Annotated in this window: 53 protein-coding genes (2 of these 53 only partly in view); 25 read left to right on the top strand and 28 right to left on the bottom strand. The window is 69.5% G+C overall.

Going from position 1 to position 57003, the window contains the following annotated elements; genetic code table 11:
- Together hemG and hemE are read right to left on the bottom strand one after the other, a co-directional pair.
- Nucleotides 1-1191, bottom strand: partial view of a protoporphyrinogen oxidase gene (gene hemG, locus ACTWQN_RS15970; protein ID WP_443204254.1) — the 5' portion only. The gene continues 246 nt to the left of window position 1, outside the view; only the first 1191 of its 1437 coding nucleotides appear in the window; the start codon lies at nt 1189-1191; its stop codon lies off the left edge, out of view.
- On the bottom strand, nt 1191-2276 hold the full coding sequence (gene hemE / locus ACTWQN_RS15965; RefSeq protein ID WP_443204253.1) for a uroporphyrinogen decarboxylase: 1086 nt from the start codon (nt 2274-2276) through the stop codon (nt 1191-1193). The genes hemG and hemE overlap by 1 nt, the downstream gene beginning before the upstream one ends.
- A gap of 180 nt (nt 2277-2456) precedes the next feature.
- Between hemE and ACTWQN_RS15960 the strand changes: the two genes are divergently transcribed.
- From ACTWQN_RS15960 to ACTWQN_RS15950, 3 genes are all read left to right on the top strand, one after another.
- Nucleotides 2457-3026, top strand: a complete 570-nt coding sequence (locus tag ACTWQN_RS15960) for a DUF3000 domain-containing protein (RefSeq protein WP_443204318.1) — start codon at nt 2457-2459, stop codon at nt 3024-3026.
- 477 nt (nt 3027-3503) lie between these two features.
- Complete coding sequence (locus ACTWQN_RS15955; protein ID WP_093264979.1) at nt 3504-4220, top strand: response regulator; 717 nt, start codon at nt 3504-3506, stop codon at nt 4218-4220.
- A 97-nt stretch (nt 4221-4317) separates the two neighbouring features.
- Nucleotides 4318-5574 carry an HRDC domain-containing protein gene (locus tag ACTWQN_RS15950; RefSeq protein ID WP_443204252.1) on the top strand — a complete coding sequence of 419 codons (1257 nt, stop codon included), beginning with the start codon at nt 4318-4320 and terminating at the stop codon, nt 5572-5574.
- A gap of 45 nt (nt 5575-5619) precedes the next feature.
- Here ACTWQN_RS15950 and ACTWQN_RS15945 read toward each other — a convergent pair whose 3' ends face one another.
- Nucleotides 5620-6459 (bottom strand): class I SAM-dependent methyltransferase, encoded by an 840-nt coding sequence (locus ACTWQN_RS15945; protein WP_443204251.1) that lies wholly within the window; start codon nt 6457-6459, stop codon nt 5620-5622.
- A gap of 5 nt (nt 6460-6464) precedes the next feature.
- Nucleotides 6465-7145, bottom strand: a complete 681-nt coding sequence (locus tag ACTWQN_RS15940) for a TetR/AcrR family transcriptional regulator (protein ID WP_443204250.1) — start codon at nt 7143-7145, stop codon at nt 6465-6467.
- Between the two features lie 253 nt (nt 7146-7398).
- On the opposite strand from ACTWQN_RS15940, the gene ACTWQN_RS15935 reads away from it, so the two are divergent.
- From ACTWQN_RS15935 to ACTWQN_RS15925, 3 genes are all read left to right on the top strand, one after another.
- Nucleotides 7399-8640, top strand: coding sequence for a thiolase family protein (locus ACTWQN_RS15935; protein ID WP_443204249.1), 1242 nt, complete (start codon nt 7399-7401; stop codon nt 8638-8640).
- Nucleotides 8637-10736: a 3-hydroxyacyl-CoA dehydrogenase NAD-binding domain-containing protein gene (locus ACTWQN_RS15930; RefSeq protein ID WP_443204248.1), complete on the top strand. Its 2100-nt coding sequence runs from the start codon at nt 8637-8639 to the stop codon at nt 10734-10736. The genes ACTWQN_RS15935 and ACTWQN_RS15930 overlap by 4 nt, the downstream gene beginning before the upstream one ends.
- 109 nt (nt 10737-10845) lie before the next feature.
- The gene (locus ACTWQN_RS15925) at nt 10846-11427 is read left to right on the top strand and encodes a Uma2 family endonuclease (RefSeq protein WP_443204247.1); all 582 of its coding nucleotides are present in this window, start codon (nt 10846-10848) and stop codon (nt 11425-11427) included.
- 14 nt (nt 11428-11441) lie between these two features.
- Here the strand turns inward: ACTWQN_RS15925 and ACTWQN_RS15920 are convergent, their stop codons facing one another.
- From ACTWQN_RS15920 to dxs, 3 genes are all read right to left on the bottom strand, one after another.
- Nucleotides 11442-12587, bottom strand: a complete 1146-nt coding sequence (locus ACTWQN_RS15920; RefSeq protein ID WP_443204246.1) for a sensor histidine kinase — start codon at nt 12585-12587, stop codon at nt 11442-11444.
- A gap of 4 nt (nt 12588-12591) precedes the next feature.
- Nucleotides 12592-13278, bottom strand: a complete 687-nt coding sequence (locus ACTWQN_RS15915; RefSeq protein WP_443204245.1) for a response regulator transcription factor — start codon at nt 13276-13278, stop codon at nt 12592-12594.
- Nucleotides 13279-13361: 83 nt separating this feature from the next.
- Nucleotides 13362-15305 (bottom strand): 1-deoxy-D-xylulose-5-phosphate synthase, encoded by a 1944-nt coding sequence (gene dxs / locus ACTWQN_RS15910; RefSeq protein ID WP_443204244.1) that lies wholly within the window; start codon nt 15303-15305, stop codon nt 13362-13364.
- Between the two features lie 258 nt (nt 15306-15563).
- On the opposite strand from dxs, the gene ACTWQN_RS15905 reads away from it, so the two are divergent.
- From ACTWQN_RS15905 to ACTWQN_RS15895, 3 genes are read left to right on the top strand one after another with little or no spacing between them, the layout of a single operon-like run.
- A complete protein-coding gene (locus tag ACTWQN_RS15905; RefSeq protein ID WP_443204243.1) occupies nt 15564-16067 on the top strand; it encodes a YbaB/EbfC family nucleoid-associated protein in 504 nt (167 codons plus the stop codon).
- Complete coding sequence (locus tag ACTWQN_RS15900) at nt 16064-16366, top strand: WXG100 family type VII secretion target (protein ID WP_443204242.1); 303 nt, start codon at nt 16064-16066, stop codon at nt 16364-16366. The genes ACTWQN_RS15905 and ACTWQN_RS15900 overlap by 4 nt, the downstream gene beginning before the upstream one ends.
- 15 nt (nt 16367-16381) lie before the next feature.
- Nucleotides 16382-17563 (top strand): WXG100-like domain-containing protein, encoded by a 1182-nt coding sequence (locus tag ACTWQN_RS15895; RefSeq protein WP_443204241.1) that lies wholly within the window; start codon nt 16382-16384, stop codon nt 17561-17563.
- A 34-nt stretch (nt 17564-17597) separates the two neighbouring features.
- Here ACTWQN_RS15895 and ACTWQN_RS15890 read toward each other — a convergent pair whose 3' ends face one another.
- The 4 genes from ACTWQN_RS15890 to ACTWQN_RS15875 all read right to left on the bottom strand — a co-directional run bounded on the left by ACTWQN_RS15890 (nt 17598) and on the right by ACTWQN_RS15875 (nt 22970).
- Nucleotides 17598-18737 (bottom strand): hypothetical protein, encoded by a 1140-nt coding sequence (locus tag ACTWQN_RS15890; protein ID WP_443204240.1) that lies wholly within the window; start codon nt 18735-18737, stop codon nt 17598-17600.
- Between the two features lie 39 nt (nt 18738-18776).
- A complete protein-coding gene (locus ACTWQN_RS15885) occupies nt 18777-19664 on the bottom strand; it encodes a hypothetical protein (protein ID WP_443204239.1) in 888 nt (295 codons plus the stop codon).
- A 71-nt stretch (nt 19665-19735) separates the two neighbouring features.
- Complete coding sequence (locus ACTWQN_RS15880) at nt 19736-20971, bottom strand: class I SAM-dependent RNA methyltransferase (protein ID WP_443204238.1); 1236 nt, start codon at nt 20969-20971, stop codon at nt 19736-19738.
- On the bottom strand, nt 20943-22970 hold the full coding sequence (locus ACTWQN_RS15875) for an APC family permease (protein ID WP_443204237.1): 2028 nt from the start codon (nt 22968-22970) through the stop codon (nt 20943-20945). Before ACTWQN_RS15875 ends, ACTWQN_RS15880 begins: the two co-directional genes overlap by 29 nt.
- A gap of 235 nt (nt 22971-23205) precedes the next feature.
- On the opposite strand from ACTWQN_RS15875, the gene ACTWQN_RS15870 reads away from it, so the two are divergent.
- Together ACTWQN_RS15870 and ACTWQN_RS15865 are read left to right on the top strand one after the other, a co-directional pair.
- The gene (locus ACTWQN_RS15870) at nt 23206-23871 is read left to right on the top strand and encodes a potassium channel family protein (RefSeq protein ID WP_443204236.1); all 666 of its coding nucleotides are present in this window, start codon (nt 23206-23208) and stop codon (nt 23869-23871) included.
- Nucleotides 23871-24542: a potassium channel family protein gene (locus ACTWQN_RS15865; RefSeq protein ID WP_443204235.1), complete on the top strand. Its 672-nt coding sequence runs from the start codon at nt 23871-23873 to the stop codon at nt 24540-24542. The genes ACTWQN_RS15870 and ACTWQN_RS15865 overlap by 1 nt, the downstream gene beginning before the upstream one ends.
- Nucleotides 24543-24547: 5 nt before the next feature.
- Here the strand turns inward: ACTWQN_RS15865 and ACTWQN_RS15860 are convergent, their stop codons facing one another.
- The 6 genes from ACTWQN_RS15860 to dut form a co-directional block, all read right to left on the bottom strand.
- On the bottom strand, nt 24548-24994 hold the full coding sequence (locus tag ACTWQN_RS15860; RefSeq protein ID WP_443204234.1) for a type II toxin-antitoxin system VapC family toxin: 447 nt from the start codon (nt 24992-24994) through the stop codon (nt 24548-24550).
- Nucleotides 24991-25287, bottom strand: coding sequence for a transcriptional regulator (locus ACTWQN_RS15855; RefSeq protein WP_443204233.1), 297 nt, complete (start codon nt 25285-25287; stop codon nt 24991-24993). The genes ACTWQN_RS15860 and ACTWQN_RS15855 overlap by 4 nt, the downstream gene beginning before the upstream one ends.
- 46 nt (nt 25288-25333) lie before the next feature.
- Nucleotides 25334-26074, bottom strand: coding sequence for a DUF3159 domain-containing protein (locus ACTWQN_RS15850; RefSeq protein WP_443204232.1), 741 nt, complete (start codon nt 26072-26074; stop codon nt 25334-25336).
- Nucleotides 26071-26448, bottom strand: a complete 378-nt coding sequence (locus tag ACTWQN_RS15845; RefSeq protein WP_443204231.1) for an OB-fold nucleic acid binding domain-containing protein — start codon at nt 26446-26448, stop codon at nt 26071-26073. The genes ACTWQN_RS15850 and ACTWQN_RS15845 overlap by 4 nt, the downstream gene beginning before the upstream one ends.
- 191 nt (nt 26449-26639) lie before the next feature.
- Nucleotides 26640-27287, bottom strand: coding sequence for a DUF3710 domain-containing protein (locus tag ACTWQN_RS15840; protein ID WP_443204230.1), 648 nt, complete (start codon nt 27285-27287; stop codon nt 26640-26642).
- Nucleotides 27288-27291: 4 nt separating this feature from the next.
- On the bottom strand, nt 27292-27783 hold the full coding sequence (gene dut, locus ACTWQN_RS15835) for a dUTP diphosphatase (protein WP_443204229.1): 492 nt from the start codon (nt 27781-27783) through the stop codon (nt 27292-27294).
- Nucleotides 27784-27807: 24 nt separating this feature from the next.
- On the opposite strand from dut, the gene ACTWQN_RS15830 reads away from it, so the two are divergent.
- Nucleotides 27808-28317, top strand: a complete 510-nt coding sequence (locus ACTWQN_RS15830; protein ID WP_443204228.1) for a DUF3093 domain-containing protein — start codon at nt 27808-27810, stop codon at nt 28315-28317.
- Nucleotides 28318-28462: 145 nt separating this feature from the next.
- On the opposite strand, the gene ACTWQN_RS15825 is transcribed toward ACTWQN_RS15830, so the two are convergent.
- Nucleotides 28463-28762: a DUF4193 domain-containing protein gene (locus ACTWQN_RS15825; RefSeq protein WP_184727472.1), complete on the bottom strand. Its 300-nt coding sequence runs from the start codon at nt 28760-28762 to the stop codon at nt 28463-28465.
- Nucleotides 28763-29233: 471 nt separating this feature from the next.
- On the opposite strand from ACTWQN_RS15825, the gene cei reads away from it, so the two are divergent.
- Complete coding sequence (gene cei / locus ACTWQN_RS15820; protein WP_443204227.1) at nt 29234-29935, top strand: envelope integrity protein Cei; 702 nt, start codon at nt 29234-29236, stop codon at nt 29933-29935.
- A 57-nt stretch (nt 29936-29992) separates the two neighbouring features.
- On the opposite strand, the gene ACTWQN_RS15815 is transcribed toward cei, so the two are convergent.
- Nucleotides 29993-30784 (bottom strand): inositol monophosphatase family protein, encoded by a 792-nt coding sequence (locus ACTWQN_RS15815; RefSeq protein ID WP_443204226.1) that lies wholly within the window; start codon nt 30782-30784, stop codon nt 29993-29995.
- A gap of 102 nt (nt 30785-30886) precedes the next feature.
- Between ACTWQN_RS15815 and ppgK the strand changes: the two genes are divergently transcribed.
- The 4 genes from ppgK (at nt 30887) to ACTWQN_RS15795 (ending at nt 34755) form a co-directional block, all read left to right on the top strand.
- Nucleotides 30887-31648 carry a polyphosphate--glucose phosphotransferase gene (gene ppgK / locus ACTWQN_RS15810; RefSeq protein ID WP_443204225.1) on the top strand — a complete coding sequence of 254 codons (762 nt, stop codon included), beginning with the start codon at nt 30887-30889 and terminating at the stop codon, nt 31646-31648.
- 238 nt (nt 31649-31886) lie between these two features.
- Nucleotides 31887-33290: an RNA polymerase sigma factor gene (locus ACTWQN_RS15805; protein ID WP_443204224.1), complete on the top strand. Its 1404-nt coding sequence runs from the start codon at nt 31887-31889 to the stop codon at nt 33288-33290.
- Nucleotides 33291-33451: 161 nt separating this feature from the next.
- Nucleotides 33452-34057, top strand: coding sequence for a TetR/AcrR family transcriptional regulator (locus ACTWQN_RS15800; RefSeq protein ID WP_443204223.1), 606 nt, complete (start codon nt 33452-33454; stop codon nt 34055-34057).
- Nucleotides 34054-34755 (top strand): YqeB family protein, encoded by a 702-nt coding sequence (locus ACTWQN_RS15795; RefSeq protein WP_443204222.1) that lies wholly within the window; start codon nt 34054-34056, stop codon nt 34753-34755. Before ACTWQN_RS15800 ends, ACTWQN_RS15795 begins: the two co-directional genes overlap by 4 nt.
- A 166-nt stretch (nt 34756-34921) precedes the next feature.
- Here the strand turns inward: ACTWQN_RS15795 and ACTWQN_RS15790 are convergent, their stop codons facing one another.
- From ACTWQN_RS15790 to ACTWQN_RS15775, 4 genes are all read right to left on the bottom strand, one after another.
- Complete coding sequence (locus ACTWQN_RS15790) at nt 34922-37678, bottom strand: alkaline phosphatase family protein (RefSeq protein ID WP_443204221.1); 2757 nt, start codon at nt 37676-37678, stop codon at nt 34922-34924.
- A 4-nt stretch (nt 37679-37682) separates the two neighbouring features.
- Nucleotides 37683-39041: an ABC transporter permease gene (locus ACTWQN_RS15785; RefSeq protein WP_443204220.1), complete on the bottom strand. Its 1359-nt coding sequence runs from the start codon at nt 39039-39041 to the stop codon at nt 37683-37685.
- Nucleotides 39038-39985, bottom strand: coding sequence for an ABC transporter ATP-binding protein (locus ACTWQN_RS15780; protein ID WP_443204219.1), 948 nt, complete (start codon nt 39983-39985; stop codon nt 39038-39040). Before ACTWQN_RS15780 ends, ACTWQN_RS15785 begins: the two co-directional genes overlap by 4 nt.
- Before the next feature lie 508 nt (nt 39986-40493).
- Nucleotides 40494-40997: an AAA family ATPase gene (locus ACTWQN_RS15775; protein WP_443204218.1), complete on the bottom strand. Its 504-nt coding sequence runs from the start codon at nt 40995-40997 to the stop codon at nt 40494-40496.
- Between the two features lie 914 nt (nt 40998-41911).
- On the opposite strand from ACTWQN_RS15775, the gene ACTWQN_RS15770 reads away from it, so the two are divergent.
- The gene (locus tag ACTWQN_RS15770; RefSeq protein ID WP_085982109.1) at nt 41912-42097 is read left to right on the top strand and encodes a DUF7455 domain-containing protein; all 186 of its coding nucleotides are present in this window, start codon (nt 41912-41914) and stop codon (nt 42095-42097) included.
- Between the two features lie 135 nt (nt 42098-42232).
- Here the strand turns inward: ACTWQN_RS15770 and ACTWQN_RS15765 are convergent, their stop codons facing one another.
- Both ACTWQN_RS15765 and ACTWQN_RS15760 read right to left on the bottom strand, forming a co-directional pair.
- Nucleotides 42233-43444, bottom strand: a complete 1212-nt coding sequence (locus ACTWQN_RS15765; protein ID WP_443204217.1) for a cysteine desulfurase-like protein — start codon at nt 43442-43444, stop codon at nt 42233-42235.
- A gap of 71 nt (nt 43445-43515) precedes the next feature.
- The gene (locus ACTWQN_RS15760) at nt 43516-45285 is read right to left on the bottom strand and encodes a DEAD/DEAH box helicase (protein WP_443204216.1); all 1770 of its coding nucleotides are present in this window, start codon (nt 45283-45285) and stop codon (nt 43516-43518) included.
- Between the two features lie 246 nt (nt 45286-45531).
- On the opposite strand from ACTWQN_RS15760, the gene ACTWQN_RS15755 reads away from it, so the two are divergent.
- On the top strand, nt 45532-46647 hold the full coding sequence (locus ACTWQN_RS15755) for a YihY/virulence factor BrkB family protein (RefSeq protein WP_443204215.1): 1116 nt from the start codon (nt 45532-45534) through the stop codon (nt 46645-46647).
- 133 nt (nt 46648-46780) lie between these two features.
- On the opposite strand, the gene ACTWQN_RS15750 is transcribed toward ACTWQN_RS15755, so the two are convergent.
- Complete coding sequence (locus ACTWQN_RS15750) at nt 46781-47029, bottom strand: DUF3039 domain-containing protein (protein ID WP_443204214.1); 249 nt, start codon at nt 47027-47029, stop codon at nt 46781-46783.
- Nucleotides 47030-47087: 58 nt separating this feature from the next.
- A complete protein-coding gene (locus ACTWQN_RS15745; protein ID WP_443204213.1) occupies nt 47088-47435 on the bottom strand; it encodes a DUF3099 domain-containing protein in 348 nt (115 codons plus the stop codon).
- Between the two features lie 132 nt (nt 47436-47567).
- Here ACTWQN_RS15745 and ACTWQN_RS15740 point away from each other — a divergent pair, with 132 nt between their 5' ends.
- A complete protein-coding gene (locus ACTWQN_RS15740) occupies nt 47568-48239 on the top strand; it encodes a lysophospholipid acyltransferase family protein (protein ID WP_443204212.1) in 672 nt (223 codons plus the stop codon).
- Nucleotides 48240-48250: 11 nt separating this feature from the next.
- Here ACTWQN_RS15740 and ACTWQN_RS15735 read toward each other — a convergent pair whose 3' ends face one another.
- The gene (locus tag ACTWQN_RS15735) at nt 48251-48910 is read right to left on the bottom strand and encodes a TetR/AcrR family transcriptional regulator (protein WP_443204211.1); all 660 of its coding nucleotides are present in this window, start codon (nt 48908-48910) and stop codon (nt 48251-48253) included.
- A gap of 169 nt (nt 48911-49079) precedes the next feature.
- Here ACTWQN_RS15735 and ACTWQN_RS15730 point away from each other — a divergent pair, with 169 nt between their 5' ends.
- The 5 genes from ACTWQN_RS15730 to atzF all read left to right on the top strand — a co-directional run.
- Nucleotides 49080-50546, top strand: coding sequence for an amino acid permease (locus ACTWQN_RS15730; protein WP_443204210.1), 1467 nt, complete (start codon nt 49080-49082; stop codon nt 50544-50546).
- Nucleotides 50547-50593: 47 nt separating this feature from the next.
- Nucleotides 50594-51418: an urea amidolyase associated protein UAAP1 gene (locus ACTWQN_RS15725; RefSeq protein WP_443204209.1), complete on the top strand. Its 825-nt coding sequence runs from the start codon at nt 50594-50596 to the stop codon at nt 51416-51418.
- The gene (locus tag ACTWQN_RS15720) at nt 51415-52041 is read left to right on the top strand and encodes an urea amidolyase associated protein UAAP2 (protein WP_443204208.1); all 627 of its coding nucleotides are present in this window, start codon (nt 51415-51417) and stop codon (nt 52039-52041) included. The genes ACTWQN_RS15725 and ACTWQN_RS15720 overlap by 4 nt, the downstream gene beginning before the upstream one ends.
- The gene (gene uca / locus ACTWQN_RS15715; protein ID WP_443204207.1) at nt 52034-55597 is read left to right on the top strand and encodes an urea carboxylase; all 3564 of its coding nucleotides are present in this window, start codon (nt 52034-52036) and stop codon (nt 55595-55597) included. The genes ACTWQN_RS15720 and uca overlap by 8 nt, the downstream gene beginning before the upstream one ends.
- A gap of 105 nt (nt 55598-55702) precedes the next feature.
- On the top strand, nt 55703-57003 hold the 5' portion of the coding sequence (gene atzF / locus ACTWQN_RS15710; RefSeq protein ID WP_443204206.1) for an allophanate hydrolase. 337 nt of this gene lie beyond the right edge of the window; only the first 1301 of its 1638 coding nucleotides appear in the window; the start codon lies at nt 55703-55705; its stop codon lies off the right edge, out of view.

The raw sequence follows: 57003 nt of genomic DNA, 5'->3' as shown, positions 1-57003 counted from the left end.
GCCGGTCAGCTCCGCGAAGTCCGCGCGGACTCGGCGCAACACCTCGGCGTCGTCCAACCGCAGGTCGGCGGTCTCGCCGAACCGGCCGACCGAGCCGCGCACCAGCAGCTCGCCGCCGGTGCCGCGCAGGTGCGGCCACTTGTTGCTGGAGAAGGTGAACGCCTTGGCGGTGAACGGAGTCCCGTCGGCGTGCCGCTCACCGCGAGCGATCAGCACGCCCGAAAAATCGGGCAGCTGGGTGTCCGGTTGTAGCGCCAGGCCGATCACCATCATGGACGCCAGTTCCACCTCGCCCAGCTTCGCGGCCGCCGCCGGGACGACGTCGGCGAGCAGCCGTCGAGCAGCCGGGACGGGTACCGCCAGCACGACGGCGTCGACGTCCAGGAATTCCGGTTTCGGCGCGACACCGATCTCCAGCCGCCAGCCAGCAGCGGTTCGAGCCAGCGCCCGCACCGGAAGGCCCAGCCGCACCCGGGGGTCCGCGGTGATCAGCAGGCGGTCGATCAGCTCCCGGTAGCCGAGGCGGAACGCGCCGAACACCGGCGGTTGCGGCGCGTCGGCCGGTTTCGGGGCAGGCAGCGCCGCGGCAGCGGCTGCGGTGATCGACTCGGCACCCGCGTCCAGTGCCGCGGCCAGCGCCGGAATGGTCGCCCGGAGGCTGAGCACATCCGCGTTGCCCGCGTAAACGCCGCCGAGCAGCGGCTCGACGAGGCGGTCGACGACCTCATCGCCGACCCGGCCGCGCAGCAGCTCACCGACGGACGCATCAGCCCCGCCGAGCCGCACCGGCGGCAGATCGGCCTCCTTGCGAACCACCGCCGCACCGGCCGAGGACAGCACGTCCCGCACCGCGTCCGCCGCGGCGGGAACCCCCATCACGGTGCCGCCCGGTAGCCGCCGGGTACGGCCACCCGCTCGCACCGTCGCGGCCGCCCTGCCGGGGTGGACGATCTCCTCGGGAATCCCTAGATCCTCGGCGAGTTCCCGGACTTCCGGTCGCCGAGCGAGGAACGCTTCCGCTCCGACGTCGTAGCGGCAACCAGCCAGTTCGACCGTGCGCAGCTTGCCGCCGAGGCGATCGCTCTGCTCGATCAGCACGATCTCGGCATCCGGACCCAACTCCCGGCGCAGCCGGTGGGCGGCGGCCAGACCCGCGATTCCGCCGCCGACGACCGCGACCCGCTGCGACATCACTGCTGCTTGGTCAGGGTGTGCACCAACTCGACGATCCGGGTGAGCACCTCGGGTTCGGTGGTCGGCAGCACCCCGTGGCCGAGGTTGAAGATGTGCCCGCCAGCGACCCTGCCCTCGGCGAGGATCCGGCGCACCTCGCGCTCCACCGCGTCCCACCCGGCGAACAGCACCGCCGGGTCGAGGTTGCCCTGCACCACCGGTGCGCCCCAGCCCGGTTCCACGGCGCGCAGTCGGGTCGCGGCTTCGTCCAGCGGCACCCGCCAGTCAACGCCGACCACGTCGGCACCGGCTGCGCGCATCGCGCCGAGCAGTTCCCCGGTCCCCACCCCGAAGTGGATCTTCGGCAGATCCGACAACTCGGCGACACCGGCGAAGATCCGCTGGCTGTGCGGCAGCACGAACTCGCGGTAGTCGCGCAGCGACAGCGCCCCGGCCCAGGAATCGAAGAGCTGGATCGCATCGACCCCGGCCGCGATCTGCACCCGCAGGAACTCCAGCGTGGTGTCCGCGAGCTTGTCCAGCAGCGCATGCCAGGTCTGCGGATCCGAATGCATCAGCGCCTTGGTGCGCTCGTGGTTGCGGCTCGGGCCGCCCTCCACCAGGTAGGACGCCAGCGTGAACGGCGCCCCGGCGAAGCCGATCAGCGGTGTGCGCCCCAGCTCGTGCACGAGGAGCCGGACCGCGTCGGCCACCGGATCGACCTGCGCCGGATCCAGCGACGGCAACGCGGCGACGTCCGCGGCGGTGCTCACCGGGTTCGACACCACCGGCCCGGTTCCCGGCACGATGTCCAGCCCGATTCCCGATGCGTACAGCGGCAGCACGATGTCGCTGAACAGGATCGCGGCGTCCACGCCGTGCCGTCGCACCGGTTGCAGGGTGATCTCGCCGACCAGCTCCGGGGTCAGGCACGCCTGCAGCATCGGCACGCCTTCGCGGAGCTGGCGGTACTCGGGCAGCGATCGGCCCGCCTGCCGCATGAACCAGACCGGGGTGTGCCGGGGCGTGCCGCCGCGGGCGGCGGCCAGCAGAGGAGCGTCGGCGAGGGCCCGACGGGCCGAGACCAGTGCGGATTTCGTCATCGAGATCGCTGTCCGTACGTCGATCGGTGTCCCTGGAGGTGCCGCCACGGCGGCCGACCGGGCTTGCACGGCAATCTTCGCACGTCGTCCTCGGGCGCCCGCGAAGCGTCCGCATACCTCGTTCGGCGTGCCTCCGCCACCGCACGCGTTCGGCCGCCTACAGTCAGCGGCGTGACGGAGATGTCGGCGGCGCCCGAAGTTTTCCGGCAGGCTGTTGCCGCGTTGACGTCGTCCCGCCCGCGCGCGGAGATCGAGCTGACCGAGGTGGGTCCACCCAAGCGCCTCGCACCTTGGGCGCATGCGCTGGCCGCGGAGGCGAACGGACCGGCCGGCGAGTTGGCCACCGCCCGCCTGGTCCTGCTGTACGACCCGGAGGGCCAGGAGGCGTGGGACGGCGTGTTGCGGCTCGTGGTGTACCTGCGAGCCGAACTCGACCCGGAGCTGGCCACCGATCCGCTGCTGCCCGCGGTGGGCTGGTCGTGGCTGACCGACGCGCTGGAGGATTCCGGCGCGTCGTGGACCGCGCTGGGCGGCACGGTCACGCTGACCTCCTCGGCGCGATTCGGCGACATCGCGGGCCCGACCCGCAGCCACGACTTGGAGCTGCGCGGTTCGTGGACGGCGACCGACGCCGAACTCGGGCCGCACGCGGCCGCGTTCCACGAGCTGATGGCGAGCGCGGCGGGCTTGCCTCCGGTGGGCGTTTCGATGCTCGGTGGTCGCCAGAACGGCGCAGTGCACCAGGACTGAGGTCTCGCGTCGGACGCCGCCCCGGCCGGACGAATGAGCCGGGGAACGCAACCGGCGGATTCGGTGTCGCCCGATCACCGGCTGTGCTGATCGACTCCAGCGCGTAAGGTTCAGCGCAACCTCACCGACTGGTTCCGCAGCCTGCGACACGCCGAAGCGCGATTTCCTTTCGCGAAATTCACGCGTCGCCAGCGGACCAGTTGATCGTGCGAATTTTTCACGATACGCGTTCGTATTAAGTCGCTTGGCCACGCTCCGGCGTTACCGGGATCGGTCACAGTCACCCGAAAGAGCGATGCGATCATGTCCGGGTAACAACTCGATCGGGATAGATACCCGATTGATCGTCCCGCTGACCCGCTTGGGCGGTTACGCTGCCCCCGACGACACCACTTTCGGTCGATCAGTGGCGCGGCTGATTGGTCGAGAGTCCCGGTGCCGGTCGGGGGGCACGACCGACTCCAGGGAGGTAGTGACGTGGCTGCCGTCGGCTTAGGTCAGGCCGCTCGAACCACGCCTGCTGGCGCTTTGCCAGCCAACATGGTCCCGCACCCGCGGGAAGAGCTGTTCACGGTGCTCGTGGTGGACGACCATCCGCTGCTCCGGGAGGCAATCGCCGCCCGGTTGCTGCAGATGGGCGCTGGCACGGTGCACGAGGCCGCATCCATGGCCGAAGCCAGGGCTCGTGCTCTGGCGACCGGTCCGTGCGACCTCGCGATCCTCGATCTCGGACTCCCGGACGGGACCGGCATCGAACTGGTAACGGAACTCCGGAGCCAGGGCTGGCCGCGGATCGTGGTGCTCGCTTCGTCCGATGACCCCTATGCGGTCCGGGCCGCCTTCCAGGCAGGTGCGCAGGCGTACCTGTTGAAGTCGGCCTCTCCGATGGTGGTCACCGACGGTGTGCGCCGCGTACTCGACGGTGGTGTGTACGCGGATCCCAGCGTGGCGCCGGTGCTTGCCGCCGGTACCCGCGTGCCGGGAACCGACAACACGCCTCGCGAGCTGTCCGGGCGCGAAGTCGAAGTTCTCCAGTTGGTGGCCGATGGCCGGTCCAACAAGGAGATCGGCGAGGCCCTGAACCTGTCCGCGCTCACGGTGAAGAGCCACCTGTCGCGGATCGGGCGCAAGTTGGGCACGGGTGACCGGGCACAGATGGTTGCGCTGGCCATGCGGGCCGGCGTGATCAGGTGACCGGACGCTGACACACCTGCACCGGTGCGGTCGCCCCGACGAGCTCGGGGGCAAGTCACCCCACGGCACGGGCCGAAGCACGTAAGGTCTGGTAGCCGTGGAAGCTGCAAGCCCCGAGACCGTCGGGTCCGACCGCCCGGAGCCGGTGTTGTTGACCGAACCCACCGACGGCGTACCGCCGGTGGTGGATACACCTGCCGAGTTGCAGGCGGCCGCGACCGCACTGGCCGCGGGCACCGGACCGGTGGCCGTCGACACCGAGCGCGCCTCCGGTTATCGCTACTCGCAGCGCGCCTACCTGGTGCAACTGCGCAGGGAAGGTGCGGGCACGGTGCTGGTGGACCCGGTTGCGCTGGACGGCGCGCTGGATCCGCTGGTACCGGCTTTGGCCGACACCGAGTGGGTGCTGCACGCTGCGTCGCAGGACCTGCCGTGCCTGGCCGAGCTCGATCTGCGTCCTTCGCGATTGTTCGACACCGAATTGGCCGGTCGGTTAGCCGGATTCGAGCGGGTCTCGCTCGGTGCGCTGGTGGAGCGCATACTCGGCTACCGGCTGGAGAAGGGGCATAGCGCCGCGGACTGGTCGCGCCGACCGTTGCCGGAGGACTGGCTGGTGTACGCCGCGCTCGACGTGGAACTGCTGATCGCCCTGCGCGACGCGATGCACGACGAACTGGTGCGGCAGGGCAAGCTGGACTGGGCGTACGAGGAGTTCGAGGCGGTCCGCACCGCCGAACCGGCTCCGCCGCGCGCCGAGCCCTGGCGCCGCACTTCCGGAATTCACCGGGTGCGCAATCCTCGGCAGCTCGCCGCGGTTCGAGCGCTTTGGCAAACGCGGGACAGCTTCGCGCGGGACCGCGATCTCGCGCCGGGCCGGGTGCTGCCCGATTCCTCGATCGTGCAGGCCGCGCAGGCCAACCCGAATACCGAGGCGGAGCTCGTCGCGCTGCCGGTGTTCGGCGGACGGCAGCAGCGACGCCGGGCTTCGATCTGGCTGCAGGCGTTGCGGACGGCGCGTCGGCTTGAGAACGACGAACTACCGACTCCCACCACGGCGCACGACGGCCCGCCCCCGACGAACCGGTGGGCCGACCGGGACCCCGAGGCGGCTGCGCGGCTGTCGGCGGTTCGCGCCGCGTTGTCGGAGATCGCCGAACGCCACAACCTGCCGTTGGAGAACCTGCTGCTGCCCGACCTGGTGCGGCGCACCTGCTGGACCCCGCCCGAGGACCGCAGTGCCACCGGAGTGGCCGAGCTCTTGCGCGGCAAGGGGGCTCGCGAGTGGCAGATCGACCTGACCGCCCATTCGCTGAGCGCTGCCCTGCAAGCCACCCCACCACCGGACACGGCATAGCGCTCGACCGGGTCCGGTCCCGGTCAACGAGAGCTCAGCCGCAGGCTAGAAGCTGTAGCGGAGCACCGTGGTGCTGATCCGCCGGGACAGCGCCGGGCTTCGCGCCGAAAGGATGCTGACCAGGCTGCCGACCAGCCGGATGCCCAGCGGCAGCTCGGCAGCCTCGGGACCTTGCGCCGGGAAGGTCTCCTCGACCAGCTTCAGGCCCGCAACCCAGCGTTCCGGGTCACGGGGGTCGTCGAAGCCTGGATTGACCACCCCATCGGCAATGCCGCCGAAGGCACGGGGGTAGTGCTTGACCACCCAGACGGCGAGCTTGGGATAGCCGTTGAACGCCAGCTCCCCGCTGGGGAAGTGGCTGGTGAGCCGCTTCAGCAGGGACACGAAGCCATCCTGGGTGAGAAACGGCACCAAGCCGTCGGCGACGATCACTGCCGGTCGGTCGGCGGGAACGTCGTCCAGCCATTGCGCATCGGTCAGGTCCACCCCGATACCGCGGGCATTGGCGCGTTGCGCCAGCACCTGCCGCCGGACGGCGACGACCTCGGGGAAGTCGACGTCGTACCAATCGACGGTGGCTGGCGGGTCGACTCGGAAGACCCTGCTGTCCAGCCCGGCGCCCAGATCCAGCACGATCGCGTCGGGGTGACGGATGACGAACTGTTGCACGACCTCGTCCAGTTTCTTGGCCCGCATCGCGATGTCGAAGAGCTTGCTCTTCGGCAGCGGGAACTTGGCGAGGTCGTACCCGATCTTCCTGACGATCTCGTCGGCCGTGGTGTCGCCGAGGAAGGGGCGCGGCAGGCGGCTGTCCAGCGCCCTGCCGCCCAACGTCAGGAACAGGCTCTGCTGCGCCGGTGTGAAGGTCGGAAGAGTGACACCCATGTAGCTCAGTCCTTCTCTTGTTGTGGTGGCCGCGCAGCAGCCCATGCGTCCTGGGCGGCCTTCAGAGGCGCGTCGTCGGTGTAAAGGCCGTGGGTGTAGAGCTCAAGCGTCGGCAGTGCCAGGCGGCGCAGGACGTCAGGACCGAAACGCTCCTGGCCCAGTGCCCGCGCCAGCGGGGGCGGCATGGTCAGCACGGCCTGGCTGATCAGGATGTTCAGCACCGCCAGCCCGCGCGGGTCCGAGGACCTGCGCATCGTGCCGTCGGCCGCTCCTGCCCTGAAGATCGCTTCGGACTCCGCCACCATCGCGGTGACGAACGTGTTGGCGGCGGGCGTGTCCTCAGCGATCGCGCGGGCCATGTACTGCGCCTGGAGCCGGTACTCCTCGGGGTTTGCCAGGTATTCGCCGTGGAGGTCCTGCAGGCCAGCTCCGGCCGGACGCCCAGCGGCGCGTGCCCTGTTGGTCAGCACGCGCAGGACGTGCTCGTCGCAGGCGCGCAGCAGCCCTTCTTTGCTGCCGAAGTGGTGAAAGATCAAGCCGACGCTGACCCCCGCGGCCGCCGCGATGGCACGCAGGTTCGTCTTCTGGAAACCGTCCCGGCCGAAGTGGGCGATGGCGGCGTTGCGGATCTTGGCCTGAGCGGTCAAGTCCGCCGCAGGGGAATCGTCCGAGCGGGCTGAACTCATGTTCAGCATGCTAAACCCAGGTTCAGTCATCGGCAAGGCGCGCGTTCTTCTAGCGCACGACCCGATCGGCAGAACCTGCCGCCGAAGCCCGTTCGACAGCCGACACCACTGCGATGATGAGCTTCGCGACGGCCCACCGAGGCGGGCCCTTTGTTACCGTCGAGTAATAAGCGCTAGAGTGTGGTTACCGGCCGGTAAGTGACGTCTGCCGAGCCGGCCGCGCACCATCCACCAAGCCAGTGAGGAGCACGCCGTGGCCGCACCTGCGTCGGCACCCGCCGACAGCCGCAGCCGCCCAGCGGTTCGGGACGTGGTCTTCGTCGACGGCGTACGCACGCCGTTCGGCAAGGCCGGTTCCAAGGGCCTGTACGCCGAGACCCGCGCCGACGACATGATCGTCAAGGTCATCCGGGAGCTGCTGCGGCGGCACCCGGAACTCCCGGCGGAGCGCATCGACGAGGTCGCCATCGCCGCAACCACCCAGACCGGCGACCAGGGCCTGACCATCGGCCGCAGCGCCGCGCTGCTGGCCGGGCTGCCCAAGTCGGTCCCCGGCTTCGCCATCGACCGGATGTGCGCCGGGGCCATGACGGCGGTGACCACCGTCTCCAGCGGCATCGCCTTCGGCGCCTACGACGTGGTGATCGCCGGTGGTGTCGAGCACATGGGCAGGCACCCGATGGGCGAAGGCGTCGACCCCAACCCGCGCTACGTGTCCGACAAGATCGTCGATCCGTCGGCGCTGATCATGGGCTCCACCGCGGAGAACCTGCACGACCGCTTCCCCGCGCTGACCAAGCAGCGCACCGACTCCTACGCGGCGCTGAGCCAGCAGCGCTACGACGATGCGCTGCGGGACGGGAAGATCACCCCGGACCTGGTGTCGGTGTCCACCCGCTCCCAGCAGGGCTGGGGACTGGCCAGCACCGACGAGCCGCCGAGGCCGGGCACCACCGTCGAGGCGCTGGCCGGGCTCAAGACGCCGTTCCGACCGCACGGCCGGGTCACCCCCGGCAACGCCGCGGGCCTCAACGACGGCGCCACCGGCTGCCTGCTGGCCGACGCGGACACCGCGGCGGAACTCGGCCTGCCGACCCGGATGCGGCTGGTCGGCTACGCCTTCGCCGGGGTGGAGCCGGAGGTGATGGGTGTCGGACCGGTGCCAGCCACCGAGAAGGCGCTGCAACGCACCGGGCTGAGCATCGACGACATCGGCCTGTTCGAGATCAACGAGGCCTTCGCGGTGCAGGTGCTGGCGTTCCTGGAGCACTTCGGCATCGCCGACGACGACCCGCGGGTCAACCCGTGGGGCGGCGCGATCGCCTGCGGGCACCCGCTGGCGTCCTCCGGGGTGCGGCTGATGACGCAGCTGTCCCGGCACTTCGCCGAGCACCCCGAGGTGCGCTACGGCATCACGACCATGTGCATCGGCTTCGGCATGGGTGGCACGGTCATCTGGGAGAACCCGAACCACAACGCAGGAGGCGCCCGATGAAGACCGACTCCGCGGCGCTGTTCCCGGACGAGGTGGTGACCGAGGCGTTCACCCGGCTCGTCGACGTCCCCGGTCTGGCTGGCAAGCTCGCGCTGATCACCATCGACAACGGGCACGACCACACCCGGCCGTCCACCTTCGGACCGGGCGGGCTGACCAGCCTGAACGCCGCGCTGGACGAGGCCTTCGCGGCCCAGCCCGCGGCCATCGCCGTCACCGGCAAGCCGTTCGTGTTCGCCGTCGGCGCCGACCTGACCGGCATCGGGCGGATCACCGAACGGGAACAGGCCCGCCAGATCGCCCAGACCGGGCACGACGTGTTCCGGCGGCTCACCGAGTCGAAGATCCCGACCTTCGCCTTCGTCAACGGCGCGGCGCTCGGCGGCGGCCTGGAGCTGGCGCTGTCCTGCCACTACCGGACGGTGTCGGTAGCGGCCGGGGCGATCGCCTTCCCGGAGTGCTTCCTCGGTCTGTTCCCCGGCTGGGGCGGCACCCAACTGCTGCCGAACCTGATCGGCCCGGACGCCGCGGTGACGGTGATCATCGAGAACGCGCTGAGCCAGAACCGGATGCTCAACCCGAAGAAGGCCCGGCAGCTGGGCATCTTCGACGAGCTGCTGGACAGCCCGGACTTCCTGGAGGAGTCGATCCGCTGGGCGGTGCGGGTGGTGGGCGGCGAGCAGACCGTGTCGCGCCCGGAGATCGACCGCGGCAAGGGCTGGGACGACGCGGTGGCCCGCGCCAAGGACATCGTCGAGTCGCGCACCAACGGCGCCTCCCCAGCGGTGACCAAGGCCGTCGAGCTGATCGACCTCGCGCGCAAGAACGACCTCGACTCCGGCTACGCCGCCGAAACCGAGGCGCTGGCCGACGCGCTGTGCTCCGATGAGCTGCGCGCCGGGCTCTACTCGTTCGACCTGACCCAGAAGCGGGCCAGGCGGCCCGCTGGGGCGCCGGACAAGTCCCTGGCGCGCGAGGTCACCAAGGTCGGTGTGGTGGGTGCCGGGCTGATGGCCGGGCAGCTGGCGCTGCTGTTCGTGCGCCGCTTGGAGGTGCCGGTGGTGATCACCGACATCGACCAGGAGCGCATCGACCGGGGCGTGGGTTACATCCACGGCGAGATCGACAAGCTCGCGGCCAGGGGAAGGCTTTCCCCGGACGCGGTGAACCGGCTCAAGGGCCTGGTCACCGGCTCGCTGGACAAGAAGGCCTTCGCCGACGCCGATTTCGTCATCGAAGCCGTCTTCGAGGAGATGTCGGTCAAGCAGCAGGTGTTCGGCGAGCTGGAGGAGCACCTCTCCGCCGAGGCGATCCTGGCCACCAACACCTCGTCGCTGTCGGTCACCGAGATGGGCTCGAAGCTCAAGCACCCGGAGCGGGTGGTCGGCTTCCACTTCTTCAACCCGGTCGCGGTGCTGCCGCTGCTGGAAGTGGTGCGCGGCGAGCAGACCGACGACGCCGCGCTGGCGACCGCGTTCAAGGTCGGCAAGCAGCTGAAGAAGTCCTGCGTGCTGGTCAAGGATGCGCCCGCGTTCGTGGTCAACCGGCTGCTGACCCGGTTCATGGGCGAGATCATCGCGACCGTCGACGAGGGCACGCCGTTCGAGGTGGCCGACAACGCGCTGGCGCCGCTGGGCCTGCCGATGAGTCCGATGGTGCTGCTGCAACTGGTCGGTCCCGCGGTCGCCCAGCACGTCAACGGCACCATGCACGCCGCCTACCCGGACCGATTCGGGCTCAGCGACAACATGCAGCGCTTCGTCGACGCGGGCAAGACCGCGGTGTGGATCACCGACGACTCCGGCAAGCAGGTGGTCGATCCCGAGGTGGCCGCGCTGTGGCAGCAGGGCGACGAGCCCTCGACGTCCGAGCAGGTGCGGGAGCGGGCGCTGAACGCACTGGCCGAGGAGATCCGGTTGATGCTCGACGAGGGCGTCGTCGCCGAGGCGCAGGACATCGACCTGTGCATGATCCTCGGCGCGGGCTGGCCGTTCTGGTTGGGTGGCGTCTCCCCGTACCTGGACCGGGCGGGCATCGCGGAAAAGGTCAACGGCAAGCGCTTCCTCGCCCCAGGCGTGGCCTCCGTCCCCGCCTGATGGGCGGCACGATCGGGGCCGGAGCGGATCGCCCCGGCCCCGATCGGTTGCGTGAAGCCGAGCCCCCTGTTCTGCCATGATGGAGCGGACGGAAATGAGGTGATGGCTGGTGACCGCGCTTGTTCAGCACGAACTGGGGCCGTTCACGATCGCCGACTGGCACGCGCTCCCCGCCCGCGAGGACGGTTCGCGCCTGGAACTCATCGAGGGGTACTGGCTCGTGACGCCACCGCCGAGTGGGCAGCACCAGTGGGCGGAGAAACGGATCATCTCGCTTTTCGACCGCGCCATCAGCGTGGCCCAGCGAAGCGATCTCTTCGCGGTTGGCGGCATCGGCATCGAGATCAGCACGAGTTACCGCTCCGCTCTCATTCCAGACTTCGTCGTGCTCGACACACCGCCCGTCGGGGCATCGTTCCAGCCCGCGAACGCGCTGCTCATCGGCGAGATCTGGTCCCCCGGCAACACCCCGAGCGAGCGGCAGGAGAAATTCCAAGCCTGTGAACGATCCGGCGTGCCGTTCTTCTGGAGCGTTGCTCAAGACCGAGGCGGCCCGACCGAACTCGCGGCCTACCGGCTGGACAACGGTCGGTACGTGTGCGAAGCAACCGCGAAGGCCGGTCAGGGGCCGGTGCGAATCACCGCGAGCCCGGTTCCGCTGGAAGTTGATGTGACCTCACTCCGGCTCTGAACCGGGTTCACTGGTCACGGTGCTGCTGGAAGTTGGACCGTGACGGCCAGGCCGCCCCTGGGAAGGGGTTCCGCCCAGACCCGGCCGTGGTGGGCTGCCGCCGCCGCTCGGACGATCGACAGACCTAGACCCGCTCCGCTTCGGGCTGTTCGCTGGATGCCCGCTCGGCGGAACGGTTCGAACAGGGTTTCCACCTGGTCCGGCGGGATCTGCGGACCAGCGGATGCCACCCGCAGAATTGTCCACTGTGGACCACTGCCGGTGGCGATCTCCACCCAGCCGCCGTCGACGTTGTGCCGCACCGCGTTCTCCAGCAGGTTCCCCGCGACCCGCTCCAGCAGCGCCGGATCGCCCACCGCGAAAGCCGGTTCCTCGCAGCACTTGACGCGCAGCCCGCGCTGCCGCGCCTCCGGCTCGACCGCCCGCAGCGCGCGGCCCACCACCTCGGTGAGATCCACCGGCTCGCGCACCGCCAGCTCGACGCCTTCGGTCCGGGCCAGCAACAGCAGAGCTTCCACCAGCCGCTCCGCGCGGGCGGTGGCCTCGCGGACCACATCGGCCATCCGGCGCAGCTCCGCCTCGTCGGCGCCCGGATCCGACAGCGTGACATCGAGCTCGGTGCGGATCACCGACAGCGGGGTGCGCAGCTCGTGGCTGGCGTTGGCGACGAAACGGCGCTGCGAGTCGAACGCCGCCTGCAACCGGTCGAGCATCGCGTCGAAGGTGTCGGCCAGCCGGGCGACTTCGTCGCGCGGGCCGCTCAGCGCGATCCGCTCGTCCAGGGACTCCGCGGACAGCCGCCGGGCGGCCTCGGTCACCTCGTGCAGCGGTCGCAGCACCCGACCGGTGACCAGCCACGCCAGCAGTGCGGCGGCCACGACCACGGCGACGAAGGCGAAGCCACCGATCAGCAGGACCTGGTGGCGCGCGGAGTTGCGCAACGCCTCGCCGAGCAGCTCAGCTGGCACGTCCACGCCGCGAACCCGAACCAGGGTGCCGTCCGGCAGCCGGGGAACCGCGGCCACCACGTTGCCGACCAGCATCCAACCCAGCCACAGCAGCAGGCCGCTGACCACGGCGACCAGCGCGGTCGCCAGCAAGGTCAGCCGCACCCGCAGGCCGGGCCCGCGGCGGGTGATCGATCGGGCGGCCGCGCGCATCGGGTCAGTCCTGGGCGTGTTCGGCGCGGCCAGCCGACGGCACCCGGTAGCCGGAGCCGACCACGGTTTCGATGATGCTGGGCTCCCCCAACTTCTTGCGCAGCGTCATCATCGTGACCCGCACGGTCGTGGTGAACGGATCCGCGTTCTCGTCCCACACCCGTTCCAGCAGCTCCTCGGAGCTGACCACGGCACCACCGGCCGACAGCAGCACCTCCAGCACGCCGAACTCCTTGCGGGTCAACTCGACCTCGCCGTCGCGCCGGTGCACGGTGCGCCGCGCCGAATCCAGCTGCAATTCCCGCGCGGTGAGCAGCGGCGGCTGCGCTGGGGTGGCGCGCCGCCCCAGCGCCCGGACGCGGGCGATCAGCTCGACGAACGCGAACGGCTTGGCCAGGTAGTCATCCGCGCCCAGGGACAGGCCTGCCACGCGGTCCTCGACGGTGCCGCTGGCGGTGAGCATCAGCACCCGGGTCAGCTCGCCGGAGGACACCATTTGGCGGCACAGCTCGTCGCCGGACATGCCCGGCAGGTCCCGATCGAGCACCAGCACGTCGTACCGGGTGATCGACGCCTTCTCCTGGCCGCTTTCGCCGTCGTAAGCGACGTCCACGGCCATGCCTTCCCGGCGCAGCCCGCGAGCGATCGCGTCGGCCAGCGGCTTCTCATCCTCGACGACCAGGATTCGCACGTGTTCACCCTGCCACAGCTGAGGAAGCGAACCGGTCAGGTGTCCTTCGGGGCGCTATTTCGCCCGCCCAGCTGACGGATCGTTCAGCCGTTCGCGGCTTCCGGCCGGTCGTTGTTCGCCGCGATCCGCAGCGGCGCCATCCGCGCGCCGCCGCGGTTGGCGACCCACTCCGTGATGCGGCGGGCGATGTCCTGCTCGGTGAGCCCTAGCTCGGCCAACACCTCTTCGCGGGCGGCGTGGGTCAGGAACCGGTTCGGGACCGCGACATCGCGCAGCGGAACGTCCAACTCGGCGTCGCGCAGCGCGGCCGCCAGCGCCCAGCCGAACCCGCCGTGCCGCCCGCCGTCCTCCAGGGTGACCACCAGCCGATGCTGCGCGGCAAGCTCGACGACCTGCCCCGGCACCGGCACCACCCAGCGCGGATCCACCACGGTGACCCCGATGCCCTGCGCCGCGAGCCGGTCCGCCGCGGCCACCGCCAGCTGCCCGAACGCACCCACCGCGGCCAGCAGCACATCGTTGGCCTCGCCCGCGGCCGGACGGCGCAGCACGTCCACCCCGTCGACGCGCTCGACGGCCGGGACCTCCTCGATGACCGAGCCCTTGGAGAACCGCACCACGGTCGGCCCGTCGTCAACGGCGACCGCCTCGCGCAGCTCCTCGCAAAGCGTCACCGCGTCGCGCGGCGCGGCGACCCGGATGCCCGGGATCAAGCCCAGGATCGACAGGTCCCACATGCCGTTGTGGCTGGCGCCGTCATCACCGGTGATCCCGGAGCGGTCCAGGGTCACCGTGACCGGCTGCCGGTGCAGCGCCACGTCCATCAGCAGCTGGTCGAAGGCCCGGTTCAGGAACGTCGAGTACACCGCGAACACCGGGTGCACACCGCCCATCGCCAGCCCAGCGGCCGAGGTCATGCCGTGCTGCTCGGCGATGCCCACGTCGAAGCAGCGGTTCGGGTACGCCTCGGCGAACTTCTTCAACCCCGTCGGGCCGAGCATCGCGGCGGTGATGGCCACCACGTCGGGGCGCCGCGCGCCGATGCGCACCAGTTCATCGGAGAAGACGTCGGTCCAGCTCTTCGGGGCGGGCTTGGTCGGCAGCCCGGTCTCCGGGTCGATCACCTTGACCTGGTGCATCTGCTCGGCCTGGTCGTTCTCGGCCGGGGCGAACCCGTTGCCCTTGCGGGTCACCGCGTGCACGATCACCGGCCCACCGAAGGACTTGGCCATCGACAGCGCGTGCTCCATCGCCCGCAGATCGTGACCGTCGACCGGGCCCAGGTACTTGATCCCGAGGTCGGAGAACATCACCTGCGGACTGATCGCGTCCTTGATACCGCTCTTGGCCGCGTGCAGACCGGTGTACAGCGAGCGCCCGACCACCGGCAGGTTGCGCAGCGTGCGGCGACCGCTTTCCAACGCCTTCTCGTAACTGGGATTCAGCCGCAGGGCGGCGAGATGTTCAGCGAGACCACCGATGGTCGGCGCGTAGGAGCGGCCGTTGTCGTTGACCACGATCACCACCGGGCGCTCCTGGTCGGCGGCGATGTTGTTCAGCGCCTCCCAACACATCCCGCCGGTGAGCGCACCGTCGCCGACGACCGCCACCGCGTGCCGCAGCTTGCCGCTGAGCTGGAAGGACCGGGCCAGACCGTCGGCATAGGACAGTGCGGTGGAGGCGTGGCTGTTCTCCACCAGGTCGTGCACGCTCTCGGTGCGCGACGGGTAGCCGGAGAGGCCGCCGCGCTTGCGCAGCCGGTCGAAACCGTCCTGACGACCGGTGATGATCTTGTGCACGTAGGCCTGGTGGCCGGTGTCGAACAACACGGCGTCCTGGGGCGAGTCGAAGACCCGGTGCACGGCCAGGGTCAGTTCCACGGCGCCCAGGTTCGGCCCCAGGTGCCCGCCGGTGCGCGACACCTTCTCGATCAGGAACTGCCTGATCTCCGCGGCCAGTTCCACCAGCTCAGCGTGCTTCAGGCGCTTGACATCGGCCGGACTGTGCACGGACCCCAGCAGCGTCACCGCTCCACCTCAATCGTCGTGCCGGTCGGTTTCATTCGCATGCCCAGGCCCGGCTTGGTCACCTGGCTCCGCCGCGATGCATAGCGCGCTCCAGTCTACGGAGGGCCCCGCCGGCGGCCCGGTGTGGTGCGGATCCCGCCGCGCCGATCCACTCGGCGGTTTGAACCCCGGCCAACTCGTACCACTGCGCAACCGACGGTTGCTAGCGTGCGTCCAACCAATCATGGAGGCCGAAATGATCAACCACGGAGGGCCGGAATGACGAACCCGGACGGCCGAAGGGCTGAACTCGAAGCGCGCAACGCGGCCATGCGCGAGCAGGTGTCGTCGCTACTCGAAGGCCTGCAGCGGCAGACCGCGCAGCTGCACGAGGCGCAGGCCGCGGCAATGGCGGCCACCGGCCAGGCGACCTCCGCGGACGGCCTGGCGACAGTGCACGTCAACGCCGTGGGCATCGTCACCGACGTCCAGGTCTCCCCGTCGGCGTTCAAGCACAGCACCCCGGAGAAGCTCGGGCGCAGCTTCCTGCAGGCCGCCCAGGCCGCGGCGCAGGATGCGCGGAGCAAGGCCGACTCGGTGATGGCTCCGCTGCAGGAGCAGGTGCCGGATCTGCCGGACCTCTTCCCGGACGCTCCGTCGCTGAAGGATCTGCTGCCGACTCCACCGGAACCAATCACCCCCGCTGCTTCGTCCAACCCGCCGGAAGACGAGGACTGGGAGGACTTCGATCCCCGGTCCAACTACCGGAGGGATCACTGGTGACCGGCTTCGACGTAAACCCCGAGGCGTTGCGCGGTGCGTCTCCCCAGTTCGACGGCGCGGCGGACAAGCTGAAAGCCGCCATGGACAAGCTAAACGGCGTGCTGCAGGCCGAAGGCAAGTGCTGGGGCGGTGACGACGCCGGGCAGGAGTTCGCCAAGGACTACGAGCCCGGTTCGCAGCAAGCCGTCGACGCCTTCTCCGGCCTGACCAACTCACTGCACCAGATCCGCGGTGAACTCGACAACACCGCGAACACCTGGGCAACCGACGACACCAACAACGCGGACAGCTTCCGCTGAGCACGGAGAATCCAGATGGGGATCGAGATTCCAGATGCGGTGAAGTGGCTGACGCCGATCGTGGTGGGAGCCAGTTGGCCGGAGGGTGACGAGACCGCGCTGCGCCGGGTCGCCGAGGCGTGGACGGCGGCGGGCAAGGACGTCGACGACGTCGTCGGGCAGACCGAGGCGGCGGTGCAGGCGGCGCTGGGCACCATGAAGGGCCAGACGGCGGATGCGTTCGAGACGTTCGCGAAGGACTTCGTCAACGGCGACGCCGGATACCTGCCGGAACTGAAGAAGCTCTGCGAGGCGCTCGGCGAAGGTGCCGATGGTGCTGCGCTGGAGATCGAGTACACCAAGATCAGCATCATCGCGGCGTTGGTCATCCTGGCGGCGCAGATCGCCGCGATGATCGCCTCCGCGGTCGCCACCTTCGGCGCGAGCACGGCCGGGATTCCCATTGCCCAGACGGCGACCCAGCTGACCGTGCGCACGTTCTTCCAACAGCTGCTGCAGAAGATCGGGCAGCAGATCCTGCTCAACGTCGCGATCAACGTCGGGCTGGACGCCGGGATCCAGGGCTACCAGTTCGCCACGGGCGACCGGAAGAGCTGGGACTGGTCCAACACCGGCAACGCGGCGATCTCCGGTGTCGCGGCGGGCTTGGCCGGCGGCCTGGTCGACGGCCTCGCTCCCGGCATCGGCCAGCAGATCGGCAAGGACCTGGCGGGCAACGCCACCAAGAACTTCACCGAGGCCGCCGCCTACGGCGCCGCGCGGGGTGCGCTGTCCGGGATGCTCGGCAACACCATCAACAAGGGCATGCACGGCGAGCTGCCGAGCTGGGGCGACTTCACCTCGGGCGCCATCTCCGGTGGTGTCGGCGGTGCGACCGGCGGCATGCAGGGCAGGCACGAGGGCCTGAACGCGACCTGGGAAGGCAACGGCCGGGCCGAGATCCCGGGCGGTGGCGAGTGGGTCTCCGGCTCCAACAACCAGGGCTGGCGGTTCCAGACCGACGAAGGCGCGGTCGTCGGGGCCAATGTGGACAGTCCGTACAGCGGCGGTTTCAACTCCGAGTCGGTCGGCCAGCACGTCAACATCCCGGGCGGGCCGAACAACGTCAACGACAACGACTACGGCGAAGTCGACGACAAGCCGCAGCAGGCGCCCGGCAAGTTGGACCTGCCGGACCCGCCGAAGCAGGAGCGGTGAGCCGCAACGGGTACGGGTTCTGCCCGCACCCGTTTCACGTCCAGGGGCGCCAGGCCGGGATCGGGGCGACGTCGGGGCGCGGATCGCCCCAGGCCGGGCTGTCCGGCGGGAGCTGGTGCAACTCGGCGAACTCCATCCGGCGCCGCACCCGCAGCCACGCGAAGACCAGGTAGCCGCCGAGCGCCAGCAGGACGGCGCCAACGATCCACAGCCCCGGGTCGGTGATCGCCCGACCGACGGCGATGGTCAGCAGCATCGAACCGAGCACCGCGGCCGCGAAGCCCGCCGGTCCCCGGAAAGCCGTGTACGCCTGGGTCTGCCTGGCGTCGCGGAACGTCGTGGTGCGCGCGACGGCCCATTCGCGCAGCGCGTGCCAGGAGGTGAGGTCCTGCGGACCGGTGCGCTGCGGCCAGGCCGCGGTGGACCGGCGGCGCACGATCGCGGCCACCAGCCGCGGGTCGGTGACGGCCACCAGCCACTGCTGCGCCCCGGCGACCAGCCGCACCGCAGGCGCGCGGCGCAGCCGGACGCCGGTGCCACCGGGCAGTGGCCACCAGGCCTCGTCGGCGTCGATCTCGCCGGGCTGGGCCAGCGACAGCTCCGCCAGCGGCAGCGCGTGGTCGACGTGCCCGCCACCGGCTCGGACGTTCCGCGCCAGCACCACCCGGTCCCGGCCGATCCGCAGCCGCCCGGCGCCCGGCGAGCCGGTCGGGACCGCGATCTCCACGTCGCGCTCGGCGAGGTCCAGAGCGGGCGCGGTGTAGCGGCGGTGCGCCGCCCGCGCCAGCAGCGGCGCGACGACCAGCACCACCAGCCCGAGCAGACCGAGCGGGGCGGCGAAGATCAGGTTGGCGACCGCCTGCGGCACTGCGGCCAAAAGCGCCCAGCCGGGCCAGCGGCGCGGGGTCCGCGCGTCCAGCAGCCATCCCACCGCGGCGAGCGCGATCCACCCCGCCGCCCAGACCAGGAAGAAACCGGGCGCGGCGGACAGACCGAGCAGCAGCGCCAGCGCGGGCAGCAGCACCACGCCCAGCCCGGCCAGCCCCAGTGCCACCGGGCGGCGTCCGGGCACGGATTCCCGTGCGGTGCCGGGCTTTCCGGGTACCGCCCGCACCGCGGTTCCCGCCTCCGGCGGGGCCGGTAGCGCCTCCGGCACGTGTTCGCGTCGTGTCATCTCGCGGATCCCAGTCCTCGAATCCCAGTCCTCGAACGGTCAGCAACCACCGAAGTCGATGCGCATCGGTTCCCGCCCGCGCGTGGCGACGCGGGCGCGCAGCAGCTCGGCGAATTCCGCGTCGACCGGCAGCAGCTGCGCGTCGTGCCGGGTGCGGACCACCACCACGTCGCCGGGCGGCACCGACACCCCGCGCCCGTCGGCGAGCCACGCCCAGGCCCGGTCCTCCGGCGTGCTCGACCGCGTCCCGATCTCGGTGATCGCCGACAGCTCGATGTCCTTGGTCGACGGCTGCCGGGCGGGCCGACCCGCGGCGGTCCGCACGGTCAGCCGCAGCCGGTCCTCGGTCAGCAGCAAGGAGTCCTGCCCACCGCTGTGCGGGGAACGCAGCGGCAGTTGCACGACGAACTCGCTGCCGCCCAGCTCGCGCAGCGGCTGCCGCAGCATCGCGCGCCGGGCCGCCGCAGTGGCCAGCACCGGGATCGCGGTCCCGACCACCAGCACCAGCACCGGCTGCCACCAGGACAACACGCCGTTGCCGACGACCGCGATCAGCGCGAGCAGCAGCCCGAGCGCCTGCAGCGGTCCGACGACGACCGGGTACAGCAGCCAGCCGTGCGGCGTGGGGCGCCAGTCGATCCCGTCCACCGACCGCTTGGCGCCCCACGCCGCAGCTGGCATCGGCAGCACCACCAGCACGGCGATGAAGGCGTAACCCACCAGGTCCTGGGTGCCGCGCGGCCCGGCCAGCGGCAGCGACGAACCCTTCGCCACCACCGCCCAGACCAGCCCGAGCAGCGACACCACCAGCTCGGCGGCGCAGCAGAACGCGGTCACCCGCAGTCCCCACCGAGCCCGCGACCACCGCGCTTCGACCGCGTCCCGAGCCCGCGGGTCCACCCGTCCGGGCACCTCGTCAAGCCACACCCCGGCTCCTTCCCGCCAGCGCCCGCAACCCTAACCGCCCATTCGCGACCGGAAGGTGGTTTTGCGGGTGATCAGGCGGCCGGCTCCAAGAGGGCGATGCATTCGATGTGGTGGGTCATCGGGAAGGCGTCGAAGGATTCCAGTTCGGTCAGCTGGTAGCCGCGTTCGGCGAACAGGCCGACATCCCGCGCCAGCGCCGCCGGATCGCAGGCGACGTGCACGATGCGGGCCGGACGGCGCGCGGTCACCGCGTCCACCACCACGCGACCAGCGCCCTTGCGCGGCGGGTCCAGCACCACGACGTCCGGCGCGGGCAGGTCCTCGTCCACGGCCACGTTCTCCACGGTGCCCGCCCGGAACGACACCTGCGGCAGGTCCCGCAGGTTCGCCACGGCGTCCTCCACCGCGCGCTTCGACGACTCGACCAGCAGCACCGAACCCGCCGGACCGACCTGCTCGGCGAGCACCGCGGCGAACAGCCCCACCCCGCCGTAGAGGTCCCAGGCCACGCCACCGGACGGGGCCGCCGCAAGCCGCGCGACCACCTCGGAGAAGACGTCCGGCGCAGCCTTGTGCACCTGCCAGAAACCCTGCGCCGTCACGTCGAACGGCCGTCCACCAGCGGATTCGTGCGCGATCTCGCTGCCGCGCACCTGCCGGGCGATCGCGCGTCCGTGCCGTCGCTGCGGCTTGTGGTCCACGGCGGTGATGTGCACTTCGCCAGCCGCGTCCGCGGTCACCGCCAACTCCGCACCCGGCCGCCAGCGGCGATTCGTAACCTCCGCCAGCGCGCCTTCGACGGTGATCGGGCAGTCCTCCACCGGGATCACCCGGTGGCTGCGGTGCGCGCGAAAACCCGCCTGTCCCTTGCGATCCACCGCCAGTCGCGCCCGGCTGCGCCAGCGCAGCAGACCGCCGGGCAGTTCACGCACCCGCACCGGCCAGTCGATCCCGGCGATCCGCTGCAACTGCTCGGCGATCACCGCGGCCTTCAGCTCCCGCTGCGTCTCGCCGGAGGCGTGCTGCCAGTCGCACCCGCCGCAGCGGTCGCGGCCCAGCGCCAGGTCGGCCAGTGGGCACGGCGGGCTCACCCGTCCCGCCGCGGCGGTCAGCACCTCGACCGCATCGGCGCGGCAGAAGCCGCCCCCGGCGTCCTCGGTGACCTCCGCGACCACGACCTCCCCGGGCAGCGCGTGCCGGACGAACACCACCCGACCCTCGTGCCGGGCCACGCAATGGCCGCCGTGCGCGACCGGGCCGATCTCGACTTCCAGCCGTCTACCGGTCCAGTCCAGCTTTTCGGTCACCGCTCACCTTTCCGTTCGTACCCAGCCCGCGCCGGGTCGCGCCCGGCATCGAGGTGAGCTGCTTCTGGCGGACGCGAGTGGAGGACTCCAGCTGCCACGGCACGCTGGTGACCATCACGCCCGGTTGGAACAGCAGACGGCTCTTGAGCCGCAGCGCGCTCTGGTTGTGCAACAGGTGCTCCCACCAGTGGCCGACGACGTATTCGGGGATGAACACCGTCACCACATCGCGCGGACTGTCCCGTCGGATCCGCTTGACGTACTCCAGCACCGGCCGGGTGATCTCCCGGTACGGCGACTCCAGCACCTTCAACGGCATCGGCAGATTCTCCGCCTCCCAGCGCGCGGTCAGCTCGCGGGTGTCCCGGTCATCGACGTTGACCGTGACGCCTTCGAGCACATCCGGCCGGGTGGCTCGGGCGTAGGCGATCGCCCGCATGGTCGGCAGGTGCAGCTTGGAGACCAGGATCAGGGCGTGGTTGCTGGAGGGCAGCAGCGCGTCCGCCTCCTGCTGCTTGAGCTCGTCGGCGACCCGGTCGTAGTGCCGCCGGATGGCGGTCATCAGCACGTAGATCGCGGCCATCGCGGCGATGGCGATCCAGGCGCCGTGGGTGAACTTGGTGATCAGCACGATCACCAGCACGCTCGCCGTCATGAACAGGCCGAAGGAGTTGATCGCCTGCGCGCGCCGCATCCGCCGCCGGGCCTGCGGATCGGTCTCCTTGCGCAGCAGCCGGTTCCAGTGCCGGATCATGCCGCTCTGGCTGAGCACGAAAGACACGAACACGCCGACGATGTAGAGCTGGATCAGCCGGGTGACCTCGGCTTCGAAGGCGAACACCAGGATGATCGCCCCGGCGGCCAGGAACAGGATGCCGTTGGAGAACGCCAGCCGGTCGCCTCGGGTGTGCAACTGGCGCGGCAGGAACCGGTCCTGGGCGAGGATCGAACCCAGCACCGGGAAGCCGTTGAACGCGGTGTTGGCGGCCAGCACCAGGATCAGACCGGTGAAGAACACCAGGTACCACACGCCGGGCGAGAAGCCCGCGAACACCGCACCCGCCAGCTGCGCGACCAGGGTCTTCTGCTCATAACCGGCTGGCGCGCCGATCAACTGGTGCGCGGGATCCTCGGCGACCACCGCGCCGGTGATCCGGGCGAGCATGAGCAGCCCGAGGAACATCACGACCGCGAGACCGCCCATCAGGGCCAGCGTGGTGGCCGCGTTGCGGGACTTCGGCTTGCGAAACGCGGGCACCCCGTTGCTGATCGCCTCGACACCGGTCAACGCCGCACTACCGGAGGAGAACGCCCGCAGCACCAGGAACACGAACGCGACCCCGGCCATTTGGGTCTCGTCCTGCGTCAGCCCGAATCCGGCGCTCTCGGCGGGCATCTCCTGGCCGAGCACGAAAGTCCGGAAGAAGCCCCAGACGATCATGCCCAGGACGCCGATCACGAAGGCGTAGGTCGGGATCGCGAACAGCGAACCGGACTCCCGGACGCCGCGCAGGTTCATCGCGGTCAGCAGGACGATCGCCCCGACGCAGAAGACCACCTTGTGCTGCGCGACGAACGGGATCACCGAGCCGATGTTGGCCGCAGCCGAGGAGATCGACACCGCGACGGTGAGGATGTAGTCGACCAGCAGGGCGCTGGCCACCACCAACCCCCACCGGGAACCGTGGTTCACGGAGGCGACCTCGTAGTCACCTCCGCCGGAGGTGTAGGCGCGCACGTTCTGCCGGTAGGAGGCGACCACGGTGATCATCACGAGCGCCACCACGAGCCCGATCCACGGGCTGACCGCGAAGGCCGACAAGCCTGCCACCGACAGCACCAGCAGGATTTCTTCCGGCGCGTAGGCGACGCTGGACATGGCGTCGGAGGAGAACACCGGCAGCGCGATGCGTTTGGGCAGCAGCGTGTGCGCGAGGCGATCGCTGCGGAACGGACGACCGACGATCAACCGTTTCGCCGCGGTTGCGAGCTTGGACACGGCACTGAGCGTAAGCGTTCGGACTGCGGACCCGACGACGGCGGCCATCCGAATTCCTCTCAGGTCACATCCGGACCGCCACCCCTGCCCACAGACCCGTCTCACCCGGTACGGTGCACCCGCCTGGAACCGACGGGTGCGGACCGAACTGGATCCGCTTCCGGCCGGGTACGGTCGTCAGACGAGCGCGAGGTCGTCGCGACGAAGCACAACCCCGCAGCGAGGAGACAAGGTCGTGCACGTGGTGATCATGGGCTGCGGGCGGGTCGGGGCTTCCCTGGCCGCGGCCCTGCAACGGCTCGATCACACCGTGGCCGTGGTGGACAAGAACCCCCAGGCGTTCCACCGCCTGGGCAAGGAGTTCCGCGGCCAGCAGATCACCGGCAACGGATTCGACCGGGAAATCCTGGTGGAAGCGGGGATCGAGCAGGCGGCTGCGTTCGCCGCGGTGTCCAACGGGGACAACTCCAACATCGTCTCGGCTCGGGTGGCCCGTGAAACCTTCGGCGTCGAACACGTCGTGGCGCGCATCTACGACCCCAAGCGGGCCGAGGTCTACCAGCGACTGGGCATTCCCACGGTGGCCACCGTCCCGTGGACGACCGACCGGTTCCTGCGCATGCTGCTGCCCGAAGGTGTCGCCACCGCGTGGCGGGAGCCCTCCGGCACTGTCGCGGTCCTGCAGCTACCGCTGCACGATGGTTGGGTCGGCCACCGCATCGCCGAGGTGGAGAACGCCACCGGCGCGCGGGTCGCGTTCATCATGCGGTTCGGCAACGGCGTGCTGCCGGAGGCCAAAACCGTCATCCAGGCCGACGACACGGTCTACGTGGCGGCCCTGTCAGGCACTGTGACAGACGTCACCGCGGCAGCTCGCCGCACACCCGAGGAGAGCGAGTAATGCGCATCGCGATCGCGGGCGCCGGCGCGGTCGGCCAGTCCATCGCCCGGGAACTGCTCGAAGGCGACCACCAAGTCCTGCTGATCGAACGCAACGTGCAGAACTTCCACCCGAAGAACATCCCCGCCGCGGAGTGGATGCTCGCCGACGCCTGCGAGCTGGCATCGCTGGAGGACGCCGGGCTGGAGGGCTGCGACGTGGTCATCGCGGCCACCGGGGACGACAAGGTCAACCTGGTCGTGTCGCTGCTGTCGAAGACCGAGTTCGCGGTGCGCCGGGTGGTGGCCCGGGTGAACGACCCGCTCAACGAGTGGCTGTTCACCGAGGCGTGGGGGGTGGACGTAGCGGTGTCCACGCCGCGGATGCTGGCCGCGATGGTGGAAGAAGCGGTCAACGTCGGCGATCTGGTCCGGTTGATGACGCTGCGCCAGGGCCAGGCCAACCTGGTCGAGGTGACGCTGCCGGAGACCACGCCGCTGGCCGGGCGCCGGGTCCGCGACCTGAAGCTGCCCGCCGACGCGGCGCTGGTGACCATCCTGCGCGGCGGCCGGGTGATCGTTCCGCAAGCCGACGACCCGCTGGAGGCCGGCGACGAGATGCTGTTCGTGGCCACCGCGGACGTCGAGCAGAAAATCCGAACCATCGTCCACGACCACCACCCAGCGGACTGACCGGTTCAAACGCCACGCACTGCCATCGCGAAACCCTCGCTCACGGCGGCTGCGCAGAGTTGCTTGTCGTATGCGGCGAACGTCGCGATTCGCGGCTCAGCGGCCCTCGCGAGCACCGCAGTGGCCAACTGGATAGCGTCGTAAGCCCGGAGACCGAAGGTCGCGGTCAGGTGCGCGGCATGGTCGAGGACCGCAGGCCGCACCGAAACGACCGAAAACCGCGGCCCAGGCTCGTCAACGGCACCGTAGTAATCAGCCTCGAACTCGGTGATGAGGTAGCCCGCCTGCTCGTGCGTCAGGACCCGCATCCGCCGTTTCTTCCACAACGCGGCGGGAACCTCGACCCTGGCGAGCTCGGAGATGACCAGCCCGTTGAGCCTCCGAACATCCTGGTGGCCAGGTTCGTCCAGATAGAGCTTGACCACGGCAGATGAGTCGGCAAAAACGGTCACCCGCGATCCTCCGCAACGATCTCAGCCGCGGATTTGCCTCGCCTGCCAGCCGCACGGGCTTGGCGCACCGCTTCTCGATCCGGTCGAATGCGCGGTTCCCCTGGCTTTGCGAGCAACCCAACGGCGGCAAGTCGTTCACGAACCTGTTCGGCCTCGTCGCCTGCCAACTCGGGGTTGGTCGCCGCATCGAGGACCTGGGTGAGGTATTCGTTCATGCTCTTGCCAGCACGGGCAGCCGCGAATTTGACCCGCTCGACGAGCTCATCGCTCGCACGCCACGACACTTGCAACATGACAGCATGCTAGCATGCATGACAGCATTGAGGCTCGCGTCGGCGGTCAGCCCATCGATGGGTTGGAGCGGATGGGTGCGGTCTCCTGCTGGTCTTGGGCCTTCGCCTCTTCGGCGACCTTCGCCGCGCGGCGGATCGCCCAGATCGTGACGATCAGCGCCAGACCGGTCAACGGGTAGCCCATCACGATCCGCGCGAACGCCAGCCAGCCGGTCTGATCGGCGTCGTACAGCCACTGCTGCACCACGTACTTCGCCGCGAACACCACCGTCCACGCCAGCGTCGCCACGTCGTAGCCGACCAGTGCGCGGCGCTGCTTGCGCCAGGAGAAACCCAGCCCGTTCAGCGCCGACCAGGCCACGCCCACCAGGGGCCAACGAGCCAGCACCGAGACCAGGAACACGCCGCCGTAGATCAGGCTGGTCCAGATGCCCAGCAGGAAGAAGCCCTTGGCATCACCGGACCGGTAGGCGATGAACGAGCACACCGCCACCCCGATCACCCCGGAGATGGCGGGTTGCAGCGGTTCCTTGCGCACCAGCCGGAAGACCGCGATCGCGATCGCCACACCGATCGCCGACCAGATCGCGGGCATCAGCGAGGTCACGGAACTGACCAGTACGAAGACCACGATCGGAACCGCGGAGTAGGCCAGCCCGCTGACGCCGCCCATCTGTTCGAGCAGGGTCTTCTCGGGGTCGCCGGTCCGCTGTGCGGCTCGGTCCGGTTGGTGGTCGGCCGCGTCCTGGGCAGGCAGCCCGGCGGCAGATGGATCGCGTTCGCTCATGCGGTGTTCTGCAACTCGTAGTAGGGGTTGTAAAGCACCTTGCGGCCGTCACGGACGGCTATCCGGCCACGGGCCTTGATGACGCGGCCCGGTTCGATTCCGGCGATCCGGCGGCGCCCCAGCCAGACCAACGTCACGTCCTCGGTGCCGTCGTACAACTCGGCCTCCAGCGTCGGAGCCGACGCCCTCGGACAAAGGCCCACGCTGCGCACCCGGCCGAGCACCACGGCCTCCTGACCGCACTGGCACTCGCTCGCGCGCTGCGCCCCGCCCGCTTGCGACTGCTCCGAGAGATCGTCGGCATCTAACTCGGCAACATCGCTGGTCAGCCGATGTACGAGCCGACGCCAGTAGCCGCCTTCGGTCTTGCTCATCTAGCGCTCCTGTGCGCCTCGGGGCCCGACTCCGCAGCCCGTGCACCCCCAGCGTAGCCGCCGAGAACAACGTAGTCGCGGGGCCAGCGCGATTAAGAATCCAACCCGCACGATCGGCTCAGTTGATCACGCAGGGTCGTGGGTGAAAGTCGTGATTCTCACCAGATTTTTCACTCACGATGCGGCAGCGATCAGCCTGCTTGGCCGTTGTTGTTCTGGGCTTGGGCCTGTTGGATGTGCCGCTGGATCGCTTCCGGCAGCTCGATCGGCAGCGGCGTGCGCACCGGCAGCGGGTCCGCGCCGCGGACCACGATGGTCTCGTCGAGGACCGCGTACAGCAGCTTCGCGCAGTCCTTGGCGAGTTCCGCTGGTCCGGCCGCGACACCGCGCAGCAGCCAGCGCGGCCCGTCCACCCCGACGAACCGCAACGCGGCCTTCGGCGAGTCGGCGACCAGTTCGGTGCCCCAGTCGCCCTGCTCGGTGTGCACCCGCGCGCCGTCCTTGCGCAGCTGGTCGGCGAGTTCCTCGCCGACCTCGTCCCAGAGCCCGCTGCTGCGCGGCGCCGCGAACGCGCTGACGGTCAGCCGACCGACCGGGGTGACCAGGTGCACCGCGCGCACCGGTCCGGCCGGATCGACCTCGACCTGCAGCTGACCGCCCTCGGGTACCGGTAGCCGCACCGAACCGAGGTCGAGTCGCTCCACCTCGTCGTCGGGTGCCTCGCTCTCGTCGAACGGCCCGCCGTCCAGGGCGTCCTGGTCCTCGGCAGCACTCCCGTGCAGTTCGTCCTCCGCCGCGTCACGAGCGGATTTGGCCCGCCCGCGGCCCCATCCGAACATCCCCTCAGACCTCCGTCCTGTGACCGGCCTCGCCGACCGAGACCGCCAGCACCTCGTGCCCGCCGGTGGACCCGAAGCCCCCGGCACCCCGCTGCGACGCAGGCAGCTCGTCGACCTCCTGGAACACCGCGTGCTCGACCTTCTGCACGACGAGCTGGGCGATCCGATCGCCGCGCCGCAACGACAGCGGTACCGCACGATCATGATTGATCAGGCAGACCTTGATCTCACCCCGGTACCCGGAATCAACCGTGCCCGGCGCGTTGACCACGCTCAACCCGGCCTTCACGGCCAGGCCCGAGCGCGGGTGCACGAAGCCCGCGTAGCCCTCCGGCAGCGCCACCGCGATCCCGGTGCCCACCACGGCGCGTTCGCCCGGTTCGAGCACCACGTCACTGGTGGTAACCAAATCCGCACCCGCGTCGCCTGGTTTCGCGTACGACGGCAGCGGCACATCGGGGTCAAGTCGAGTCAGCAGGACCTTCACGTTCGACACGGGCGGCGAGACTACCCTGAACCCGTGTCGGAAAGCGTAGAAGCGGCCAGCATCGCCGGGGACACCCCCGGTCAGGCGAATTCGAAGGGGCATCCGGTGTTCCGCGAGCGGTTGTACGCGTCGTGGTGGACCTGGCCCCTGCCGATGATCGCCGCCGTGCTGCTCGCCGCGGAGGTGCACATGGGCTACCCGGGCGTGCGGGCCTGGCTGCCCTACGTCGTGCTGGTGCCGCTGGCCCTCGCCATCCCGGTGTGGCTGGGCCGGACCAAGATCGAGATCAGGGATGGCGAGCTGTGGGTCGGTGACGCGCACCTGCCGCTGCGGTTCATCGACGACGTCGAGCTCATCCCCGCCGCGCGGCAGCGCCAAGCGCTCGGCCCGGAGCTGGATCCGGCCGCGTTCATGGTGCACCGCGCGTCGATCCACACCTCGGTGCGGATCTGGTTGAACGACACCGACGACCCCACCCCGTACTGGGTGGTCAGCACGCGTCGCCCCGATGAACTGATCGCGGCCCTCAAGAACGGGCATTAGTGCCCGTCTTCGATCCTGTTTTGAAGCGGTTACCCGCGCCGCCACTCAACCGAGTTCAAACGACAGACGATTGAAGAACAACTGGGCACACGCCGTCAGCGTGTGCCCAGCCACTTCCCGGTCTCGTCGACGCTGGCCGCCCGGATCAGGCAGCGCAATCGCGGCAGACCAGCCGACCATTTCGGTTCTCGGCCAGTCGGCTGCGGTGATGGACGAGGAAGCAGCTTGAGCAGGTGAACTCGTCCGCCTGCTTCGGGAGCACCTTGACGGTCATCTCCTCACCGGACAGGTCCGCGCCCGGCAGTTCGAAGTTCTCCGCGATCGCCCCTTCGTCCTCGTCGACGACGCCCGATTGCGCATCGTTGCGTCGCGCCTTCAGCTCCTCCAACGAGTCCTCGGCCAAGTCCTCAGACTCGCGGCGCGGAGCGTCGTAGTCGGTCGCCATCGTGATTCACCCCTGCGTTTGTGGAGACTGCAATGGTGTGCCGCTGGTTAACGTTCCAGGACCCGGATTTGTGCCCGCTGGCGCAGTGATCGTGGTCTCGCCCTGCAACGTGTTCAGTTCCCCCGTAATGAGCGACTTGCCTCATCCGGCACTCCGTGAGGCGCCGAGAGGGTAGCTCATACAAAGTCCGCACACTCACCAGGTCACCCATAGGTGTGGTGTTTGCTGCATCCGCAGGCTGTCGAAGATCAATCCCCGGAACCGCCGGCGTCGCCTTCTTTGGTTGCCCGGTAAAGCACTCCGTGATGCGATGCCCAGGCAGTTCTTCGTTCATCATCGATTCAGTCCACCAAGCGCAGGCAGCTGCGACACGGCGGCGGCCTCCGGCGCCGCGCGACACCCGATCTACGCATAGGCTGATCTAGTGGTGATGTGCGCACGCGGGTCTAGGCATCCAGGGAGGGGCGGGACGTGTCAGCCGTGAGTGCAAGGTGGGCTCGGCGAGCCCGGTATCGGCGGCGTCGGCCACTGCCCGCTCTGGTGGTGCTCGTAGGGCTCGTGGTGCTGTCCGGCCTGCTGTGGACCCGGGTCTTCGACACCGTGGAGGACGTCGAGGCGGCGACCACCTGCAACCCGCCAGGCGCGCCGACAGCCGCACCGCAGGAAGCCGACCAACCGCAACAAGTGCCGCTGGGCGCCATGCTGCCGCGCGGCGCGCTCGATTCGACCAGCCCGATCCCGCCGCAGGACGCGCCGGTGCGAGTGCTCAACGGCAACGGCGAGGCCCGGCAGGCGTCGCTGGTCAGCGACGAGCTGGCCAGCCTCGGCTTCGCCAAGGGCGGCGCGGACAACGACCCGGTCTACGTCAACTACGACCTGAAGTGCCACGGCCAGATCCGCTTCGGCAGCGCCGGTGCCGGCGCGGCGCGGACGTTGAGCCTGATCGCTCCGTGCGCCCAGCTGATCCGCGACGAGCGCCCGGACGCTGGCGTCGACTTCGCGCTGGGGGCGGACTTCGACGACATCAAGACCACGTCGGAGGCCAAGCAGATACTCCAGGAGTTGGAGAACTGGGTGCCCCAACGGGATCAGCAGGGCGGCGCCCAACAAGAGGTGACGCCGCCGCGGATCAGCAGCGAACTGCTGACCAAAGCCCGCGAAGTGCACTGCTGACCGAACGGCTGGCCGTGCGTGGCAATGCGCGCGGAGCCCACTGCCACGCACGCCGCGTCAGACCCGCCCGGCCTCGGCGCGCTGGAGTGCTTCGGTCAACTCCTTGGCGATGCCCGGCGCAGCGCAGACGATCATCCCGTCGCCCAGGCCGTCCGTCGAACCCTGAGCGGGCAGTCGCAGTTCGGCACCGGCCTCGGCGGCGACCAGCGCACCGGCCGCCCAGTCCCACCGGTTGAGACCGACCTCGAAGACACCGTCCAGCCAGCCCGCGCCGACCGCGCACAGGTCCAGCGACGCCACCCCGGCCCGCCGGATGTCGCGCACCTGACCCAGCAGCCGACCGAGCACCTCCGCCTGCGCTGTGCGGCGTTGTACCGAGTAGGAGAAGCCGGTGCCGATCAGCGACAGGTCGAGCCGATCGGCGGCCGAGACGCGCAGCCGACGGCCGTCCAGGAAGGCGCCGTGCCCGGCCGCGGCACTCCACACCCGACCGGACACCGGCTCCACCACCGCACCGGCCACCGAGCGCCCATCGATCTGCGCGGCCAGCGAAACCGAGTACCAGGGGAAGCCGTACAGATAGTTGACGGTGCCGTCGATCGGGTCGACGACCCAGCGCAGCCCGTCCAGCGCGCCTTCACCGCCTTCTTCCTCGCCCAGCACCGACTCGCCGGGCCGCAGTCGCGCCAACCGCTCCCGCACGAGCCGTTCCACGGCGCGGTCGCCTGCCGTGACGACATCGGTCTCGGTGCTCTTGGTGTCCACCGCGCCATCCACGATCGCTTCGTCACGCACCGTGCGGGCCAACTCGGCCGCCTCACCCGCGATCCGCACAGCGACCTCGCACAAGGTTTTCGGATCTACCTCTTTTGCCAATCCCACGTACACATCGCAACACAACCCGGTTAAGGTCTGCACACCTTCGTCTGAATCGAATAGGAAGGATCAGTCATGGCGACTGCCCGCGGTTTCGGCGTCGATATCGGCGGGTCGGGCATCAAGGGGTGTCCGGTCGACATCGACGGTGGCGTGCTGGCCGAGGAGCGGATGCGGATCCCCACCCCGCAGCCTTCGACCCCGGCCGCAGTGGCGGACGCCGTCGCGGAGATCGTCGAGAAGTTCGCCTGGACCGGTCCAATCGGCATCACGCTGCCCTGCGTGATCAAGGACGGCACCGCGCTCACCGCAGCCAACGTCGACAAGGGATGGATCGGTACGGATGCGCAAGCGCTGTTCGCCGAACGGCTCGGCCGCACCCGGGAAGAGGTGGTGGTGCTCAACGACGCCGACGCCGCCGGGATCGCCGAGATGCGCACCGGGGCCGGTGCCGGGCATCGCGGGCTGGTCGTGGTGCTGACCTTCGGCACCGGGATCGGCAGCGCCATGTTCATCGACGGCAAGCTGGTGCCCAACACCGAATTCGGCCACATCGAAGTGGACGGCCACGACGCCGAGTCGCGGGCCGCCGCCTCGATCAAGGACGAACTGGAGCTCTCCTACGAGCAGTGGGCGCCGCGCGTCAGCCACTACATCGAGGGCCTGGAGAAGTTCCTGTGGCCGGACCTGATCATCGCTGGCGGCGGGGTCAGCAAAAAGGGTCACAAATGGATTCCACTGCTGCAGACCCGCACTCCGGTGGTAGCTGCGGCGTTGCGCAATGACGCCGGCATCGTCGGGGCCGCGACAGCCGCCGCGACCAGGGACAACACCTGATCTGCCGACTGCTTAGCACATGACGGGACGCGCGGACTCCGCCTTGCGGCGGAACCGCACCCCCGCATCGCAGTTACAATGGAACGCAGCCCACTTGATTCGAAGTGCTCATCGAGGAAAAGCCCAGGTGATTCCTTGACAGGCGCAGGGCTGGATCCAGTGGGCCGTCCCCCACCTTTGGCGGCCGAGGTTTCGCGCCCTCCGGCCAGCCCTCATCGACCGTCGCGAAAGGGCGTACGTGGCAGCCGCAGAAACAGCAACCCGACGCTCCAGCTCCGCCGCTACCGGCGGTGCTCAGGCCGAGTCGGGCCAGTCCCAGGACACCCCCGCTTCGAAGGCGGCTGCTTCGTCTGACACCGAGCAGACGAACTCCACCGCCGCGCGCAAGAGCACTGCCAAGAGCTCGACAGGCGCGAAGACGACGGCCCGCAAGCCCGCCGCCGCGAAGACGGCGGCAGCCAAAAAGGGCGCCAAGGCTCCAGCGAAGAAGTCGACCAAGTCGACGACCGCCCCCGCCAAGGGCAGTGGCGAGGGCATGGAGATCGACGAACCGATCGAGACCGACTTGACGTCCCCGGATGTCGCCGACCTCGCCGAGGTCGAGGTGGAAATTCCGGAGGAGCCCGTTCCGGAGGAGGAAACCAAGGAGTCCGGCGACTTCGTCTGGGACGAAGAGGAATCCGAGGCGCTCCGGCAGGCCCGCAAGGACGCCGAGCTGACCGCTTCCGCCGACTCGGTGCGCGCCTACCTGAAGCAGATCGGCAAGGTCGCGCTGCTCAACGCCGAGGAAGAGGTGGAGCTGGCCAAGCGCATCGAGGCCGGGCTCTACGGCGCGGAGCGGCTGCGGCAGGTCGAGGAGGCCGGCGAGCAGCTGACCACCCAGATGCGGCGCGACCTGCGCTGGATCGTGCGGGACGGCGAGCGGGCGAAGAACCACCTGCTGGAGGCCAACCTCCGCCTGGTCGTCAGCCTCGCCAAGCGCTACACCGGCCGCGGCATGGCCTTCCTGGACCTGATCCAGGAAGGCAACCTGGGCCTGATCCGCGCGGTGGAGAAGTTCGACTACACCAAGGGTTACAAGTTCTCCACCTACGCGACCTGGTGGATCCGACAGGCCATCACCCGCGCCATGGCCGACCAGGCCCGCACCATCCGCATCCCGGTGCACATGGTCGAGGTGATCAACAAGCTCGGCCGCATACAGCGCGAGCTGCTGCAGGACCTCGGCCGCGAGCCCACGCCCGAAGAGCTCGCCAAGGAAATGGACATCACCCCGGAGAAGGTGCTGGAGATCCAGCAGTACGCCCGGGAACCCATCTCCCTGGACCAGACGATCGGCGATGAGGGCGACAGCCAGCTCGGCGACTTCATCGAGGACTCCGAAGCCGTCGTCGCGGTCGACGCGGTGTCGTTCACGCTGCTGCAGGACCAGCTGCAGTCGGTGCTGGCGACGCTGTCCGAACGGGAGGCCGGTGTGGTTCGCCTGCGCTTCGGGCTCACCGACGGCCAGCCGCGAACGCTGGACGAGATCGGCCAGGTCTACGGCGTGACGCGGGAGCGCATCCGGCAGATCGAGTCCAAGACCATGTCGAAGCTCCGCCACCCGTCCCGCTCCCAGGTCCTGCGCGACTACCTGGACTGAGAAGCTAGCCGAGCGATGCCGCTGACCTGCTATTTTGCGGATCAGCGGCATCGTCGTGACAAAGCCCGGTCTCGACAGCCGCATTACCGTGCCTCCGATCAGAGGTGCCCCTCCGACCAATTCTTTAACTGACCAATCAGTTAATCTGTTAGCATCGTCGCATGGCCCGATCCGTTGATCCAGCGCTCGCCGCCGCCCGGCGCGAAGCGATCACGCAGGCGGCGGCGACGCTTTTCGCGGAGCGCGGCTTCGAAGGCACCTCGGCCGCGGAGATCGCGAAAGCCGCGGGCCTCAGCTCCGGAAGCGTCTTCTACTACTTCACCGACAAACGGGCCCTGTTCCGCGCGATCTTCGAACCCGACCTCCCCGCCGCCCGCGAGCTCGTCGAGCAGCACGCCGACGACGACCCGGTGGCGTCGATCCTGGCGATGGTGGACGCGCTGGCCGCCGATGCGATGGACCCGCTGGCCCCCGGAATCCTGGTCGAGCTCGTCCGGCAGGTCGGCAAGGACCCGGAGTTGGCGCAGGTCATCACCGAGACCACGGCAATCCTGCACGAGGGCTTCGCGACGCTGGTCGAACGCGGCATCCGCGTCGGCGCGATCGACCCGGCGCTGGATCCGCACGAGACCGCGCAGTGGATCCAGGTCGTCATCGACGGCGCGTTCCTCAACGCCGACCCGGACCGGGACCCGCGCCCGATGCTGCGCCGGATCATCACCAGATTCCTCTCCCGACCGCACGACCCCACTGGAGATCCCGCATGACCACCACGGATTCGTCCACGACCCTCCGCATGTCGAGCGCGGTGCTCTGGGTGCTGCGGATCGGCTGCGGCACCCTTGGCCTCGGTCTGGGCTTCCTGGTCAAACCGCTGGTGCAGTGGTTCATCGACCTCCTGGGCGAAGCCCCCGGCCCACTGCGCCTGGCCGCCACCCTGCCGACGGCCTGGGCAGTGCCGGTGCTGGCGGTCGTCGGCCTGGTCGCGGGCAGCTGGTTGGCGGCCGAGGCGCAGAAGGAGAGCCTGGAGCTGACCATCGACGAAGCGGGCGTCCGGCTCAAGCAGAACGGCGCCGAACGCTACCTCCACCGCGCCGAGATCGATGCGGTGTTCCAGGACCGCAAGGACCTGGTCTTCCTCGACGCGACCACCAGGCAGCTCGCCCGCCACAAGTCCTCCGACCTGTCGAAGACCAAGGTGCGCGCCGCCTTCGAACGCTTGGGCTACCCGTGGGCGGGCACCAGCGACCCCCACGAGAACGAGTTCAGCAAGTGGCTGGACGGCCACCCCGGCCTGGACGACCAGGCCAACGCCCTGTTCAGGGCCCGAGCCCGAGCCCTGACCGACAAGCAGCGAGGCGCCGCGGCCGACCTCGCCGACCAACTCCAAGCGATCGGCGTAGTCCTCCGAGACCGCGAAGAAACCCAGCAGTACCGCCGCATTCCAGGCCCCCGAGACACCTGAAGACCACTTCGCGAGCGGCGAATCGTCACCGTCCCGCAGAGCTCGTGACGGCAGCCGCTGCTGACGGGCTGCTTGTGTCCAAATCCTGTATTTGCCATGCAGGGGACCAAAGAGGCCCCTGGCCAGGGTCGCCGGTCAGGGGCGCTCTTGGTGGCGTCAGTGGACGTCAGCCGTCGGACTCCGCCGACGGGATGTAGGCGCCCGGCACCTGGTCCGGCGCGAAGACCTCGTCCTCACCCGGGTAGGGCTGCGTCCACCCGTGCGTCTGGTACCACGTGAAGTGGTTCATCTGCGCGGGATTGGCGTAGTCGGCCGTGGCGTTCGGCCCCGTCAGGCGCTGGTGCGTCTGCCACTCCGCCCACTGCGCCGCCACCTGCTGCTTGTCCGTCGGCACCGTGGCGGACGGTACGGCCGCGGCGTTGGCGTTCGGCGGTGCGGGGGTGTCCACACCGCAGGTCGGCGGGGTCGACAGACCCGCGGTCAGCGAGGTCCGGTTCGGCACCGCGGTGAACGGCGTGTAGTCGGGCTTCCCGGTGAACGCCGCGGCCATTGGGGTGGCCGCGCTGTCCTTCTGGTTCATCGGATGGATCCCGAGGATCTGCTCGATGGTCCGGATCATCGTGATCTGCGAGTAGTAGTGGCTGTCAACGGCGCCGCGCTGGGCCCAGGGGCTGATGATCTGGATCGGGGCACGGTGGCCGTCGACGTGGTCCAAACCGGCCTGGGAGTCGTCCTCGACCACGAAGATCGCCGAGTCCTTCCAGTACTGGCTGTGCGAGATCTCGTCAACGATCTTGCCGACCGCGAGGTCGTTGTCCGCGACCTGGGCGGCCGCGTTCGCCGGGCCACCGGTGTGGTCGCTGGAGAGCCAGAACATGTTCAGGTTGGCCGGCCCGTTCTTCTCGAAGTCACGCTTCCAGATCTCGTACCGGTAGATGTCCGGGACGCTGGTGTCGAACTTCGGGAAGCCGTGCACCGACACGTCGTTGAGCGATGGGATCGGCGAGGACGAGACCAGGGGGTAGGCGGTGTCCTGCCCGGTCGCCGCCATGTTCTTGGTGTCGCAGTACAGGTTCTGCCAGCTCGCGCCCGACGGCTTGGTCAGGAACTGCTGGAACTCACCGAAGTCCCGCACGCTCTTCCCGGCCGCCTGGGCACCGGTCCAGATGAAGCCGGTCCGCTGGTGGCCGAGCGCGTCGTCCTCGGTGTCGTAGCTGCGCAGGTACTCACCGGCCGAGGATTCGGTGTACTCCGGGTCGTCGGCCTGCATCAGCCAGTTGTGCCCCTCGGCGGAGTTCGTGCCGATGTCGTACGTGTTGTCGTACAGCCCGAATTGCTGGGCCATCGCGTGCTGGTTCGGCGTCACGTTCTCGCCGAACTGGGCCAGCGACGGGTCGCCGTTGCCCTGCGGGACGTCACCCAAGACCTGGTCGTAGGTCCGGTTCTCCTTGACGATCATGAAGACGTGCTTGATCGTCGAGGGGTCACCGAGGCGCTTCGGAACCGGCACCTCCTTCGCCTTGTTGCCGTTGGCGATCTCGACCGAGTTGTTGGTCCAGCCGTTCTGCTGGAAGACCGTGGCCGTGTAGCCCTTGATCGCCTTGTCGTCCGGCAGCGTGAACCGCTGCAGGCTCGACGTCGTGTCGTGGGTGGCGTGCCCGGCGCTGTTGGTGGGACGGAGGGCGTCGATACCACGGGTGTTGGAGACCAGCACGTCGTTGCCGACGGTGGTGATCTCCGCGGGGAAGTAGTCCGTCGGGAGCAGGCCGACGTAGCTGACCGGCTCCAGCGGGCTCGTGTACCGGTAGACGGCGACCGCGTTGGCGCGACCGAGCGTCACCAGCAGGTGACCGTCGTCGGTGAGCGTCACCGCGTCGGGCTCGTAGCCGACCGTCGCCTCCGGCCATGGCTGGGTGGCGATGGTCTGGACGACCTTGTTGCTGGCGGTGTCGATGACCGACACGTCGTTGGTCGCGGTGTTGGTGACGAACAGCGCCCCGTTCTTGGCGTACAGGGCGGTCGGGTGCAGCCCGACGTCGACGCTCGTGGCGGCCGCAGCCGGGTTCGCCAGGTCGATGACGCTAACCGTGCCGGTGGTGGTGGCAGCGGTCACCGGGTCGGCAGGCACCTGGGTGTTGTAGGAGTTGATCGTGGGCTCGCCGGGCTTCGCCGGACGCCCGCCCTCGTTGCTGACGTAGAGCTTGTCGCCGACCTTGATCATGTCACGCGGGGCGTTGCCCACGGCCCAGCTCTGCTGGATGGCTCCGGTCGCCGCGTTGATGGCGACCACCCGGTTCTGGCCGTTGACGGCGGAGTACACGGTGGAGCCGTCGGGCGAGAACACCGCCTCAGCCACCAGCGCGTGCTTCGGCCCGTCCGCCGGGATCCCGACGAAGGTCGGGTTGGCGACGGTGCCGTCCGGGTTCACGGTGAACTTGGTGTAGCCGTCGGTCTGACCCAGCCACAGCTGCGAACCGTCGGGCGAGTACGTGGGGCCTTCCTGCCCCACGTCGTTGCCGCTGATGCGCGGGTTCGCCGACGCGGAGTTGCCGACGAGCTGCTGCACCTTCCAGTTCTTCAAATCCACAATGGACAGTGCCATCCCGCCGTCGGTGACCGAGGCCGCCAGGTGGGTGCCGTCCGGGCTGACCGAGGACGACATGATCTTGCCGTTGTTGATGACGAGGCGGTCGCCGATCGGCTTGATGTACTGGTCGCTGGAGACGACTTGACCGTTGTCAGTGGTCTGGCCGACCTGGTCGGTGCCGAACTGGTCCGTCGCGGCGAGACCAATGCCGGTGCCCGCAGTTACGAGGACGACAGTAGTGGTACCGACCGTTGCGAAGCGTAACCGGCCGCTGCGTCGACCGAGAAGTCCGAAACGGACCTTCTCGACACGCCGACGATGGCGCGTTACTCGCATTGAGTTATCCCTTCGATGTGGTTCGCAGCAGTTCGACATTCCCGTCGAACTGCCACAGCGGGTTGGGTTGGTCCCCGGCCGGGGTCCGCACCTGGAAGTAGCCGTTCACTTCCTTCGGCCCGTCGCCGTCGGCGACGAACCGCCCGTCTGAGGTGACGTCGAGCTGGTAGATGGCCGTCCCCACGGCCTCGACGTCGGGGAGATGCCAGTAGACGACGCAACGCCAGTCGTTGCCCGGCCCCTGATCGGAGACCATGTCGCCGCCCTTGTCGCACGCCGCCGTAACCGCCAGCTGCGCTTCGGTGACGGCGGGACGGTTCAGCTGCTCGGTCTGCAGGCGGTAGAGGTGGGCGAACGTCGTGGCGAGCGAGCGCTGCACCTTGTCCTGCTCGATCCCGGAACCCAGGGAGGGGGTCGCCACGGCGATGATCGCGAACGCGAGGCCGACGAGCCCGACCAGCGGCAGGGCTCCGACGGTGATCGCACGGCGCCCGGAGCCGTCCGAGATGAGGTTGGTGAAGTCGCGCCGCAGGAAGAGCAGGTAGGCCAGCGCGGTCGCGGTGACGGCCCACACCAGGCTGACCACGATGCTGATCAGCAGCGGGCCGAGCTGTACCGGGCTGGTGAACAGGCCGTTCCACGCGACGAAGGTGTAGCTGGGCAGGGCGAGGCGGACGGCGACGGGCAGCGGCAGCAGCTGGGCGAGCGCCATCGCGAGGGCGACGACGGCGGGCAGCAGCAGGCCCATCGGCGACCGTCCCAATGCGACGGACCCGAGTAGCCCGATCGCGGCGAGAGCCAGCGTCGGGGCGAGCACGCAGACCCACGCGAGCAGGACCTGCCCGGCGGCGTCCCCCGGAGCGAGCAGGTGGCCGTCAAGGCCGACCAGCTGCCGGTTGCCGACCGCCACGACTCCGCCGACCGCGCTGGACACGGCCATCCCGGCCACGAGCACCAGGATGACGGTGAGGCTGGCCAGTGCCTTCGCCACGAAGATCCGCCGGTACGACCGGACCGCCACCAGCAGGTGGCGCCAGGTGCCGAGCCGGTCCTCGGAGGCGAACACGTCACCGGCGACCACCGAGGTCAGCAGCGGGAGGGCGTAGGTGCCCGCGAAACCGAGCATCACCAACGATCCGGCCCAACCCGTGGCGTTCATCAAGCGACCGAAGACGGTGTCAGTGGGGAGTGAGCTCTGTTGGCTCACCACTGCGACGACGAGTCCCGGCGCGATCCAGCAGGCGAGGATCAACAAGCGGACCCGCCATTGGGAGAGCAGCTTGACCAACTCGAAGCGGTAGCCGCGCGCCACCGAGGCGGGGCGGGCAGCGGGAGCGTCGGGCTCGGCGATGGTCGCGGTCATCGGTTGGACTCCTGCTGCTCGGTGAGGGCGAGGAACGCGGCTTCGAGCGGCGACACCACGGGTGCCAGCTCGCGCACCGCGATGCCCGCGCGCACGAGTCCCGCCACCAGTTCGTCGAGGGCAGGCACCAGCGCGCGCACCACGACGACCTCGGTGTCTTGCCGCGCCCCGGCATCGGAGCCGTCGACGATGCGGACCCCGGGCGTGTCGAGAATCAACCGGCGGGCGGCCTCCGGGTCGGAGGTACGGAGCCGGTAGTCGAGTTCGCCGTTCTCCGCGGACAACTTGCTCAGCGGGCCGGAGAAGACGACCCGTCCGGTCGCGAGGATGGTGACCTCGGTGCACAGCGCCTCAAGGTCGTCCATCCGGTGGCTGGAGAGCACTGCGGTGGTGCCCTCCGTCGCGAGCCGGGTGAGGACACCGTGCACGTGCTTCTTGCCAGCAGGGTCGAGGCCGTTGGACGGCTCGTCGAGTACCAGCAGCCGGGGCTTGGTGAGCAGGGCGGCGGCGAGCCCGAGCCGCTGACGCATGCCGAGGGAGAAGCCCCGAACCCGGTCGTCGGCGACATCGACGAGCCCGACCTGGTCGAGCGCGTCGTCGATACCCGCTGTCCGCGCGTCGTGGCTGCGGAGAGCGGCCAGCGCGGCGAGGTTCTGCCTGGCGGTGAGCGAGGGGTAGAGCCCGGGTCCGTCCACGAAGCCAGCGACCGCGTCGGGAGCCGCCAGCGCCCGCCCGACTGGCGTACCCAGGATTTCGAGGCGGCCGTTGTCGGCGACGGCCAGGCCCAGCAGCAGGCCGAGCAGTGTCGTCTTCCCGGCGCCGTTCGGGCCGACCAGCCCGTGGATCTGCCCCTGCGCCACATCCAGATCGATGCAGTCGAGTGCGACGACATCGCCGAAACATTTGGTGATCCCACGAGCCCGGACTGCGAGGGTTGTGTCCATGGATCCCTTTCTTTTCGTAACCCTCCGGGAAGTTAGGCACCGAGAATGGCGCGAGCAGGGTAGCTAGTTGAACATTCATGGAACTAAAAACGGCCGGTGTCTGCCGCACCAATGTCCTACCGCCAACAATGGTGAAGATCACAGCAAATTCGGCTAACAACCTCACTATGATCCCCAATTAGCGGATTTGCGGCTTAGCGCCGTTTTTTCCGATTCTGATACCCGAACAGCCAACGCCTGCCGATCGCGATAGGAGATACTGGCGACCTCGTGATCACCGCCGAGAGGCGGGTTCGCGGCATGGATCCGCAGCGCTACCTGGTGGTGCTGGTCGACGTCGGCAAACGAGCTCGGCGCAGACCGTCATGACCGCATTCAGCCGCATTACCAGCAAAACTGGCCAGCTGTGCCGTCCCGCATGTCCTCAACAGCGCCAACTATCCGAGACGCGGCATCTCGCAACGCGACTGGATCGACTTCGAATTCGTCGCCCACACCTTTGGGCCTTTCAGAGCTTTCCGATCACCAGACCGCGCCAGATCCATCCGGCACCGATCACGGCATCCTGGAGTGGCGCCTTCAACTCCCCAGCCGAAAATGTGCGCTGAGATTCCTCGACGAGCTTTCCCAGCTCGTTTCGCGTGAAGGTGGCGCGGTAGGATTTCTTGTTGATCTGTCCACGGGCGAACCTCGTTGCCAGAGTCAGTCTGGGGATTCCGCTCACCCAGGTTACTGACCATTGCTGATCCACAGATCGGACCTCGTTCTGCAAAACGTCCAGCCGCATCAATGTCCTGTTGATCGTGGTTGCATCGCCGAAATAGCCGTACCAGTAGGTATCGGCGATCGCCTCGACCAGCGTCGATTTTCCCGACCCGTTCTCGCCGACGATCATCGTCACCGGCGAGGTGAAGGTCAGCCCGTGCTCGGTGACGCACGGCACCGTGTACGGCCGCGCGTCGAACGACGCCGGGCGCTGGGCTTCGGGAATGAAGGCACGACGGGCGAGCACAGGCGGCTCCTTGGTAGTTCGGCGAACAGTTCCCGCTCGGTACGCAGTTTCCCGCTCGGCGCAAGCAAACCCGCACTCCTCTGGGGCTCGGCAGTACCTGGTCGTGAGTGGTAATCCCGGTTCTTACCAGAGTTTCAGCCCAGAGCCGATCCCGACTTTCGAGAGTCCAATGAGGACATCTTGGTCGCGGGGCGCGCAGTGACGAGACGAGGTTCCGACGAGGCAGGGTGAACCCGACCAGGCGGCACTGCGGACAGCAACCAGCAATGCGCGTGGAGTGAGATTGCGCTTGACCACGGTGCTCGACAGCACCGCGGCAGGAGTTCCGAAGTCGGCAATCACCCCAACGCCAGTACTTCTCGGGCCGCCGTCGGTGCCATTGCATCTCGATCCCACTGGGCATACCAAGACCTCGACTTCGCACGTTCACGCACGGGTGTGGGCGCGCGACGTGAGCACACCGCAGCGCGACATCTGGGTGTCGAGAGGCTTGGCCACGCTTCGATTAGGCCGTTTGGCGGACTGCTCAGCGGCCACAAGGCGTCCGGTTGGTGGGATTTGTTGTTCGCTTCCAGCGGAAACGGCGGCCGTGAATCGGCGTGGATCTGTGATCTGAAACACCGAAAGTCGGGGTTGTGATTGACGGCAGATTCGTTCCGTGGTCGGACCGGATCGGTATTTCCGCACGTCACAAGCTTTTCCGTGGTGTTGATCACGCTCCGCTAGCACCGCTGCTACAACCGGGTACTTCATGGTGACGACCGTCGCGACCCGGCGCGGGAACACTGACTCCAGCCAAAGCGTCTGGAAGAGTGGAGCCACGAGCACCGACCCCGCAGCCAGTGGGCCACCGGTGGTCGTAGCAGGATCGAGGGCGTCGGGTGATTCCGACGCCGGGACGGAGGGAGATCACGATGCCGGGAACGCTCACCCGCCCCGAGCTGACCGCCGCCGACCGCTGCGACCGCTGCGGGGCCGCTGCGAAGCTTCGCGCCGTATTGCCATCCGGTGGCGAGCTTCTGTTCTGCGGGCACCACGCCCGTGCGTACGAGGCCGGGCTGCGCGAGGTGCAGGCCGACCTCCAACAGGACGAGCAGTAAACACCCGTCGAACGTGACCGTGCCCCCGCAGGTGCTGCGGGGGCACGGTTTTTTCTCGCCCGCGAAAGCGCGCCCGCCCCGACGCCCGGGTGAGCGGCGCTTTCGCCCGGCACAGCCGCCGCTCACCCGGCATCTTCACGAGCTGAGTTCGCCCAGGGCGTCGAGCAGGCGTTGGACTTCGGCTTCGCTGGTGTAGTGCGACAGGCTGGCCCGCACGCCGCCCTTCGGCCCGATGCCGAGTGCGTGCACGACCTCCCAGGCGTAGGAATGCCCGTGGGAGACGTTCAGACCCCGCTCAGCCAGCCGCTCGGCAACCGCTGCGGGTTCCTGGCCCGCGAGCCCGAAGAACGCGGTCGGCGTGCACGCGCCCTGCGGAGCCCCGTACCGCACCACGCCGTCCAGCGCGGCCAGTCCGTCGAACAGCGCCTTGGCGAGCTTCTCCTCGTGGGCCTGCACGCTGCGGCGGGACACCGCCAGCCGCTCGGCCCGGCTGCCGTCGGCGTCGGAATCGAGTCCGGCCAGGTGCTCCACCGCGGCGACCACCCCGGCCATCGCGGCGAACGGGTTGGTGCCGAGTTCGAACCGGTCCGGCGCGGTGTCCGGTGAGGGCGTGAGCTTGTCCGGGTGCAGGTTCTCCAGCGCCCACGGATCGGCTGCGACCACCGCGGCCAGGTGCGGACCAGCCCACTTGTAGGCGCTGGTCGCGTAGAGGTCGGCACCCAGCTCGGCGAGGCGCACGTGGGCGTGCGGGCAGTGCTGCACCCCGTCCGCGTAGGAGATGGCGCCGACCTGCCTGGCCCGGTCGGTGATGGCCCGGAGGTCGGGCATGGTGCCCAGCACGTTCGAGGCCGCCGTGACGGCCACCAGCTTGGTGCGCTCGCCGATGAGGTCGGTGACGTGGTCAACGGGCAGCTCGCCCGTCTCGGGGTCCAGTTCGGCGATCCGCACGGCCGCGCCCGCGCGCTGCGCGTGCTGCACCCAGGGGCGCACGTTGGCGTCGTGGTCGAGTTGGGTCACCACGATCTCGTCACCGGGCCGCCAACCCGCGGCCAGCACGGCGGCGAAGCGGTAGGTCAGGGCGGTCATGCTCGGGCCGAACACCACGCACGCGGGATCGGGGGCACCCACCAGGTCCGCGACCGCCGCACGGGCCTCGGCGACGATCCCGGAGGCGCGGCGGCTGGACTCGTACGGGCCGCCCACGTTGGACATCCCGACCCGGTAGGCGTCGCTGACCGCGTCGATCACCGGCTGCGGCACCTGGGTGCCCGCCGCGCCGTCCAACCACGCCCTACCGTCCGCCAACGCCGGGTACTGGGCCCGAACCTTCTCCACGTCAAAAGCCATGAACAGACCTTATGAGACCAACCACGGCGACCGAAACCGAACGGCTGCGCCCGATTCACCAGGAACCCGATTCACCAGGAGCGCAGGGTGGCGATGCGTTCTTCGAGCTGTTCGATGGTGGCCATCGCGGTGGGCGGCCCGCCGCAGGTCTTCTGCAGTTCGTTGTAGATCTTGCCGTGCGGTTTGCGGGTGCGGTGGTGGTGCAGCGAGACGAGCGTGTTCAGTTCCTTGCGGAGCTTTTGCAGCCGCTCCTGCACGCTCTGCGGGCGCGCGCGCTGCTCGGCCTGCTCGGCCGCCCGCGCCGCCTTCGACTCGGCCTCGCGCCTGCCGACGTCCGTAAGCTGCTGCTCCTGGCGCTGCTGCAGCAGCGCGCGCACCTGGTCGGGTTCCAACAGGCCCGGCAGGCCCAGGTAGTCCTGCTCCTCCTCGGTGGTGCTGAAGGCCGCCGTGCCGAATGAGGAGCCGTCGTAGATCACCTGGTCCAGCTCGGCCTCGGCGCCCAGCGCGGTGAACGCCTTCTCCTCCTCGCCGGGCTCGTCCCGCTGGCGGTTGGCCTCCGCCAGCAGCTCGTCGTCCCAGCCGTCCTTCTCGCGGTGCGGCTTGCCGAGCACGTGATCGCGCTGCGCCTCCAGCTGGCTGGCGAGCTCCAGCAGCACGGGCACGCTGGGCAGGAAGATGCTCGCCGTCTCGCCCGGCCGCCGGGACCGCACGAACCGCCCCACGGCCTGGGCGAAGTACAGCGGCGTCGAAGCGCTCGTCGCGTAGACGCCGACCGCCAGCCGGGGCACGTCGACGCCTTCGCTGACCATCCGGACCGCGACCATCCAGCGCCCGTCGGACTCGGCGAACTCGGCGATCCGCCCGGATGCCTGCGGGTCGTCGGAGAGCACCACGACCGGTTCGTTGCCGGTGAGGCGCTGCAGGACCTTGGCGTAGGCCTTCGCCGTGACGTGGTCGGAGGCGATCACCAGGCCACCTGCGTCCGGGATGCCGTCGCCCCGCAGCTGCGTCAACCGGGTGTCGGCGGCTTGCAGCACGGTCGGGATCCACTCCCCCGCCGGATCCAGCGCGGTGCGCCAGGCGCGCGCGGTCTGCTCGGCGGTCAGCGGCTCGCCGAGGCGGGCGCTGAACTCGTCGCCCGCGTTGGTGCGCCACCGGGCCTCGCCGGAGTACGCCAGGAAGAGGACCGGCCGCACGACTCCGTCGCCCAGGGCATCGGAGTATCCGTAGGAGTGGTCCGCGCGGCTGCGCAGCGAGCCGTCGGCGTCGGGTTCGTAGCCGATGAACGGGATCGGGGAATCGTCGCTGCGGAACGGGGTGCCGGTCAGCGACAGCCGTCGCACGGCCGGGGTGAACGCCTCCCGGATCGCATCGCCCCAGGACTTCGCGTCGCCCGCGTGGTGCACCTCGTCGAGGATCACCAGCGTCTTGCGGCGCTCGGTGCGAACCCGGTGCAGCGTCGGGTGCGCCGCGACCTGCGCGTAGGTCACCACGACACCGCGGTAGTCGGTCGAGGTGACGCCGTCGCCGTTGCGGAAGTTGGAGTCCAGCGCGATGCCCGCCCCGCCGGCGGCCAGCGCCCACTGGTGCTTGAGGTGCTCGGTGGGCGCCACCACGGTCACCGCCTCGACCGTGCGGTCGGCCAGCAGCTCGGCGGCTACCCGCAGCCCGAAGGTCGTCTTGCCCGCGCCGGGGGTGGCCACCGCCAGGAAGTCCTGCGGTCGGCTCGCCAGGTACTTGGTGAGGGCTCGCCGCTGCCAGGCGCGCAGTGGTCGGGAAGGAGCCTGCGAGGGGTCGCTGAGCACGGATCGGACGGAATTGTCGAGTTGCGCTTCGGACACGCCAGCTCGCCGCTCCTTCCCCTGTCTCCCCAAGCCGGACTGAGGACGCACCGTTGCACAACCTCGCGACTGCCCGCACCCGCCAACGGCGTCGATCAACTCGAAGCGGACCGCCGTGGAGCTTACCTTTCAACCCCGACCAGGACGGGCACGGCCGCTGCAGTGGTGTCCGACACTCCGAGTTCCCGGGTCTTTTCCCGGGCCGACGCTCAGGACCGCAGCGGATGAAGCATCCTTATGGGTGCCATGGGTGCTCCGAGTCCTCCTGACCGCCGGGGGCGCAGCGCGACGGTCGTACCACCGCAAGCCCCGGTGCGACGCGGGCCGCTGCGCCTGGTGCTGCGCACGCTCGACAAGGCGTGGTGGGACAACATCTTCTCGGAATCGGCAGCCGCCGCGTTCTGGCAGACGCTGTCCATGCCGCCGCTGCTGCTCGGGCTGCTGGGCAGTCTGGGCTTCGTCGGGGACTGGTTCGGTCCCGACGTCGTCGACGCCGTGCACGACAAGATCCTCGCCTTCTCCCGCACGGTGTTCACCGTCAACGTGGTGGACCAGATCATCGGGCCAACGGTGGCCGACATCCTGACCAAGGGACGCAGCGAGATCGTCTCGGTCGGCTTCCTGCTGTCGCTGTGGGCGGGTTCCTCCGCGCTGGCGTCGCTGGTCGACTCGATCACCCTCGCATACAACCAGTACCTGGTGCGCAACAGCGTGTGGCAGCGGATCTTCGCGCTGCTGCTCTACCTGGTCGCCCTGGTTCTCGCGGTGGTCGGGCTGCCGGTGGTCGCGCTCGGCCCGGACTGGCTGCCGACGATCTTCCCGCGCGACTTCCAGGACGACATCGCCTGGCTGATCCAGGGGTTCTACTACCCGGCGACCGGCGTCGGGCTGGTGGTCGCGCTGGCGACGCTCTACAAGGTGTCGCTGCCCCGGAAGCTGCCGTGGCACCGCGGCCTGCCCGGCGCGCTGCTGGCGATGGTGATCTTCCTGTGCGCCAGCATCGGCCTGCGGCTCTACATCACGTGGGTGACCAGCACCGGCTACACCTACGGCGCGCTGGCCACCCCGATCGCGTTCCTGCTGTTCGCATTCTTCATCGGGCTGGCGATCATCATGGGCGCGCAGTTCAACAACGCCATCCAGGAGATGTGGCCCGCGAAGATGACCCGCCGGGAGCGCCGGAAGTGGCGGCGGCTGGAGATGAAACGCCTCGCGCAGCGGATGCACACCGAAGAGGGCTATCGCGCGTGGCGCAACGGCCAGTCCGAGGACGACAAGCCGGACACCCCGGAGCTACCGCGCAACGGTTCGCCGCTGCCGACGCGGCCGACGAACCGCCAAGCCGAACCGCACGGCGGCTGAATGACCTGTCCTTGAACTCATTTTGCGTAGCGGTGCGGGTAGCGGAACCTCAGACGCCGCTTCAAAACGAGGACAACAACAGCCCGAAAAACTGGCTGAACTCGGGCGGCGTGCTGCTCGTCCGCGCGAAGTCTCAGTCCTTGCCGCCGGGTGGGAGGGACTCGAAGATCTCCTTGCAGTCCGGGCAAACCGGCGAGCCGGGCTTCGGCGACTTGGTGACGGGGAAGACCTCACCGCACAAAGCCACCACGTACGTGCCCATGACCGCGCTTTCCGCGATCTTGTCCTTCTGCACGTAGTGGAACACCTCCGGACGGTCATCACTGGTCTTATCAGTGGTCTCGCTCCGGGTATCGGTCTCCGGCATCGTCATCGTGCTCATGCCCCCCATGATGCCGCACGGCGGCCACGCCTGTCGGCAACCCGCCGGATGTCGGCGCTCAGGCGCCCTCGATGACCTGGTGGCTGCTGGATTCCAGGGCGCGGTGCGAGCGGCGGAACCAGTGCACCTTCTCGCGCTTCTTGGCCGGGCGGTCGTTGGCGATGAGCACAGCCATCCACGGCAGCGGGATGGAGATCGCCAGGATGATCAGCGCCAACCACCACAACTGCCACAGTTGGAACACCACCACCGCCACGACCAGGCATGGGATCCGGCTGGCCATCATGATCGCGTACCTGCGGCGACGCACCGCCTGCTGATCGTCGTAGGACGGTTGGGCCTCGGTGATCAGCACCGGGGTGTCGTCACGATGTGAGCTGTTCACGGCGCTACCTCCGAATTCCATGCTCCCACTCGATCGCGTTCGCCGATACCCCGGCCGGGGCATCGGCAGGACAGGTGAGGTTGACCGGTAGGAAGCAGCGCCGAAACCTCGCCGGGTTAGATTCGTCAGGATCAACGGTGCGCTGGAGGGCGAATGCTGTACGCGGTGAGCAAACGGGTCGTGGGCGCGGTGGCGCGGACGATCTACCGGCCGAGCGTCATCGACGTCGACAAGGTTCCCGCGACCGGACCGGTGATCCTGGCGCCGAACCACCTCGCGGTCCTCGACAGCTTCATCGTCCCGCTGGTGCTGCCCCGCCCGGTGGCGTTCCTGGCCAAGGCGGAGTACTTCCAGGGCACCGGCGCCAAGGGCGCGCTGACCAAGTGGCTGTTCGGCTCGCTGGGGGCGATCCCGGTGGAGCGCGGGCGCGGTCGGGCGGCCAAGGAGGCGCTGGAGGCCGCCGAGCAGGTGTTGCGGCAGGGCGGTGCCTTCGGCATCCACCCGGAAGGCACCCGCTCCCCCGACGGGCGGCTGTACCGGGGCCGGACCGGGGTGGCCCGGTTGGCGCTGAGCACCGGAGCGCCGGTGGTGCCGGTGGCGCTGACCGGCACGGACAAGCTCCAGCCGCGCGGTACGAAGATTCCCCGCCTGCACCCGGTGACCGTCCGGTTCGGCGATCCGCTGGACTTCAACCGCTACTCCGGCATGGAGAGCTCGCTGCCGGTGCTGCGGTCCATCACTGACGAGATCATGTACGCCATCGCCGAACTTTCCGATCAGGAGTACGTCGACCGCTACCAGCGCCCCGGCGCGGCGGCGGCCTGACCAGACCGGCGCTATGACGCCCCGAGACGCACCCGGAGCTCCTCCCCTGCGGCACGGGTCCCGGGGAGCCGGTCTTCGCCGACTCCGGCCGCGCGCAGGGCGGCGTCCGCACCCGCACCGGCGAAGGCAACCGGGTCCAGGCCCGTTTCCTCCCGCCGGATGAGGATCACGCTTTCCACCACGCCGAAGACGAAATCCGCGCGACCGGATGCTCGCGGACCCGCGAGGGCTTCGACCAGCACGCGGTAGGCGTCCTTCAGTTCGGCGCGTTGCCGCCGGAACTCCGCGAACCGCGGCCCGGCGACCTCCGGCAGCAGGTACAGCGCGCCGAGGTTGTGCTCGCCGCTGGCGAGCAGTTCGATGTCGGCCCGGCACAGCGCCCACAACCGCACCGCCGGATCCTCGTCGCGACTCAGCAGGGTCGCGGCGAGCTCCGCCGACGGCCGCACGGTTCGTTCCAGCAGCACGGCGAGGACGTCCTCCTTGGTCCCGAAGTAGTGGTACAGGGCCGCCTGCCGCAAACCGGCTCGCTCCGCCAGTGCCCGCGTCGACGTGGCCGCGAAACCGCGCTCGGTGAACAGCGCGGCACCGGCGGCCAGCAGGTCCTCCCGCGAATCACCGGTACCGGCCGACCCGGCCCTGGGCCGCCCCACTCGTCCCTGCGTTCTCACCTGGTCATCATCGCCGAATCCGCGAACTCACCGCGCCGCGGCGGCTCGCGGTGAGATTTCGGAAACACGGTGCTCACAGTTGCTTACCGCCCGGTGATTCCGCTGCCACGTCGACGTCTTCGCAGCTCACTAATTTCTGTCGCGCGACAAAAATTAACCGGGAGGTCGCGTGACGACTACTGCCGAAACGGATGAGCTCGCAGCCTTCGGCTACCGCCAGGAACTGCGCCGCTCGCTGGGTTCCTTCAGCGCCTTCGCCGCCGGTTTTTCCTTCGTGTCGATCCTGACCACCGTGTTCCAGCTGTTCGGGCTCGGCTATTCCTTCGGCGGCACGATGTTCTTCTGGACCTGGCCGGTGGTGATCGTCGGCCAACTGTTCGTGGCGTTGAACTTCGCCGAACTCGCTGCCCGCTACCCGCTTGCCGGGTCGATCTACCAGTGGGCCAAGCACCTCTCGCGCGGTTTTCCGGGCTGGCTGGCGGGCTGGATGATGCTGCTCGGCTGCACGGTGGCGTTGGCCGCCGCGGCCATCGCGTTGCAGGTGGTGCTGCCGTCGGTGTGGAGCGGTTTCCAGCTCGTGGGCGGGGATCCGTCGATCACCTCGCCGACCGGTGCCACGAACGCGGTGCTGCTGGGCAGCGCGCTGATCGTGTTCACCACCGCCGCCAACGCGGCGGGGGTGCGGGTGATCGCGAAGATCAACGATCTCGGCGTCGCGGCCGAACTGGTGGGCGTGGTCGTGCTGATCGTCGGTCTGGCGCTGTTCGCGGTGCGCGGGCCGCAGGTGGTGGCCGAACCGCTGACCGGCGGGGCCGCCGGCGCCGGGGTGCTGGCCTCCGCGCTGATGGCGGCGTACGTGCTCTACGGATTCGACACCGCCGCGTCGGTCGCCGAGGAGACGGTGGACGCCCGCCGGTCCGCGCCGCGTGCGGTGTTGCGGGCGCTGCTGATCTCCGGGATCGGCGGCCTCGCGGTGATCCTGGTGGCGCTGATGGCCGCACCGAGCCTGACCGACGGCCGGTTGGCCTCCGAAGGCCTGCCGTACGTGATCAGCACGGTGTTCGGGGACGCACTGGGCCGGATCTTCCTGGCCGACGTCGCGGTCGCGGTAGTCGTGTGCACGCTGACGATCCAGACCGGCACGATCCGGATCTGCTACGCGATGGCCCGCGACGGCGTGCTGCCCGCGGCGGCGCGACTGGCGAAGGTGCATCCGCGCACCGGCACGCCGGTGCTGCCCGCGCTGGTCTCCGGGGCGGTGGCGATCGGTCTGCTGCTGTTGAACCTGGGCAACTCGACGATCTTCAGCGCCATCACCGGCACATCGGTGGTGGTCGTCTACCTGTCGTACCTGCTGGTGACGCTTCCGCTGCTCAGAGCCCGGCTGCGGGGCCGCTTCACCGCCCAGCCGGGCCTGTTCTCGCTGGGGCGTTGGGGGGTGCCGATCAACGTCCTCGCCGTGCTGTGGGGACTGGTGATGATCGTCAACATCGCGTGGCCGCGTCCGGAGGTCTACGACACCGCGGGAACCGGCTCGCTGTGGGCACTGCTGTTCCCGCTGGAATTCCTCGTCGCCGCGACGGTCGTCGGCTGGCTGTGCTGGCGGACCGCACGCGCCCGCACCGAAATGTCGTGAGCGGAGCCCGCTTTCACCGACCCCGAAACGCCCGAGGAGGCGAACCCGTGAGCACTGCAACCACCTACGGAGCGCGCGAGCACGCGCGGGCGCAGGAAGGCACCACCGCAGAGGCCATGCCGGTACTCCCGGCGTCGCGGTGGCCGCAGCCGCCGGACGGCGTCGCGGCGGAGTCGCTGGTGTGGGCCGAGACCGTGGCCAGCGGCGGCTACGCGCACAAGGTGCTGGCCCGTGGCACCCACCTGCGGCTGACCGACCTGCACGGCGACGCGTGCGCGCATCTGCTGCTGCACAACGCGTTGCAGCCCGACGAGCGGCTGAACGTCGCGGACACGGTGAAGGTGCAGTGGAACGCCTACTTGCGGTCCGGGAACCTGCTGCTGTCCGACCAGGCACGGGTGCTGGCGTCGATCGTCGCGGACTCCTCCGGCCACCACGACGCGCTGTGCTCGACGTCCACATTGGCCGCCAACACCGAGCGCTACGGCGCGGGTGCGCCGCACAGCGGCTCGCCCGCCGGGCGGGAGCTGTTCAAGCTGGCGCTGGCCAAGCACGGGCTCGGCCCGCGAGACATCGCACCGAGTCTCGCGCTGTTCAAGGGCGTGCGCGTCGGGGCCGACGGCGACCTGGAGTTCAGCGGCGGTGCGGGCGGTTCGGTCACGTTGCGCATCGAGATGCCGGTGATCTTCTCCATCGCCAACACCGCGCATCCACTGGACCCGCGCCCCGAGTTCACCTGCTCAACCCTGGAAGTCCTGGCCTGGCGCGGTGCTGCCACCACCCCCGAGGAACCGCTGTGGACGCGATCCCCGGAAGGCCGACGCGCCTTCGCCAACACCGCCGACTACCTGACCGCGAGGGGAATCGCATGAGCACCGTGCTCGACCAGGTCGTGCCGCCACGCGCACCGTTTTCCGCCGTCGTCGAGCAGGGCAACGTGCTGCACATCGTCGATCTGCACGGCAACCAGGCGGTGGACTTCCTGGCGTACGACGCCGCCGACACCGCCCGTCGCTACAGCGCGGGCAACACCATCGCCAAGCAGGGCAACATCTTCCTGACCACCGGCAGCGTGCTGCGCAGCCAAGAGGACGACGCGCTGATGACGGTCGTCGAAGACACCTGCGGGCGCCACGACACCATCGGCGGCGCGTGCAGCAAGGAATCCAACACGCTGCGCTACGGCCACCACACCTACCACCAGCACGGATGCGTGGAGAACTTCCTCATCGAGGGCTCCCGCTGGGGGCTGGGCAAACGCGATCTGGTCGGCAACGTCAACTGGTACATGAACGTCCCGGTCGAGGCCGACGGCACGCTCGGCATCGTCGACGGAATCTCCGCGCCCGGCCTCCGGGTGGCGTTGCGCGCCGAGATCGACGTGCTGGTGCTGGTCTCGAACTGCCCGCAGATCAACAACCCCTGCAACGGGTTCGAGCCGACCGAGATCCGGGTGGTCGTCACCGACGGCGCTGGCGAGGTGCCACGTGGTTGACAAGCTGCTGGTCGCCAACCGGGGCGAGATCGCGGTCCGGATCCTGCGCAGCGCGCGGGAACTGGGCATCGCGGCGGTGGCGGTGTACTCCGAGGCCGACCGGTGCGCGCCGCACGTCCGGCTGGCTGACGAAGCCGTGCTGCTCGGGCCCGCCCCAGCCACCGAGAGCTACCTGTCGGCAGACCGCATCATCGATGCCGCCCGGCGCACCGGCGCCGACGCGATCCACCCTGGCTACGGTTTCCTCTCGGAGGACGCGGGCTTCGCGCAGCGCGTGGCGGCGGCCGGGCTCAGCTTCATCGGACCGACACCGCGGCAGCTGGAGCTGTTCGGCAGCAAGCACACCGCTCGTGAACAGGCCCTCGCGGCAGGCGTTGCGCTGCTGCCCGGCACCGGCCTGCTATCTACAGTGGACGATTGTCTCGCGGCGGCCGACGACGTCGGCTACCCGGTGATGCTCAAGGCCGTCGGCGGTGGCGGCGGGATCGGGATGCGGGCCTGCCGAACGCCGGACGAGCTGCGCGCGGCGTGGGCTTCCGTGCAGGGCGTCGCCGCGAAGAACTTCGCCACCTCCGGGGTTTTCCTGGAGCGGCTGGTGGAGCGCGCCCGGCACATCGAGGTCCAGGTGTTCGGCGACGGCCGTGGCCGCGTCCTGCCCCTAGGCGATCGGGACTGCACCTTGCAGCGCCGCAACCAGAAGGTCGTCGAGGAGTGCCCGGCACCTGGCCTGCCCGCGCGGATCCGCGAGCACATCAGCAACGCAGCGCTGAAGTTGTGCTCCTCGGTGCACTACCGGTCGGCTGGCACCGTGGAGTTCGTCTACGACGTCGACCGCGACGAGGCGGCGTTCCTGGAGGTGAACACCCGGCTGCAGGTCGAGCACACCGTGACCGAGGAGGTCTTCGGCATCGACCTCGTCTCGTGGATGCTGCGGTTGGCCGATGGCGACACCGGCATGTTCGACCAGTCGCCACGACCCCGCGGCCACGCCGTCGAACTGCGGGTCTGCGCCGAAGACCCGGCCCGCGAGTACCGGCCCAGCGCTGGTCTGCTGACCCGCGCCGAGTTCCCGTCCGATGTTCGGGTCGACACCTGGGTCGAGACCGGCACCGAGGTGACCGCGCACTACGACTCGCTGCTGGCGAAGGTCGTGGTATCCGGGGCGAACCGGGATGCCGCGCTGGCGGCGGCCAGCGATGCGGTGCGCGGCACCCGGCTGGACGGGATCCGCACCAATCTCGGCTTCCTGCGCGCCGCTGTCGACGATCCGCGGTTTCGCGCCGCCACGCACGACACGACGACACTGTCCACAGTGGTCGATGACGAACCGGCGGTCGAGGTGCTGCGGGCGGGCACCATGACGACCGTGCAGGACTGGCCGGGTCGGCGGGGGTACTGGCACGTCGGCGTACCGCCGTGCGGGCCGATGGACGACCGGTCGTTCCGGCTGGGCAACATCGCGCTCGGAAATCCGGCGGGCGCGCCCGGTCTCGAATGCACCCTCGACGGCCCGGCGCTGCGGTTCACCCACGGCACCACGGTGTGCGTCACCGGCGCCCCGGCGCCGGTGAGCGTTGACGGCGAACCGGTCCCGATGTGGGAGCCGGTCGTGGTTCCCACCGACGGCGTGCTCGACATCGGCGCCACCGAGTCCGCAGGCCTGCGGACCTACCTGCTGATCGCCGGTGGCTTCGACGTCCCGGAATTCCTCGGCAGCGCGAGCACCTTCACGCTCGGCAAGTTCGGCGGGCACGGCGGCCGGGCACTGCGCGTCGGCGACGTGCTGCAACCGGGCCCGGTCCGCGGCGCACCGGGCGGCGCTGTGCCCGCCGAAGGGCGCCCGCAGTTGACGAACACCTGGGTCGTCGGCGCGCTCGAAGGCCCCCATGCGGCGCCGGAGTTCTTCACCCCGCAAGACATCGAGGTCTTCTACGAAACCGACTGGCAGGTGCACTTCAACTCGGCTCGCACCGGGGTGCGGCTGGTCGGCCCCCGGCCGACGTGGGCGCGCAGCGACGGTGGTGAAGCCGGGCTGCACCCGTCGAACATCCACGACACGCCCTACTCGGTGGCCGCCGTCGACTACACCGGTGACCTGCCGATCCTGCTCGGCCCGGACGGCCCCAGCCTCGGCGGATTCGTCTGCCCGGCCACCGTCGCCACCGGCGAGCGCTGGAAGCTCGGCCAGTTCCGCCCCGGCGACACCGTGCGCTTCGCGCCGATCAGCGTCGATCACGCCGCCGAACTGCGCCGCGCTCCTGGCCGCGCTCCTGGCGCCTCCAGGCGCGCGGTCGCCGACGGTGGGGTGCTCGGCGCGCTGGACGCCACCGAGTCCCGGCCGTCGGTGACCTACCGGCGCAGTGGCGATGACAACCTGCTCGTCGAATACGGGCCGATGAAGCTCGACCTGGCGCTGCGCATGCGGGTGCACGCGCTCGCCGAAACGCTGCGCGAACAGGACCTCCCCGGCATCGTCGACCTCACGCCGGGCATCCGGTCGCTGCAACTGCACGTCGACCCCGACGAGATGCCCGTGGAGAAGGCGCTGGGCCTGGTGCGGGAACTGGAGGCCGACTTGCCGCCGACCAGCGAGCTCCGCGTGCCAAGCCGCACCGTGCACCTGCCGCTGTCCTGGGACGATCCGGCGACCCGGGAAGCCATCGCCCGCTACGTGGCCGGGGTGCGCGACGACGCGCCGTGGTGCCCGTGGAACATCGAGTTCATCCGCCGCGCGAACGGTCTGTCCAGTGTGGACGACGTGTACCGGACCGTGTTCGACGCCGAGTACCTGGTGCTGGGGCTGGGGGACGTCTACCTCGGCGCACCCGTGGCCACCCCGCTGGATCCCCGGCATCGGCTGATCACCACCAAGTACAACCCGGCCCGCACCTGGACCGCGGAGAACTCCGTCGGTATCGGCGGCGCGTACCTGTGCATCTACGGCATGGAAGGTCCCGGCGGGTACCAGTTCGTCGGCCGCACCGTGCAGGTGTGGAGCGGCTGGCAGCAGCGCGGCTCCTTCGAACCCGGTTCGCCGTGGCTGCTGCGGTTCTTCGACCGCATCAGGTGGTACCCGGTTTCGGCCGAGGAATTGCTCGAAATGCGCGCCGACTGCGCCGCCGGGCGGCTGCGGCTGGACATCACCGAGGGCGAGTTCGTGCTCGCCGACCACGAACGCTTCCTGGCCGACAACGCCGAGGAAATCGCCGAGTTCCGCGCCAGGCAGGCCGAGGCCTTCGAGGCCGAACGCCAGGCATGGGAGGCGGCAGGCGAGTTCGACCCCAAGCCCGAACCGGAGCTCGTGGTGTCCGCACCGACCACTGTGGATGTTCCTGCTGGTGGCCAGGTGGTGGAAGCGCCGTTCGTGGCAACAGTCTGGCGCGTCGACGTGCAGCCGGGTCAGCGCATCGAAGCGGACCAACAGCTGCTCGCCCTGGAAGCGATGAAGACCGAGGCGGCCGTCACCGCCCCCAGTGCCGCGACGGTGGCCGAAATCCTGGTCTCACCAGGCGACCAGGTCGGCCCGGGCACGCCACTGGTCACCCTCGCCCCATGAATCGAAGTGCCTGCGACCAGGGCACGGATACGCCAACTTCCACGATGCGACGACGGTAGTCCTGCCTATTTCGCCGCTGCGACCGAGAACGAGGGAGCTCCACTGATGCGGGAAGAGCTGTTGCGCGAGCGCGTCCAGCGCACCTACCGGCGCATCGCCGAGGTCGATCGCCCCGAGGTGTGGATCGACCTGCGGCCGGAATCCGAACTGCTCGCCGAGGCCACCTCCCTCGCCGAACGGGCCGATTCCGGCGAGGCCCTGCCGCTGGCCGGTGCACTCGTCGCGGTCAAGGGAAACATCGACGTCGCAGGGCTTCCGACCACCGCGGGCTGTCCCGCCTACGCCCGCACCCCCGACCGCGATGCGCCCGCAGTCGCCCGGCTGCGCGCGGCAGGCGCGCTGATCCTCGGAACCACCAACCTCGACCAGTTCGCCACCGGTCTCGTCGGCACCCGTTCCCCCTACGGCGCGGTGCGCAACGCGATCGACCCCGAACGCATCTCCGGCGGCTCCAGTTCCGGCTCCGCGGTCGCCGTCGCACTCGGCATCGCCGACCTCGCGCTGGGCACCGACACCGCCGGATCCGGCCGGGTGCCCGCCGCGCTGAACGGCGTCGTCGGTCTCAAACCAACTCGCGGGCTGATCTCCACCGACGGCGTGGTGCCCGCCTGCCGCAGCATCGACTGCGTGACGGTGTTCGCTCGCACCGTCCCCGAAGCCCACCGGGCGCTGGAGGTCATGGCCGACGCCGTGCCGACGACCACGCTTGCCGCGCCGTACCGCATCGGCGTACCCGATCTCGCGGAACTCGGCGACCTCGCGCCCGGCTGGGCGCGGGCGTTCGCCGACACCGCCGAACGCTTCGCCGCAGCCGGTGCCGAGCTGGTGCCGGTCGGGCTCACCCCCTTCCGCGAGGCGGCGGACCTGCTCTACCAGGGCGCGTTCGTCGCCGAGCGCTACACCGCGGTCGGCGAGTTCGTCGACGCCCACCCCGGCGACATCGACCCCACCGTCGCCAAGATCATCTCCGCGTCCGCCGGAATCGCCGCGCACCAGGTGTTCGCCGACCAGGCACGGCTCGCCGAGCTCGCGACGCAGGCCGCCGCGCAGCTGGACGGCATCGACGCCCTGCTGCTGCCGACCACGACGCAGCACCCGACCCTGGCGGCGGTGGCCGCCGATCCGGTGGGCGTCAACAGCGACCTCGGCAGGTTCACCAACTTCGCGAACCTGCTGAACATGTCCGCGCTCGCCATCCCGGCCGGTCTCGTCGACGGCCTGCCCTTCGGCGTGATGCTCGTCGGCGCGGCGCTCCAGGACGCGGCGCTGGCCCGGATCGCCGGACTGCTCGACGACGGCGAGACACCCGTGCAACTGGCGGTCGCAGGCGCCCACCTCGCCGGACA

The sequence above is a fragment of the Saccharopolyspora antiqui genome (genome assembly GCF_052246905.1).
In the GTDB taxonomy this organism is placed as follows: Bacteria; Actinomycetota; Actinomycetes; order Mycobacteriales; family Pseudonocardiaceae; genus Saccharopolyspora.
Note: the sequence above shows the minus strand (reverse complement) of the source record. Positions and strands in the feature narration are given on the sequence as shown.

What these genes read in the sequence shown, in the direction of transcription:
- ACTWQN_RS15780 (WP_443204219.1), bottom strand. Translation starts at nt 39,985, where the DNA reads ATGGACACAACCCTCGCAGTCCGGGCTCGTGGGATCACCAAATGTTTC.
- ACTWQN_RS15800 (WP_443204223.1), top strand. Translation starts at nt 33,452, where the DNA reads ATGGCCCGATCCGTTGATCCAGCGCTCGCCGCCGCCCGGCGCGAAGCG.
- ACTWQN_RS15895 (WP_443204241.1), top strand. Translation starts at nt 16,382, where the DNA reads ATGGGGATCGAGATTCCAGATGCGGTGAAGTGGCTGACGCCGATCGTG.
- ACTWQN_RS15755 (WP_443204215.1), top strand. Translation starts at nt 45,532, where the DNA reads ATGGGTGCTCCGAGTCCTCCTGACCGCCGGGGGCGCAGCGCGACGGTC.
- ACTWQN_RS15740 (WP_443204212.1), top strand. Translation starts at nt 47,568, where the DNA reads ATGCTGTACGCGGTGAGCAAACGGGTCGTGGGCGCGGTGGCGCGGACG.
- ACTWQN_RS15840 (WP_443204230.1), bottom strand. Translation starts at nt 27,287, where the DNA reads ATGTTCGGATGGGGCCGCGGGCGGGCCAAATCCGCTCGTGACGCGGCG.
- ACTWQN_RS15785 (WP_443204220.1), bottom strand. Translation starts at nt 39,041, where the DNA reads ATGACCGCGACCATCGCCGAGCCCGACGCTCCCGCTGCCCGCCCCGCC.
- ACTWQN_RS15960 (WP_443204318.1), top strand. Translation starts at nt 2,457, where the DNA reads ATGTCGGCGGCGCCCGAAGTTTTCCGGCAGGCTGTTGCCGCGTTGACG.
- ACTWQN_RS15930 (WP_443204248.1), top strand. Translation starts at nt 8,637, where the DNA reads ATGAAGACCGACTCCGCGGCGCTGTTCCCGGACGAGGTGGTGACCGAG.
- ACTWQN_RS15905 (WP_443204243.1), top strand. Translation starts at nt 15,564, where the DNA reads ATGACGAACCCGGACGGCCGAAGGGCTGAACTCGAAGCGCGCAACGCG.
- ACTWQN_RS15920 (WP_443204246.1), bottom strand. Translation starts at nt 12,587, where the DNA reads ATGCGCGCGGCCGCCCGATCGATCACCCGCCGCGGGCCCGGCCTGCGG.
- ACTWQN_RS15795 (WP_443204222.1), top strand. Translation starts at nt 34,054, where the DNA reads ATGACCACCACGGATTCGTCCACGACCCTCCGCATGTCGAGCGCGGTG.
- ppgK (WP_443204225.1), top strand. Translation starts at nt 30,887, where the DNA reads ATGGCGACTGCCCGCGGTTTCGGCGTCGATATCGGCGGGTCGGGCATC.
- ACTWQN_RS15855 (WP_443204233.1), bottom strand. Translation starts at nt 25,287, where the DNA reads ATGTTGCAAGTGTCGTGGCGTGCGAGCGATGAGCTCGTCGAGCGGGTC.
- ACTWQN_RS15845 (WP_443204231.1), bottom strand. Translation starts at nt 26,448, where the DNA reads ATGAGCAAGACCGAAGGCGGCTACTGGCGTCGGCTCGTACATCGGCTG.
- ACTWQN_RS15940 (WP_443204250.1), bottom strand. Translation starts at nt 7,145, where the DNA reads ATGAGTTCAGCCCGCTCGGACGATTCCCCTGCGGCGGACTTGACCGCT.
- ACTWQN_RS15770 (WP_085982109.1), top strand. Translation starts at nt 41,912, where the DNA reads ATGCCGGGAACGCTCACCCGCCCCGAGCTGACCGCCGCCGACCGCTGC.
- ACTWQN_RS15720 (WP_443204208.1), top strand. Translation starts at nt 51,415, where the DNA reads ATGAGCACCGTGCTCGACCAGGTCGTGCCGCCACGCGCACCGTTTTCC.
- hemE (WP_443204253.1), bottom strand. Translation starts at nt 2,276, where the DNA reads ATGACGAAATCCGCACTGGTCTCGGCCCGTCGGGCCCTCGCCGACGCT.
- ACTWQN_RS15790 (WP_443204221.1), bottom strand. Translation starts at nt 37,678, where the DNA reads ATGCGAGTAACGCGCCATCGTCGGCGTGTCGAGAAGGTCCGTTTCGGA.
- ACTWQN_RS15825 (WP_184727472.1), bottom strand. Translation starts at nt 28,762, where the DNA reads ATGGCGACCGACTACGACGCTCCGCGCCGCGAGTCTGAGGACTTGGCC.
- ACTWQN_RS15890 (WP_443204240.1), bottom strand. Translation starts at nt 18,737, where the DNA reads ATGACACGACGCGAACACGTGCCGGAGGCGCTACCGGCCCCGCCGGAG.
- ACTWQN_RS15850 (WP_443204232.1), bottom strand. Translation starts at nt 26,074, where the DNA reads ATGAGCGAACGCGATCCATCTGCCGCCGGGCTGCCTGCCCAGGACGCG.
- ACTWQN_RS15865 (WP_443204235.1), top strand. Translation starts at nt 23,871, where the DNA reads ATGCGCATCGCGATCGCGGGCGCCGGCGCGGTCGGCCAGTCCATCGCC.
- ACTWQN_RS15745 (WP_443204213.1), bottom strand. Translation starts at nt 47,435, where the DNA reads ATGGAATTCGGAGGTAGCGCCGTGAACAGCTCACATCGTGACGACACC.
- ACTWQN_RS15945 (WP_443204251.1), bottom strand. Translation starts at nt 6,459, where the DNA reads ATGGGTGTCACTCTTCCGACCTTCACACCGGCGCAGCAGAGCCTGTTC.
- ACTWQN_RS15750 (WP_443204214.1), bottom strand. Translation starts at nt 47,029, where the DNA reads ATGAGCACGATGACGATGCCGGAGACCGATACCCGGAGCGAGACCACT.
- ACTWQN_RS15765 (WP_443204217.1), bottom strand. Translation starts at nt 43,444, where the DNA reads ATGGCTTTTGACGTGGAGAAGGTTCGGGCCCAGTACCCGGCGTTGGCG.